This window comes from Peribacillus sp. SIMBA_075 (assembly GCF_046534585.1).
Genome location: NZ_JAWRYN010000013.1, coordinates 1 through 57671, shown reverse-complemented (window position 1 = coordinate 57671; position 57671 = coordinate 1). Strand labels below are relative to the sequence as shown.

At 39.0% G+C, this 57671-nt stretch carries 52 protein-coding genes and 2 pseudogenes (1 of these 54 running past the window's edge); 13 read left to right on the top strand and 41 right to left on the bottom strand.

Going from position 1 to position 57671, the window contains the following annotated elements; translation table 11 throughout:
* Window positions 1-665: the end of a TrkH family potassium uptake protein gene (locus tag SB775_RS12205; RefSeq protein WP_089363442.1), read on the top strand. Its footprint begins 700 nt before the window's first position; 665 of the gene's 1365 nt are visible here — the last part of the coding sequence; its start codon lies beyond the left edge, outside the window; the stop codon is at window positions 663-665.
* A 300-nt stretch (window positions 666-965) separates the two neighbouring features.
* Here SB775_RS12205 and SB775_RS12200 read toward each other — a convergent pair whose 3' ends face one another.
* A complete protein-coding gene (locus tag SB775_RS12200) occupies window positions 966-1562 on the bottom strand; it encodes a TetR/AcrR family transcriptional regulator (protein ID WP_410861748.1) in 597 nt (198 codons plus the stop codon).
* Window positions 1563-1852: 290 nt separating this feature from the next.
* On the opposite strand from SB775_RS12200, the gene SB775_RS12195 reads away from it, so the two are divergent.
* Window positions 1853-3286, top strand: a complete 1434-nt coding sequence (locus SB775_RS12195; protein WP_410861795.1) for a DHA2 family efflux MFS transporter permease subunit — start codon at window positions 1853-1855, stop codon at window positions 3284-3286.
* A 920-nt stretch (window positions 3287-4206) separates the two neighbouring features.
* On the opposite strand, the gene SB775_RS12190 is transcribed toward SB775_RS12195, so the two are convergent.
* From SB775_RS12190 to SB775_RS12170, 5 genes are all read right to left on the bottom strand, one after another.
* Window positions 4207-4914 carry a response regulator gene (locus SB775_RS12190; protein ID WP_089363443.1) on the bottom strand — a complete coding sequence of 236 codons (708 nt, stop codon included), beginning with the start codon at window positions 4912-4914 and terminating at the stop codon, window positions 4207-4209.
* On the bottom strand, window positions 4911-6512 hold the full coding sequence (gene dcuS / locus SB775_RS12185) for a DcuS/MalK family sensor histidine kinase (protein ID WP_410861747.1): 1602 nt from the start codon (window positions 6510-6512) through the stop codon (window positions 4911-4913). The genes SB775_RS12190 and dcuS overlap by 4 nt, the downstream gene beginning before the upstream one ends.
* Complete coding sequence (locus tag SB775_RS12180; RefSeq protein ID WP_410861746.1) at window positions 6509-6640, bottom strand: hypothetical protein; 132 nt, start codon at window positions 6638-6640, stop codon at window positions 6509-6511. The genes dcuS and SB775_RS12180 overlap by 4 nt, the downstream gene beginning before the upstream one ends.
* A gap of 417 nt (window positions 6641-7057) precedes the next feature.
* Window positions 7058-7249 carry a YolD-like family protein gene (locus SB775_RS12175; protein ID WP_089363446.1) on the bottom strand — a complete coding sequence of 64 codons (192 nt, stop codon included), beginning with the start codon at window positions 7247-7249 and terminating at the stop codon, window positions 7058-7060.
* 633 nt (window positions 7250-7882) lie between these two features.
* Window positions 7883-9226, bottom strand: coding sequence for a 2-hydroxycarboxylate transporter family protein (locus SB775_RS12170; protein ID WP_410861745.1), 1344 nt, complete (start codon window positions 9224-9226; stop codon window positions 7883-7885).
* A gap of 934 nt (window positions 9227-10160) precedes the next feature.
* On the opposite strand from SB775_RS12170, the gene SB775_RS12165 reads away from it, so the two are divergent.
* Window positions 10161-10997, top strand: a complete 837-nt coding sequence (locus tag SB775_RS12165; RefSeq protein ID WP_410861744.1) for an RMD1 family protein — start codon at window positions 10161-10163, stop codon at window positions 10995-10997.
* 350 nt (window positions 10998-11347) lie between these two features.
* On the opposite strand, the gene SB775_RS12160 is transcribed toward SB775_RS12165, so the two are convergent.
* On the bottom strand, window positions 11348-12547 hold the full coding sequence (locus tag SB775_RS12160) for a C40 family peptidase (protein ID WP_410861743.1): 1200 nt from the start codon (window positions 12545-12547) through the stop codon (window positions 11348-11350).
* A gap of 856 nt (window positions 12548-13403) precedes the next feature.
* The gene (locus SB775_RS12155; RefSeq protein ID WP_410861742.1) at window positions 13404-13718 is read right to left on the bottom strand and encodes a hypothetical protein; all 315 of its coding nucleotides are present in this window, start codon (window positions 13716-13718) and stop codon (window positions 13404-13406) included.
* 345 nt (window positions 13719-14063) lie between these two features.
* Between SB775_RS12155 and SB775_RS12150 the strand changes: the two genes are divergently transcribed.
* Together SB775_RS12150 and SB775_RS12145 are read left to right on the top strand one after the other, a co-directional pair.
* A complete protein-coding gene (locus SB775_RS12150; RefSeq protein ID WP_061463730.1) occupies window positions 14064-14645 on the top strand; it encodes a TetR/AcrR family transcriptional regulator in 582 nt (193 codons plus the stop codon).
* A gap of 25 nt (window positions 14646-14670) precedes the next feature.
* Window positions 14671-15870 carry an MFS transporter gene (locus tag SB775_RS12145; protein WP_089363451.1) on the top strand — a complete coding sequence of 400 codons (1200 nt, stop codon included), beginning with the start codon at window positions 14671-14673 and terminating at the stop codon, window positions 15868-15870.
* 357 nt (window positions 15871-16227) lie between these two features.
* On the opposite strand, the gene SB775_RS12140 is transcribed toward SB775_RS12145, so the two are convergent.
* Window positions 16228-17193, bottom strand: coding sequence for an MBL fold metallo-hydrolase (locus tag SB775_RS12140; protein ID WP_410861741.1), 966 nt, complete (start codon window positions 17191-17193; stop codon window positions 16228-16230).
* Window positions 17194-17533: 340 nt separating this feature from the next.
* Here SB775_RS12140 and SB775_RS12135 point away from each other — a divergent pair, with 340 nt between their 5' ends.
* Together SB775_RS12135 and SB775_RS12130 are read left to right on the top strand one after the other, a co-directional pair.
* Window positions 17534-17737, top strand: coding sequence for a hypothetical protein (locus tag SB775_RS12135; RefSeq protein WP_089363453.1), 204 nt, complete (start codon window positions 17534-17536; stop codon window positions 17735-17737).
* A 1339-nt stretch (window positions 17738-19076) separates the two neighbouring features.
* Window positions 19077-19592 (top strand): annotated as a pseudogene (locus SB775_RS12130) (hypothetical protein); the annotation flags it as partial.
* Window positions 19593-20583: 991 nt separating this feature from the next.
* On the opposite strand, the gene SB775_RS12125 reads toward SB775_RS12130, so the two are convergent.
* Window positions 20584-20775, bottom strand: coding sequence for a hypothetical protein (locus SB775_RS12125; protein ID WP_410861740.1), 192 nt, complete (start codon window positions 20773-20775; stop codon window positions 20584-20586).
* A gap of 159 nt (window positions 20776-20934) precedes the next feature.
* Here SB775_RS12125 and SB775_RS12120 point away from each other — a divergent pair, with 159 nt between their 5' ends.
* Entirely contained in the window at window positions 20935-21555 is a 621-nt protein-coding gene (locus tag SB775_RS12120; protein ID WP_410861739.1) for an NAD(P)-dependent oxidoreductase, read from the top strand.
* Between the two features lie 126 nt (window positions 21556-21681).
* On the opposite strand, the gene SB775_RS34680 is transcribed toward SB775_RS12120, so the two are convergent.
* The 10 genes from SB775_RS34680 to murQ form a co-directional block, all read right to left on the bottom strand.
* Complete coding sequence (locus SB775_RS34680) at window positions 21682-21792, bottom strand: hypothetical protein (RefSeq protein WP_486360700.1); 111 nt, start codon at window positions 21790-21792, stop codon at window positions 21682-21684.
* Window positions 21793-21812: 20 nt separating this feature from the next.
* Entirely contained in the window at window positions 21813-22679 is an 867-nt protein-coding gene (locus SB775_RS12115; protein WP_410861738.1) for a MurR/RpiR family transcriptional regulator, read from the bottom strand.
* A gap of 25 nt (window positions 22680-22704) precedes the next feature.
* Window positions 22705-23601, bottom strand: a complete 897-nt coding sequence (locus SB775_RS12110; protein ID WP_410861737.1) for an N-acetylglucosamine kinase — start codon at window positions 23599-23601, stop codon at window positions 22705-22707.
* A 52-nt stretch (window positions 23602-23653) separates the two neighbouring features.
* Window positions 23654-24739 (bottom strand): DUF871 domain-containing protein, encoded by a 1086-nt coding sequence (locus SB775_RS12105; protein ID WP_410861736.1) that lies wholly within the window; start codon window positions 24737-24739, stop codon window positions 23654-23656.
* Window positions 24740-24754: 15 nt separating this feature from the next.
* Window positions 24755-25084, bottom strand: a complete 330-nt coding sequence (locus tag SB775_RS12100; RefSeq protein WP_089363461.1) for a PTS lactose/cellobiose transporter subunit IIA — start codon at window positions 25082-25084, stop codon at window positions 24755-24757.
* A 27-nt stretch (window positions 25085-25111) separates the two neighbouring features.
* Entirely contained in the window at window positions 25112-26491 is a 1380-nt protein-coding gene (locus tag SB775_RS12095; protein ID WP_410861735.1) for a 6-phospho-beta-glucosidase, read from the bottom strand.
* A 40-nt stretch (window positions 26492-26531) separates the two neighbouring features.
* Window positions 26532-26816 carry a hypothetical protein gene (locus SB775_RS12090; protein ID WP_410861734.1) on the bottom strand — a complete coding sequence of 95 codons (285 nt, stop codon included), beginning with the start codon at window positions 26814-26816 and terminating at the stop codon, window positions 26532-26534.
* A 71-nt stretch (window positions 26817-26887) separates the two neighbouring features.
* Window positions 26888-28177, bottom strand: a complete 1290-nt coding sequence (locus SB775_RS12085) for a PTS sugar transporter subunit IIC (protein WP_410861733.1) — start codon at window positions 28175-28177, stop codon at window positions 26888-26890.
* Between the two features lie 49 nt (window positions 28178-28226).
* A complete protein-coding gene (locus SB775_RS12080) occupies window positions 28227-28532 on the bottom strand; it encodes a PTS sugar transporter subunit IIB (protein WP_061463755.1) in 306 nt (101 codons plus the stop codon).
* Between the two features lie 224 nt (window positions 28533-28756).
* A complete protein-coding gene (gene murQ / locus SB775_RS12075; protein WP_089363464.1) occupies window positions 28757-29641 on the bottom strand; it encodes an N-acetylmuramic acid 6-phosphate etherase in 885 nt (294 codons plus the stop codon).
* Window positions 29642-29962: 321 nt separating this feature from the next.
* Between murQ and SB775_RS12070 the strand changes: the two genes are divergently transcribed.
* Window positions 29963-31573, top strand: a complete 1611-nt coding sequence (locus SB775_RS12070) for a glycoside hydrolase family 10-like protein (protein WP_410861732.1) — start codon at window positions 29963-29965, stop codon at window positions 31571-31573.
* 158 nt (window positions 31574-31731) lie between these two features.
* Window positions 31732-32904, top strand: coding sequence for an anhydro-N-acetylmuramic acid kinase AnmK (gene anmK, locus SB775_RS12065; protein ID WP_410861731.1), 1173 nt, complete (start codon window positions 31732-31734; stop codon window positions 32902-32904).
* Window positions 32905-33318: 414 nt separating this feature from the next.
* Here anmK and SB775_RS12060 read toward each other — a convergent pair.
* From SB775_RS12060 to SB775_RS12030, 7 genes and pseudogenes are all read right to left on the bottom strand, one after another.
* Window positions 33319-34599 (bottom strand): annotated as a pseudogene (locus SB775_RS12060) (IS1182 family transposase).
* Window positions 34600-34987: 388 nt separating this feature from the next.
* Entirely contained in the window at window positions 34988-36481 is a 1494-nt protein-coding gene (locus tag SB775_RS12055; protein WP_410861730.1) for an aldehyde dehydrogenase family protein, read from the bottom strand.
* Between the two features lie 49 nt (window positions 36482-36530).
* Entirely contained in the window at window positions 36531-37496 is a 966-nt protein-coding gene (locus SB775_RS12050; protein ID WP_410861729.1) for a PDR/VanB family oxidoreductase, read from the bottom strand.
* A 5-nt stretch (window positions 37497-37501) separates the two neighbouring features.
* On the bottom strand, window positions 37502-38020 hold the full coding sequence (locus SB775_RS12045; RefSeq protein ID WP_410861728.1) for a hypothetical protein: 519 nt from the start codon (window positions 38018-38020) through the stop codon (window positions 37502-37504).
* An 11-nt stretch (window positions 38021-38031) separates the two neighbouring features.
* A complete protein-coding gene (locus SB775_RS12040) occupies window positions 38032-39021 on the bottom strand; it encodes a heme-dependent oxidative N-demethylase family protein (RefSeq protein WP_410861727.1) in 990 nt (329 codons plus the stop codon).
* Window positions 39022-39068: 47 nt separating this feature from the next.
* Window positions 39069-40481, bottom strand: a complete 1413-nt coding sequence (locus SB775_RS12035) for a purine-cytosine permease family protein (RefSeq protein ID WP_410861726.1) — start codon at window positions 40479-40481, stop codon at window positions 39069-39071.
* Window positions 40482-40566: 85 nt separating this feature from the next.
* Window positions 40567-40770 (bottom strand): hypothetical protein, encoded by a 204-nt coding sequence (locus SB775_RS12030; RefSeq protein WP_410861725.1) that lies wholly within the window; start codon window positions 40768-40770, stop codon window positions 40567-40569.
* Window positions 40771-40955: 185 nt separating this feature from the next.
* Between SB775_RS12030 and SB775_RS12025 the strand changes: the two genes are divergently transcribed.
* Window positions 40956-42788 carry a sigma 54-interacting transcriptional regulator gene (locus SB775_RS12025; RefSeq protein WP_410861724.1) on the top strand — a complete coding sequence of 611 codons (1833 nt, stop codon included), beginning with the start codon at window positions 40956-40958 and terminating at the stop codon, window positions 42786-42788.
* A gap of 233 nt (window positions 42789-43021) precedes the next feature.
* On the opposite strand, the gene SB775_RS12020 is transcribed toward SB775_RS12025, so the two are convergent.
* The 6 genes from SB775_RS12020 to SB775_RS11995 all read right to left on the bottom strand — a co-directional run bounded on the left by SB775_RS12020 (window position 43022) and on the right by SB775_RS11995 (window position 49266).
* Entirely contained in the window at window positions 43022-43360 is a 339-nt protein-coding gene (locus tag SB775_RS12020; protein ID WP_061463771.1) for a VOC family protein, read from the bottom strand.
* A 161-nt stretch (window positions 43361-43521) separates the two neighbouring features.
* Complete coding sequence (locus SB775_RS12015) at window positions 43522-43995, bottom strand: SRPBCC domain-containing protein (protein WP_410861723.1); 474 nt, start codon at window positions 43993-43995, stop codon at window positions 43522-43524.
* A 232-nt stretch (window positions 43996-44227) separates the two neighbouring features.
* Complete coding sequence (locus SB775_RS12010; RefSeq protein ID WP_089363474.1) at window positions 44228-45643, bottom strand: amino acid permease; 1416 nt, start codon at window positions 45641-45643, stop codon at window positions 44228-44230.
* 51 nt (window positions 45644-45694) lie between these two features.
* Window positions 45695-46456, bottom strand: a complete 762-nt coding sequence (locus SB775_RS12005) for a dimethylarginine dimethylaminohydrolase family protein (RefSeq protein WP_317777060.1) — start codon at window positions 46454-46456, stop codon at window positions 45695-45697.
* A 321-nt stretch (window positions 46457-46777) separates the two neighbouring features.
* The gene (locus tag SB775_RS12000) at window positions 46778-48394 is read right to left on the bottom strand and encodes a M20/M25/M40 family metallo-hydrolase (protein ID WP_410861722.1); all 1617 of its coding nucleotides are present in this window, start codon (window positions 48392-48394) and stop codon (window positions 46778-46780) included.
* The gene (locus tag SB775_RS11995; protein ID WP_410861794.1) at window positions 48391-49266 is read right to left on the bottom strand and encodes a dimethylarginine dimethylaminohydrolase family protein; all 876 of its coding nucleotides are present in this window, start codon (window positions 49264-49266) and stop codon (window positions 48391-48393) included. Before SB775_RS11995 ends, SB775_RS12000 begins: the two co-directional genes overlap by 4 nt.
* Before the next feature lie 177 nt (window positions 49267-49443).
* On the opposite strand from SB775_RS11995, the gene SB775_RS11990 reads away from it, so the two are divergent.
* The gene (locus tag SB775_RS11990) at window positions 49444-50184 is read left to right on the top strand and encodes an IclR family transcriptional regulator (protein ID WP_410861721.1); all 741 of its coding nucleotides are present in this window, start codon (window positions 49444-49446) and stop codon (window positions 50182-50184) included.
* A gap of 75 nt (window positions 50185-50259) precedes the next feature.
* On the opposite strand, the gene SB775_RS11985 is transcribed toward SB775_RS11990, so the two are convergent.
* From SB775_RS11985 to SB775_RS11955, 7 genes are all read right to left on the bottom strand, one after another.
* On the bottom strand, window positions 50260-50508 hold the full coding sequence (locus SB775_RS11985; protein ID WP_089363481.1) for a biotin/lipoyl attachment domain-containing protein: 249 nt from the start codon (window positions 50506-50508) through the stop codon (window positions 50260-50262).
* A 17-nt stretch (window positions 50509-50525) separates the two neighbouring features.
* Window positions 50526-50816 carry an SAV0927 family protein gene (locus SB775_RS11980; protein ID WP_061463788.1) on the bottom strand — a complete coding sequence of 97 codons (291 nt, stop codon included), beginning with the start codon at window positions 50814-50816 and terminating at the stop codon, window positions 50526-50528.
* A 34-nt stretch (window positions 50817-50850) separates the two neighbouring features.
* Window positions 50851-52110 (bottom strand): Glu/Leu/Phe/Val family dehydrogenase, encoded by a 1260-nt coding sequence (locus tag SB775_RS11975; protein ID WP_410861720.1) that lies wholly within the window; start codon window positions 52108-52110, stop codon window positions 50851-50853.
* A gap of 429 nt (window positions 52111-52539) precedes the next feature.
* The gene (locus SB775_RS11970) at window positions 52540-53241 is read right to left on the bottom strand and encodes an N-acetylmannosamine-6-phosphate 2-epimerase (protein WP_089363483.1); all 702 of its coding nucleotides are present in this window, start codon (window positions 53239-53241) and stop codon (window positions 52540-52542) included.
* Between the two features lie 9 nt (window positions 53242-53250).
* The gene (locus SB775_RS11965) at window positions 53251-54837 is read right to left on the bottom strand and encodes a PTS system mannose/fructose/sorbose family transporter subunit IID (RefSeq protein ID WP_410861719.1); all 1587 of its coding nucleotides are present in this window, start codon (window positions 54835-54837) and stop codon (window positions 53251-53253) included.
* A gap of 39 nt (window positions 54838-54876) precedes the next feature.
* On the bottom strand, window positions 54877-55347 hold the full coding sequence (locus SB775_RS11960; RefSeq protein ID WP_410861718.1) for a PTS sugar transporter subunit IIB: 471 nt from the start codon (window positions 55345-55347) through the stop codon (window positions 54877-54879).
* Window positions 55347-55757: a PTS sugar transporter subunit IIA gene (locus tag SB775_RS11955; protein WP_089363485.1), complete on the bottom strand. Its 411-nt coding sequence runs from the start codon at window positions 55755-55757 to the stop codon at window positions 55347-55349. The genes SB775_RS11960 and SB775_RS11955 overlap by 1 nt, the downstream gene beginning before the upstream one ends.
* A 221-nt stretch (window positions 55758-55978) precedes the next feature.
* On the opposite strand from SB775_RS11955, the gene SB775_RS11950 reads away from it, so the two are divergent.
* Complete coding sequence (locus SB775_RS11950) at window positions 55979-56830, top strand: MurR/RpiR family transcriptional regulator (RefSeq protein WP_410861717.1); 852 nt, start codon at window positions 55979-55981, stop codon at window positions 56828-56830.
* Between the two features lie 307 nt (window positions 56831-57137).
* On the opposite strand, the gene SB775_RS11945 is transcribed toward SB775_RS11950, so the two are convergent.
* Window positions 57138-57671 (bottom strand): group II intron maturase-specific domain-containing protein (locus SB775_RS11945; protein ID WP_410861716.1); only part of this gene is annotated, 534 nt, incomplete at its 5' end.

Below are 57671 nucleotides of genomic sequence, written 5' to 3'. Positions count from 1 at the left end.
CCAAAATTACGTTATTATTTACCTTACTGTTAAATGTGGTGAGTACTATTATCATTTTTGGCTTAGAATTCAATAATTCTGCTACATTAGGAACATTGGATATAGTGGATAAATGGTGGGCTGCTTATTTTCAAGGAGTTGTACCCCGTACTGCTGGCTTCAATACAGTCGATATAAGCCAACTTACATTAAGTTCTCAAGTATTTATGATGGGATTAATGTTTATAGGGGCAGCTTCAGGGTCAACAGGTGGCGGAATAAAAGTAACGACTTTTGCTTTGTTACTTTTTGCCCTATGGGCAGTCATAACCAATAAGGAAGATATAAGCATTTTTAAACGAAGAATACCAAAATCTCAGGTGTTTAGAGCTTTATCAATTGCTGTTTCTGGGGTAATATTTATTTTTATTATTTTGTTTTTACTAACTATAACAGAAAAAGGGGCTGACATGTCCAAGATAGTATTTGAAACGGTCTCTGCTTTTGGAACAGTTGGATTAAGTGCTGGATTTACTGGGGACCTAAGCCCTATCGGACGTATTTTGATTACAATTATGATGTTGGTGGGCAGGATTGGACCTCTGACTATGGCGTTTGCAATTGCCATTCATTCAAATGATAAATCAAAAATTCGTTATGCAGAAGAAAAAATCTTAATTGGATAAATGTTAAGTAAAAAGAGGATATACATATGCTCTTTTCAGACTGTAGACAAACTCGATAAATAATTGAGTTTGTCTACAGTTTTTTTGAGGTTTTGTAAAATTTGAACGTTGATTTCCATTACAGGCACTCGCTTTCGGGCGGGCCATCCGCCCTCGGTGCCCTTTACGCCTACGGGGTCTCGCTTGTACACGGTTTCCCCGCAGGAGTCTAATTTCAATCAACTTTGGTTTAACACGAAGATAGCACCCCTTTTGCCAACAGTCTTTACCACAGATACCAGGAATTCTAATTATAACGAATTAAGAATTTTTATCTTGAAAATGGTAGAGCAAGAAGTGCTGTTTTGCGAGAAAATGCGGTGTATACGGCATGTCGTTTCGCAGCCAAGAAACGATAGTGCCTATCAATGCTGAAGATCCGTGCCAAATTGCTATATCCTTTTGAATTCCTGCTTTATAAAAGTAAGAATCATTTCCCAAAACATCTAACCTTGCAGTTATTATTTCAGTTAGCATATTTAACAAGCGTTCAGTGAAGATAGGTACCCTCTTCGAACCTAATATCACTTTATAAAATTTAGCATGTTTAGCAATATGATCAAGCATCCGCACCAGCATTACAAAATCCGTATCGTCGGCAGTACCCTCGTTCACAGGCTGACTGTTCACAGCGGGCTGAATATCTTCAATCATATCATCAGCCATTTTTTCTAACATATCGGGTATATCCCGATAATGGAGGTAAAACGTAACACGGCTAATTGTAGCGCGCTCCGCTATGCGGCTAACAGACATTCTCTCAATATCCATTTCCTGCAGCAAATCAATAAAAGCCTCTTTTATTAAAAGCCGCGTACGAAGAATTCGGGGATCTGTATGACCCTTGTAATTATCCATCATTTTACTTTCCTTTCTCCTTGGTATTAAAATATACAATTTCTTTAGGTAATGTACTATATTCCTCAAATAAACAACACAATTAGGTTTAGTGTAAACTAATTTACATTTTGCATTTTATTGTAAATTGTAAGAACGGGAATTCCTAACTATAATCTGTTTTATGCAGTGTTAATTATCTTACACATTGTAAAATAAATCTAGTGAGAAATAGAAAGGAAGTTTGTAGGTTGAGTAAAGGTATCAATACAACTAGTAGGTCGATTAAAAAAGGACCTATCTTGTTCATTATGATTTTGGGGGCTTTTCTAGCCACGCTAAATCAGACAATCATGAGCGTTGCAACCCCAGAACTAATGGTTGATTTTAATATTTCGGCGGCAACTGCACAATGGCTGACAACTGGCTATTTGCTAGTGAATGGTATTCTAATTCCTATCACAGCGTATTTCATGCGAAGGTTCACCACCCGCCAGCTTTTTCTAGCTTCGATGCTAATCTTTCTTGCAGGTACGATCGTATCTGCTGTAGCAACAACCTTTCCGGTTCTTTTGACTGGGCGCATGATTCAGGCAGCGGGAGCTGGCATCATTATGCCACTACTTACGAATGTCATTTTCACAATCTATCCTCCCAATAAAAGAGGTGCAGCCATGGGAATGGTAGGCTTTGCGATCATTTTTGCGCCTGCCATCGGTCCTACTCTAGCAGGATATATCCTGGAAAACTATGAATGGGAATTAATGTTCTACGGCATGATTCCGTTTACCCTTTTGGTGATTATCTTCGGCTTTATTTACCTGAAGAACGTCTCGGAACAAGTTATCACCAAGATGGACATTATAAGTGTAATCCTTTCTACTATAGGGTTTGGTACTCTGTTATATGGCTTCAGCCGAGCCGGCAGTGTAGGCTGGTCCAGCAGTGAAGTGCTTGTATCTATTGCCGTAGGAGTCTCAGCACTTGGACTTTTTACCCGGAGGCAGTTAACTTCTCAGAATCCCTTGTTGGATCTGCGGGCCTTCAAGTACAATATGTTCTCCCTTACAACCATTATCAACATTGCGGTTACCATGGTTATGTATGCAGATATGATGTTGCTTCCACTGTACTTGCAAAGTGCACGCGGCTACACAGCTTTAGAATCCGGATTGTTACTTCTCCCCGGTGCGCTTGTGATGGGATTCTTAATGCCTATTACAGGTAGGCTGTTTGATCGATATGGTGCAAAATGGCTGTCCATAATTGGGTTAATAATTACGATTATTACAACTATCGGATTTATTGATTTGACAGATTCAACTAGCTATACCTATTTAGTTCTCATGTCTACGGGCCGTCGAATTGGAATGGCGCTGATGCTTATGCCTATTCAAACAGCAGGTTTAAATCAATTGCCTTCAAGCTTGACTGCTCATGGTACAGCAATATCCAATACCATTAGGCAAGTAGCAGGCGCAGTTGGTACTTCCCTTCTTGTAACAGTAATGACGAACCGCACCGAAACACATTTTAAGGAAATGATGTCCACTGGCGGAAATATGGCAAGTCAAAAACAAATGATAACAGAAGCCACCATTCAGGGCATTAATGATGCTTATGTTGTAATTATCGGAATTGGACTAATTGGATTAATTCTTTCGTTTTTTATAAAACGTGTGGGGCAAGTCTCTGAGGAAGATTCTGGTGCTAAAATACAAAAAGTTATGATCAAAGAGACTTAAGAAAGCGTAATGTAAATCACTGAATGAAAAATAAAGAATTCCGAACAATTTATTAGTGATCATGCTTGTAGTGAATCTGTTCTAAATATTCATTGGTAGTATGGGATTAGCTATGTGATTTAATCATCTATAACTGAGCAGACATCATGTCTATAGTTGTTTCCCTGTATATTGAATAGAAAAGTTTATTTGCTATAAGCATGATTATTTATGAATATGTATCAATTTTGAAGGAGGAATAGTATGAAATAAAAAAGTGTTTTATATCAATAAAGAAGCCCTTGAATATAGATCGCCAAAAACTTTCCATATTAAAAGAAACACTTGATCTTAAGTGGGATGAAACGGAAGTTTAGCTTCCACATACATATTTGTTACGATTTCCTGTTGTCTTGTCAAATTCCGAAGGTCTAAAAACTGATTTCCTCTAATCTTATGAGGTTCTAAATCCACGTCCAGACCAACTACCTGAATTCATTATTTTTTCTCCGCTACTAATTAACCAGCAGCCCTAGTACTCCATGTAGTGTCATAGCTTCGCTTGTTATGGCCGATCTTATCATGCGAACGTACCTGTTAGAGGAACATAGACGCATATATCATAAACTAATATTTAACAAGGCTCCCACCGAATACATCTATCTCACAAAAGAATAAAGTCAATATTAACAGGTTCAAAACCATCTGCTCGAAGTCATGAGTTAATCTGTCCTCGATGATACTGACCTTGCAATGCTACGACAGAGCCCTAATTTGATATTTGCACCTTCAAGCACCTTTTGGATTCGGTTATTCTGTCTTTCACGGTCCACCGATTCTTAACCCCTGATTCCCGTATATTAAATGAGTCCATTTGGTACCCTATTATATCAAAATATCCCAATGTTAACTAAAAAAAGTAAGCGGCCAATATTGACCGCTTACAGGAATTTTTTAATTATATTTTCTTTTGCTTCATTATACTTATATTGGTAAATCGGTCTCCCTATGGTTCCATAATGAACTTGAACATAAAGAGCATCCATGTCACTCAAAAATTTTAAATACTTTCTTACCGATACCCTTGAGATGCCGACACGGCCTGCGATCTCTTCAGTTGAAAACGGAGACCCACCCATGCTTTGTGCTGTTTCCCATATTATTTGTAACGTACCTTGTGTCAATCCTTTCGGCAGTTCTTCTGCCATTACTCTTGGATTCTTGTGAAGGATTTGCCGATCTAACTCCTTTTGACTTAATACATGCTGATTTTTCATAAACATGAATTTCTCTCGATAGGCTGATAAAGCTTCATTAAATCGGTCAAATTCAAAGGGCTTAATTAAGTAATCAACTGCTCCGTACCGCAGTGCTGTTTGAATCCTATTCATATCCGAAGCAGCTGTAATAAAAATTACATCTGCTTTCATCCCTGTTTCCCTTATAAGCAACAACAAATCCAATCCATTCATCCCAGGTATAAAAATATCTAGTAAAATTAAATCGATTGTCTGTTTCTCCAATAGGTTTAAAGCTTCATTTACAGAAGAAACAACAGACACTAGCTGAAATCCTTCTACTTGCTCCAGGTAGCGTTTGTTAAACTCCGCTACCATCGGATCGTCCTCTACGATGAGCACACGTATCATTCTGTATCACCCTTGCAATCATATGGTATATAAACAACAAATCTCGTTCCTTGAGATGGCTTAGAGGAGATTTCTAAATCTCCACCAAGCCTTTCCAGGCTTTGACTGACTAAAAAAAGTCCTAATCCCCTTTCTTTTCCCTTAGTAGAAAATCCTTTATCGAACATATAATCTTGCGTTCCCTTTTCCATCCCGACTCCGGTGTCCTTTACTTCGATTGTTAAGATATCCTCTCCGTAATCAAAATGCACTTCTATTTGCTTACGCGGACAGCTTGTTAGTGATTCTAGAGCATTGTCGATTAAATTCCCCAATATTGTAATTAGCTCGTGGGACATATAAGAATTAAGCGGCTCAGGCACTTGACGTTCGCTCGTTATATTTAACTCCGCATCGGCTTCACGAGCATGACTTAATTTTCCTATCAGAAATCCTGCCAGGACAGGATCTTTTATATTTCTGGTTATAGCATCAATTTCATTGTTTCGATGATTTACCAATTCCTTTATATAATTTGTCATTTGATCATGATAACCCATATGTGACATTCCTAAAATAACATGCAGCTTATTCATAAACTCATGAGATTGAGCACGGAGCGCCTCTGCATACGAACGTACCCCAGTCAATTGTTCAGCCAGTTGTTGAATTTCTGTTTTATCACGGAATGTCGAAACAGCTCCCACTATCTTGTCATTTAAAAAAGTCGGCACACGGTTTACCACCAAAGTGATACCGTTTAAAACCATCTCTTCGTCTAACTCTGTTTTCCCGGTCTCCAATATCCGGCACAGTCTTGAGTTCGACAAGTATTCTTCCAGTTTCATTCCCAACGGGTCTTGAGTTAACCCTGCCTTATTGAATAAACGTAAAGCCGTTTTGTTTACCAGTGTAATCCGGGACTCCTGGTCAACGGCTATAATTCCCTCCCTTACTGATTGCAAGATAGCATCTCGCTCTTGAAATAACTTAGCTATAGCAAAGGGCTCCAGACCAAAAAGAATTCTCCTGACATACCTTGCCAATAGTATAGCACCTAAAATACCCGCTGCTATTCCAAATAAGGTTCCCGTATAGGTATTTTTTCGACCTTGACTTACTGCTTTTTGAACGTCATTTAAGGAAATACCTACCGCTACAACACCTAGCTGCTTACCCTTACGGTCGAAAATTGGTGTAAAGGAACGAAGGGATGTCCCTAAAGTGCCCTTTGATACAGAAATATGTTCTTTTCCATGTAAGGCAATCGTCTCATCCCCGCCGACGAATTGCTTTCCTATCTTGGCAGGATCGGGATGCGACTTACGAATTTTATTCATATCCATCACCACAACAAATTGTACATTAGTAAGACGGCGGGTTTCCTCTGCAAACTCTTGAATAGAACTTTCCTTTTCTTGCTTACCCAAAGTTTCCGTTACAAGTTGTGAATGTGCTACCATACGCGCCACATTGGTTGCTTTTTCTTCCTGATCCTTTTCTATGCTCGCCGCTATTGTTCTACTGATTAGTAAATCAGTCACGAGCAATGAAAGAGCTACTACACTACAAACCAATATCGTTATTGTCGCTTGTAGGCTCCATTTTCTTCCTTTCATAATTTCTCTCCCCACTCTCTTGGAACCCATGGCACTGTATCCCTTTGCAAGCTGTCATTTACCAGCATTTTCATAATCCTGAATATTTTTTTGTTAGCCATACCTAATTGGCCTATAGCTTCAATCATATTAGTATACCCACCAGCAAAATAATACAAAAGTGGTAAAACCTAAAGATTTATAAGTCTTATAACTAGACTGTTTTCACATACTTTGTTGCTATTTACCAGGTAGTGAGTTGTGGTTGATTTCCCCTCCAGATGCTCGCTTTCCGCGGGGCGGCGGTGCTCCCGCAGTAGTCTCGAACTTCCGCTCCAATCAACTTTAAATAGTTTCGTTTTAATAACAACAGTCTTTACGAAAAGAGCCTATAAATAAAAAGAGGCGAATCATCTACATACGGCAGATGATTTGCCTCCTTTTACTTTAAATCGACTTTTTCAATCCCCTTTTTACCATTTGAGGATTATTGAGTTGGTTGCTTAGTTAATGATTCTAAAAGAATCAAACAATATCATTTCCAAGCTTTAAAATTCGAACCAGAATTAAAGCGATTCATGAATTTCCTTAATACCGGATAAACGAATGGTCAAAACCTTTTGCTGTTCCACTTTTAAAGACAGGGTTTGTTGATGTAAATCAAGATTACAAATACGGCCCTTGCATTTTTGTAACGATTCATTTTGATAATAGGTAATGGTCATTAAGCAATTTTTTGATAATTCTTTTAAGAACATTTACTCTCTCCTTTCTTACTAGTGGTTTGTATGAAAAAATATTCTATAATGATTGACTAGCTAGAAAAGGTGGAGGGACGGGCATCCGCTTTATAAGTCTTTTTACTTTTTATATCAGAAATTAGGGAACGCTTACATCGATTTTTGAACAACTTCCATTTAAACAAATTTGGCTTGGATATACTAAGTCCACTCCTGTTTAATGGCATTCAATGTCCAATTGAAATGTTTTGTGAAACACCGGTTTCCATTGGACGTTTGCAACAGCTGCTGTAACATATGCTCCTACTCGGCGATTAAAAAGATCTGGAATCACATATTCCTCGTAAAGGTCCTGAAATTCAATCCAGCAATTGCATAAACTACAAGCTTCATATCCTCATTGATTGTTTTCCCATGAACGTCAAAGGTACCACCAAAATGCAAGGGAATGCGCGGACATTATTGATTTGATTTGGGAAACCCGAGTGTCCGGTTCCTGCTACAAGTGCTCCCGCTTTTGTTGCCTCTAAAGGCATTATTCCGGAACCGGATTGGCTATGGCAAAAATGAGTTATTTTAACAATATAGTATCGGCGCATTTGACTTAAAAAACTTAGTTTATCATCCGTTCACACTATTTTATTATAGTTTTTAACTTAATAATTTCATTAAGAGTGTTGCTAATATAACAGTGGCAGCACCACCAAGTCTTGTTGAAACTTGTGCAAACGGCATTAATGACATACGGTTGGAAGCGGATAAAATGGCTACATCGCCTGTTCCTCCTAAACCGCTGTGACAGCCTGTTACAATCGCTGAATCAACTGGATACATATTCATAAATTTCCCAACAACATACCCAGTCCCTACCATCGTTATAACAACTACAGAACAAACTAAAACATAAGCTGGAGTTATAATTTTGACTACATCTTCTAATGGGATATAGAGCATACCTAACCCAACCATTAGAGGCCATGTTAAACTTGTGGAAATAAATTTGTATAAATGATAGGCGCCCTGTTCCATTTTTGCAGGCATCACTTTCAAACATTTGACAAGTGTTGCAGCTACAATCATGAGTACAGGACCTGGAATGCCAAGAAATTTATGCGCTAGGCTTCCGAAGATGAAGAAACCGCAGGCAATCAATAATCCGGCACCCATTAGTGAAAAATCAACTGGTTTATTAATATTTGTTTCTTGGGTGATCCCGTCGCCACCTTTCGTTTTCACTAATACACCATTACCAGTAAGTTCCGGTTTTTTCTCCCCTAAACGTTTCAGTAAACCGGCACAAATAATCGCTATGATATTTCCAATGACAGCGGCCGGAATCATTTGGGATACAAATGTTTCAGCAGATGCACCTAAAATTTGAGAATATGCCAGGGAAAGCGGTAAGATTCCTTCTCCAATTCCTCCGCCAATAATTGGTACAACAATAAAGAAGAATGTATGTTTTAGATCATATCCTAACATTGAACCTACTAAAACTCCCGTTGCAACAGCAACAAGCGTACCTACCACGAGTGGAACAAACATACGCGTAAATCCTTGTAATAATACTTGACGGTTCATACCAAGAATACTGCCTGCAACTAAACAAGATATATAAAGGTAAAGGAAGTTAGATGTTTTCATCAAGGTTGTTACCGCTTCCATTGCAGCCGGATTAACCAAATTATAAAATACCATAATAGACGGGATTAAGAGCGCTAAAATCGCCGGACCACCAATATCTTTCACTATAGGAATTTTCAACCCTATATCCCCAAGTAAAATTCCCATAACCATGATAACGGCAAAACCACCAATCATATCAGGCGGGAGCTGATTATATACTGATGCACCATAAATAATAAGCGCCAAGGCTATATAAAGAGGTAGCGGAATAACGCCTACTTTCACCTCTTTAAGTTTGGATAAAAAGCTTTGGTTATCTCCTTTTTCTTCAATATAAGGAAGCGGTTTCATTTTCATTGCTGATTTCATTTTTTAACCTCCTGTTATTTGACTCCTATTATTTGCTATCCTTAATTTAAGTGATTTTCAAAAAACTTTATAGCTTATGTAACTTTTGTAAGCGTTTTTTAATTAAAAAAAGTAAGCAAATCCACTTACAATAGATGATTACGAATTCAGTATTGTTGAGGAAACGGAAAAGAATAAAAAAAATCATTATGTTCCATTTAGCTTAACTTGAAAACGGGCAATTTATTGTAATTGCCCATATTGTAAATCAATCAATTTTAAGATGATGTATTAAGTTAAATGAGAATTCTTCTAAAGTATTACGTTTTCATCATCGTTAAGGGAACAAGTAAAGAAGACGCGGGAGAAGTAACTCGACAAACTAACAGCATTTCTTCAAAATTCATTTAACCATAAGGATGACCGGTTAATTGAATTTTAAGGAGGAGATAGCGAAGAATCCAGTCATTGGTCTGGATTTGGTAAAAGGTGAAAGTCAGGTTCAAGCATTCTTGGATAAAAAATAATGGCTCTTTTCGTAAAGATTGTTGTTTTTAAAACGAAACTATTTAAGGCTGATTGGAGCGGAAGTGCGAGACTCCTGCGGGAGCAGCGGGACAGGTGAGACCCCACAGGCGTTTACGCCGAGGAGGCTCACCGCCCGCACCAAGGAAAGCGAGCATCTGGAGGGGAAATCAACCACAACTCACTACCTGGTAAATAGCAACAAAGTATGTGAAAACAGCCAAAATAATAGAACGAAACTTTCCAAACATAGTTCAGTGGAAGGCATGCACTAATTTAGCATAGCATGAAATTTTTTAAGTTTTTCATCGAAAAACTATTAGCTGGTTTAGCTGTAAGAAAAACAACCTTCAAGAATTCTTCAAGCATGTTTTTGTAAGGAATGGAATAAATTCAGATGAAGACCAATTTGCCGAAGAGAGTGATATAAATGAAACCAATTACCTTTAAAGCATTTGCAATCACTAATGAAATTGATTTGAACAAAATCGCCATTCATTGCGGCATTCCTAAAAAATTCACCTGGGAAGAGCCTTTAATCCTCAAAGGTGATATTCTAAATTCCATCCTTAATAAAAAGATGAATGAATCGCAACAGGTGCTGGTTTTTTCCTTTGGCAGCATTGTCTTCATTAATTCCTCACACGCTGATGAGATAAAAGAGTTTTCAACCTATATCCAATCGTTCGAGCCTGATATTGATCTCGTCCATGTAGATCGATATACGGACGATTACAGCCTTCACATTAGAGAAACTGATAACATCAAGCTGACCGACGAATATGTAGCGGTGCCTAAATATGAATTTTTCTACCCTGAATTAATTTCCACTGTTCTCGCAAAATCGGTGGCACTCGAAAAAACTGAGGAACAGCTCGGAAAAATCCATGACAAGCTCGAAACCATGATAGACCGACTGGAAAAAGGCAAGCTAAGAATCGGCAACAAGGAACTAGCGAGGACGACGGCAAAAATCGTACGTCACGAGTATAATACCCTTGCGTATATCATGATTCTGGATAAACCTGATATTACATGGACAAGCAGCGTTGCGGGCGAATTTTATGACAGGATGCTGAATTTTTTTGAATTGAATGATCGGTATAAAATCTTGAAAAGTAAAACAGAAATTTTATATAACATTATGGATGGGTTTTCTAACATCAGCCATTCGATAAGGGGGCTATTCGTTGAATGGATCATTGTCATTCTCATTGTCTTTGAGATTATCTTGACGATTTTAGAAATTGTAGGATGGATTCCATGAATCCTGATTTAAGTGGCATAGAAACTTTGAAGAAGTAGGGAAACCAAATTTCCATAATAGATTTGGGTATCCGAAAACAGGTATTATTTGTGACAAATAAGAACGAAATGAAAAACTACTTCAATAAGAGGGTTGCTCCGTCAACCTGTTTCCTGCGGAACTAAAAAGCAGTAGACATTTTGCATCCTCAATGTATTCATTTCCGATTCATCTTGACAGCTCATTTTTTCATTTGTATATTCCTCAACCTTTAGCCCTTTTTAAGCCAAAAATCCCCTTAAGATACCATTGTATCTTAAAGGGAAACTATTAATAGAAAATCCAAGCAGTCTTAATTCTCTCGTTTTATCTTAGTCCATATTGTTTTGGACTTGCCCAAAACTTTCGAACTTCTGTTCAAAATAACTTGAAGTAAGATCAGAAATATGAACGCCAGTATTTTTTGTTGTATGTATAAAGAGACCATCCCCTAGATAAATACCTACGTGGGTTATCTCTTTACTTAAATCTGACTCTTTAAAAAATACTAAGTCCCCTGCCTCTGGATTTTTGAGTTTCCGCAGCAAGGAATAGTAGTCCGCTGCCGAACTTCGTTTAACGGAAATTCCCTGCTCCTTCATGACCCAATAGATAAATCCGCTGCAATCCATTCCAATAATCGGGTCGTATTCACCAAAAACATAAGGAAATCCACGTAGAGTATATGCATACTTTATGACATCAAGAGCTTTATCATAGGAAGCCTTTTGATTTGCATAAAATGGATACAAGGGACTGCTGTATATTTGAAGATACTGCCCCTGCATCAAACTATCAGTTGGTAAAGCGTTACGCTTTTTGATTGTTTCCACAGATACACCGTAATTTTCCGAAATGCTTTTAAGGGTTTCATTATTTTTAACGACATGCTCTCCCTTAGGTGTAAACGTTTTAAACTCGGCTTGGAATTGTGCAAAATATTCTTCTGTGATAGATCTCACCTGAACTGTCTCTGCTCCATATCCAGAATTAACAAACTGATTCCCCCCCAGATAGATCCCAGCCGTCACGATTTTTGAGCTTTCCTTTTCCAGAAAAAATATAACATCTCCAGCCTTAGGAGTATCTGTAACCATTCCTTGCTTATAATAGCCTTCAACTGACAAACGGTCGATGGGCACCTGTTGTCGGGAGAGTACCCAATAAATCAACCCGCTAGAATCGAACCCATTTATCGGTGTCTCTTCTTCAGCCGCTTTTTTAAATCCTATAAAAGTTTTTGCATAATTCCCAATTTGTTTCCCTCTCTCTGTCCATTGATAGATGGAAGGAGTATAAACCGTCTGAATGATTAACTTCTGGCCCACATATAACGTACCATCCGGTAAACCATTCGTCTTCATTAATTGCTCTGCCGATATATCATAATTCGCTGCAATCGATTCAACCGTTTCCTGGGAGGATACGGTGTGCACTTGCTCTGCCGCTTCAACTTTTAAGCCAGGTAAAAAAGTAAAACCAACCATCCCCAGCAATAAAAGCAACATACTACCTAATAATTTTTTCCCCATTTTAATCCCTTCCTTATAACCAAAAATATCTTTTAAAAATAGAGTCATACAATCATGCAGATTTTCTTCCTTCTTAATGAAATTATAAAATTCTGCAATAATAAATATTCCATGTACTACTTTAACACAAAAATACTATTAATTGGGTTACCTTCCACTTTTTCTTATCGAGCAAATCCGTATTGATTTCCCCTCTAATTTGAATGCATGATTATTGCAAGCATTATACATTTCAAAAGGCCGCCAAATACGGTATCAAATAAATAATCTTTGAATCTAGGGCGGTGAAAGGGCAATTTCTCAAAGAAGTATTTCAGGGCCCCGAATCCAAATACCTGCTATGATTAGAGAGAAAACTATTCTTATGTCATTGGAAAATAAACAATCAAATCTGAAAAAATGATTGTTCGACCTAACAAAAAATTATAGTATATACATAATTTATCTATCCGACCATATATTCTGACTTAACATACAAAAGGCCGCCATTTGGCGGCCTTCATATGGGTGCTAACGACCCATTACTTTAAGTGCAATCCTTTACAAACTTTTTAAATTAGACTGCTTTTATTGTTTTGTCATCACTTATGAAACCTATTAAATTGGTAATTAGAATATACCAGGCATGCCTTCATATGTAGCAAGGAATAGATGTGCGATTACATAAACAAAAAGCTAAAATATGGAACCTATAGGATAACTGTCAAAAGGTTAGCGTTTCGACCATTTAACCACTTTTTTGTCAGGAGAAAGAGTAGGATTGTACCCAAAATGAATTAAATTCAACAACAATAGCTACTTTACAGTACCAATATTCCATCCCGTCAGTCTACTAATCCTATATTCAGAACAAAATTTATTTATTAGGCACTAAAAATACTGTTTTTTTAAAGTAAATAAACAAATTAAATATACTTAACCCTAAAATTATAAGAAACATATATAAGGAAATAACGTCTCCTGCTAAATTTAATTCATCAGCTATGTATCCCATAATAATAAGATTAATACTTGAAACAATTATTGACATTATTGAAATGATACTAACAGTGAATCCATTAACAAGGTTACGACGTTTCTTAGCAAATAAAATAATGGAAATTATAAATAAACTAATTATTAAAGTAATAAAAACTAATCTTAAAAAATCGTAAATTTCCAACCCTTCCATAGTTACCCTCCCTATTATTCTATCCCTGTATATATTACCACAAAAAACCATTTTCCCAAAAATGGAAACGGCTTAATTGTTGTTATTCATATTATATCAGCATACAACTAAACTGCCCAAGAGCGGCCGCAGCACCCTCTGTTATATGAAATAAGTATTCAATTATAAAAAAAAAACAGTTTGATTACTTTTGTGCTCCTTTCATTCAATAAAAGCGCTTGATTATGGAGGTTTTTCCACACCACAGTGTTGCTTAATACCCTCCTATAAACTAAACCGCTTGCTTATATTTATTTAATTTGCTAATATAACTGACGAACGTTCGTTAAATTAGAGGTGATATTATTGAAAAGCGATGAAATTAAGGTAGCAGCTTTAAAATATTTTACGATCCATGGTTATGAAGGAGCATCCCTATCTCTAATAGCTGAAGAAGTCGGCATGAAAAAGCAATCCATTTACGCCCATTTTAAAGGCAAGGATGATCTTTTTCTGAAAGTTTTACGTGATGCGAAAGAGGCGGAGCTATCTTCAAAACTCCAATATTTCAGTAAAGTTGATTCAAAAAATCCAGAAAAAGATTTATACGGATTTCTACAATTGATCATCGATCTCTTTCAAAAAAATGAGCATTTAAAGTTTTGGCTGCGTATGTCCTTTTTTCCGCCAGCCCATCTTGAAAAAGCAATCGGACAGGAAGTCATGGATATCGAGGAAAAGGTGCAGGCGATATTGGAAAGAAAATTTCAGGATTGGATCAATGCTAAATTAATCGTCGAAGAAGCAGCAATTACGCCGACCTTTGCTTTCTTAGGAGTAGTTGATTCCATTATGCTGGAGCTTGTATACGGCAATGATGAGAAACGGCTGAACGATAAATTAGCATCCTCTTGGAAAGTATTTTGGAGAGGTATTTCACAAAAATGATTCACATAGAAAGAGGTGTTAATACATGAATAAACCAATTAATGAACAAAAGGCGATATTAATTATTCTTCTAAGCAATATATTCATTGCCTTTCTAGGAATTGGACTCATCATCCCCGTAATGCCATCGTTTATGAATATCATGCATTTATCAGGAAGTACGATGGGCTATCTTGTTGCCGTATTTGCAGTATCACAACTTGTTATGTCACCATTCGCAGGTCGTTGGGTCGACCGTTACGGCAGAAAGAAAATCATCATTATCGGCTTATTCCTTTTTGGTGTTTCAGAACTTATCTTTGGTATAGGCACGAACGTATCCGTGTTATATATATCAAGGATCCTAGGGGGAATTAGTGCCGCCTTTATTATGCCAGGTGTTACTGCATATGTTGCAGATATTACATCAGTTCAGGAACGGCCAAAAGCAATGGGGTATATTTCGGCCGCCATTAGCTTGGGCTTTATTATAGGACCTGGTATCGGTGGTTTTATTGCGGAATATGGTATACGTTTGCCATTCTTTCTTGCGGCAGCCATTGCTTTTTTAGCATGCCTTGCATCAATATTTATTTTAAAAGAACCGCTAACAAAGGAACAGCTTGCAGAAGTTTCTGCTAATACAAAAGAAACAAACTTTATAGACGATTTAAAAAGATCACTTAACCCGCTTTACTTTATTGCGTTTATCATCGTATTTGTACTTGCTTTTGGTTTATCAGCATATGAAACTGTTTTCAGCCTATTTTCTGATCATAAATTTGGCTTCACGCCGAAGGATATTGCAACTATCATTACAATTAGCTCAATCTTCGGAGTTGTTGTCCAAGTATTTATGTTTGGAAAACTGGTAGATATCCTCGGTGAAAAGAAACTGATTCAATTATGTTTAGTCATCGGGGCAATATTCGCGGTGGCTTCCACATTGATATCTAGCTTTTTGGCAGTACTGGTGGTAACTAGCTTCATCTTTCTTGCATTTGACTTACTTCGTCCGGCATTGACGACATTTTTATCAAAAGCCGCCGGGAAAGAGCAAGGGTTTGTTGCTGGAATGAACTCAACCTATACGAGCTTAGGGAATATCTTCGGACCAGCAATGGGAGGAATACTATTTGACGTAAACATCCACTATCCTTATCTTTTTGCTGCTGTCATTATGGTCATTGGCCTAGGTATTACAGTCATTTGGAAAGAAAACCGATTAGCAGATAGTTTAGCTTAATAACGAGGCGCCATTTGAATAATAAAGGCCAAGATTGCCCTAATATGATTTTTCAAAGTACATTTCGAGCTGGAAACTCTTAAACTTGTATTATACTTTGCCTTTAAACAAAGATCCCCTGTCCATTTTGGGCAAGGGGTCTTTATGCGTCAAGGGGTTAAGAAGCTTTTACTCGATGCGGACTTTTAGGCCCTTATATCATGATATTCATGAGCCGGTGCGCTAGGGATATCGGTTTTTTTATTGAAAGTGTCTTAGCCTGGGTTATATGTCAAAATGTTTACGGTAGCACAGTTCCAAACGCTTATCGCATTGGCTGAAGCTCGTTTATTATTTTTTCGCTGAGTGATCATCGTTTCACGGGTGCAGCACTTGTACCTTATCGCCTATTTCTATGGACATCAAATCCTCACCTACTACAACTGTTCCTTCATATGTTTCTTTTGTTCTTCCGGGCAAATTAGCTTTTTCTTCTGTTAATCCACCTAATAATACAATATGTGAATACACAGCAAGCTTTGGTTGTATTTGGCTAAAGACTTTACCTGCTTCCTCGGGTGTAGTGTGAAGGTCAAGAATATTGGATATCGATTCTGATTCATTATCAGGTCTTGCGGCTGCAACCTCATGAATGACTACGTCAGCACCTTTAGCAAATTGAATTGGATTTTCATTATAACGGGTGTCACCTGAGATAACTACTGAATGTCCTTTGTAATTAACCCGATAACCGAAAGCAGGTTCAATTGATTTATGGTCAACCTTGAAAGCTATTACCTCTATTCCCTTTTGTTGATACACAACGCCTTCCTTGATATCATGTGCTATAATACTCGCTCCTTCAACGTTTCCATTTCCAGAGTCTTCCCTTGCATCCAAATCGGCTTTATAAGCTTTATTCATATGCAACATCATTTTCTTTGTTCCCTTAGGTCCCCAAATGTTAAAGGCTAGCTCTCTTTTCCCACCTGTTGGCAAAGAACCTGTAAGCCATATGTCTGGGATGCCAATCGTATGATCCGAATGCAAGTGTGAAAGGAATAACTTGTCAATACTGCCTGGTAACATATTCGCTTTATATAATTGCAAAGCAGTTCCACGTCCTGCATCAAAGAGGAGTTTTTCATTACCAACTTCCACAAGGGTAGCGGGACCGGACCGGGATGTACTTAAAATAGGAGAACCTGTTCCTAATAGAGTTACTTTAAAATCCGATTGCATTCCAGCAGATTGGCCAAAAGAAGGAAGTAATAATGATAATGATAGTATGATTGAAACTACCAACAAAAAACTAATAGAGGTATTCCTTATTCTTTTCTTCATAGCAAAATCCTCCTTAAATTATTTGACTTTACTCTGGGGATTCTGTCCCAGCCTCCTTCCGATGTTTGTTTTGAATAGAAAACGATGTTTCGGTATTATTTTCCACAAATAAATACTACAGTATTTTCAATATTCAATCAACTATACCTAAAGCAATTTAGGATTTACAATTCGAATGCTGTTTCAACATTTCATCAAGAACAACAAGATAGCGGAAGATTATTAATTACAGGTCCCAGTTCGTGATTGAAATTGAAAATAATCCATAAAAAATATTGGATTTTATTTTGGTTCAAATGTTCATACTAAATAAAAAATACATGTTAAAGAAGGAGTTTATATGCCAAATCAAAAAAATAATGACCATAATCCAGGCCAACATAAAAGCCGGGACAGTCGATTAAATACAGAAGATGATCCTTTCGGCATACTTAAACAAGAAATGGAAGTGGATACAGATGTCAATGAAGATCCAAATCGGGAAAAATTATTAGATGAATCAGTTGTTTCTTTTCTAAAATCGAAAGAAGGACAGGAATATTAGAGAAGGAATTGTGCTCGCTAATGGGGTGTTTTTATAGCCAACTAATCCACCATTTTCACCTATCCTCCGATTAAATGATTCAGAAAAAGCTAGAAGACAAAGACAGAGTCATTTCTTACCAAAGGAAGTCAGATCAAGGTGCCACTCATGAAGCTTTTGGGTGGCCCTTTTTGTATTGTTTTCTAAAATGTTGGTTAGATTAACTACTTTAATTTTTAATGTTTTCTTATTCGTAAGATTTCAAATATGTACAGAGTACAAGGTTTCTTGAACAAAAGGGCACTGTGACCCATCAGGTTAGCATAACTGGCCTCCACCCCTTGGATAGGCATGACGAAGGATTGAGAGGGCAATTGACCCACGGGGGAAAGCCTCCAGGGACGGTGTGGGGATGTACATTGCATGGTAAAATATGGAGTGGTGCTGACTCCTTTATTTATGAAGCCAAAATGATCTGACCTCATTTCAATTACCCGGAAATCCAATTACAAGGGTTATGAAATCCTGCGAATAAGTGAGCTTCGAGAGATATTCGTATCAAACTGATGGAGTTCAATAAGATAAATGGTATTTCCCATTCTTTCACTGCCCATTGATATTAATAAAAAGTCCTCCCCTTCACCTCCGTTAAACTTTTTGTAACCGACAATCGATGTATCTTCTAATAATTCTGGAACTGGATTAGGGCTGGCTATTGCAAGACAAAATTTTTATAGCTCATGGCGGAGATCTTCACATAGATAGTAAACCTCAACCAGGAACCCAGTGTCGTATTATATTTCACTCGAACTAGAAAAAAGAAATTAGCGAATTATTGTATAAGTGATTTAACGAATAAAAGCTGATACTTCCTTAGTGTAGGGAAAATCGGCTTTCTTTATTTCGAAATTTGCTTAGCGTATGTTTTTCGTTTTTTTTTGGTATATAGCTTCTTGGTTATGGTGAAATACTTTAAAAAACACTTTTGAAAATAAGAGAATTTACCTCCTGATAAATTAACGATATAGTAAAATATATCCTTGTATGGAAATAATATACACTGTAGACTAGAGGAGAATCATCCTTTGACACATTTCGTATAAACGGCTGGGGAGCGAAGCCGGAAGGAGGGAATATTAATAAAAGTGGAATTCAGCCATTCGTGTACAAGCCGGTATCGGATATTCCGTCAAGATTTTACGCAGTGGCTGTCAACTTCCACTTTTTCCGGCCAAAGTATCTAAATTTCAATAATATGGGAGTGGAGAAATTGCGAATAAAACTTTGTCTTTCCGTAATATTATGTTGTCTTTTCGTTGCCATGGGATTTACACCAGTATCGAAGGCCGAGACGAATGCAGAAAAGGATTATACGATTAAATCGTTCCATTATTTAAATGTAGATGGAAAAGATGTGGATTCCCAGGCCAAAGTGAGTAACATATCTAACAAAGAAATAAAAGTAACAATGGTTCTTCCTAAACAGAATAACGAGGGCGATTGGTTGGCATATGGATTTACGAGCAGGGAAACTTTGCTGGCATTTATCGAAAAAGATAAACAGAGACTTCAAAACAAAGTCACTACCATGGGCAGCGGTTCTTGTTGTACCGATTTCTATGAGTATAAAAATAAAGGTGGGAATTATATTTATTGGAGAGACGGTTTTACAAACTTGTCTTCCAGCTGGAATGACAGAATTTCCTCCTTAAGTACGGCGTCACCTTCTTCAAGCTATTCGACGACGCTGTGGGAGCATACTTCATCTCAAGGGTATGGCAGAGGAGTCTCCTTTAGACACTCCGATTGGTATGGTAAAACTGCTAATATGGCTTCGGATTGGGACAATAAGGCTTCGGCGATCGAAATCAAATAATGGGAGATCGCCAATGACCAGGTGAAGGATTTTTAAAATCACTATTCTCTCATTTATTTCGAAGAAATGGGAAAATAGTGATATTTTTTAAAAGTTTCGTCGCAACTGCCGACCGAGCACAAGCAGTAGTAAAGAAAAATTTTAAGGGATTATTTTTGACTGTAATTTTGTTTATTGTAGTAAACGTATGATTATGTAAAGAATCGCACGTTCAAATGTTCAAAAGGCCGCCAATTGGCGGTCTTTTTATGACGCTAGCCGAGTAGAAGGGAACCTCACGGAACCGTGCTTGCGCTATTCACGCACACGGCTCCTCCTAGTTACCATTCACAAAATGTAGCTAATCTCTCAGATTCAGATTTTGCTAATTCTGCTATCCTTAGTCGTTTTTCCATTTACCTCTGCCTCTGAGTGTAGTAAATGTTTCCCTAGTAAGGGCAATAACTGGTAGCTAGCCTTTCCTCCAACGGCATTACCCAACTCCCTTCACGGATCGGTAGGGTCTCCCGAGTTGCCGTATCATATCGATGTGTATAACGTGCCAAGGTCCTCTGACCCCAGAGAGGTTTTATCCATCTTGCCCTTAACGAAGGATAAAATATAGCTTTCTGCTGCGCGTAAGGCATCAGCCCTCTCGATTTACTAACATTATGGAGCTCAATCCCTTCAACCATTTGGCTTTCGGCCCGCCACCTAACTGTCTACGCTTAAAGACTAACGTTACCATTAGCCCTCCAAGACTCGCTACGAACGAATGGCTAGTTCTTACTCGACGGGAATCCACCCGCTATATGATACGACCTAGGCTCGGCCGCACAGGCACCCGTTAGTAAAAGAAGAACTATTTATTTACCAATTAGGTACTGCTCGGAATAAGACTTAGAAGCAAAAAGGTCTATACCTAAAAAATCTTCACAGTTAGTATCCGAAAAATGAAACACTATTGATTCAACATTAGGATGAGGAATTGAATTTCTTATTATTTCATCATTCAGTCTAAAAGAATAATAAGTCTTTCCATCAGTAGTAACTTCCTAATGTGTACTTTATTAGCAATCAGTTCAATTTTCCTTGCAGTTTCTCCTTCTAACTCTATTCCAAAAATCGGGACTTCTTCTCCAAAGTCTAACATTATATCATCGTTAATAATTTCTGTTTTTGGAACCTGGGCCATTTTTTTCATCTTTATTTCTCCTCCTATTCATAGGTTCTTCCTTTTCTTTATAAAAAAGTTTGATTATCTTATGATGACTTATTGCACTAAGGCTATCATTAGTTAAAAAAGACGATATAATAACTTTTAAAGTGTAGTGTAATATTTGTAAAAAGGAGGTTCATTCTCATGAATATTTTAATATTAGGTGCATCTGGACGAGTTGGAGGTCAAATAGTTACTTATGCCCTTCATGATAGACACCATGTTACTGTATTAGTTCGAAATCCAGAGAAGCTTCAAATAAATTGTGAAAATTTAACTATTATCCAAGGTAATGTTTTAAATAAAGGTGATATCTCACATGCAATGCATGGGATTGATGTAGTTATTAGTGCGCTGAATACTGATGGGACAACCACTCTATCAGAAAGTATGCCACTAATTATCGAAGCAATGGAAGAAGAAGGAATACAACGAATTATCACTATAGGAACTGCAGGTATCCTGCAAAGCAGAACCACCCCAAATTCATTGCGTTATCAGTCAAGTGAATCAAAGCGTAAGTCTACCCGTGCAGCGGTAGAACATCATAAAGTTTACGATATGCTCAAACAGTCACCACTCGAATGGACTATTGTCTGTCCTACGTATTTGCCGAATGGGGAAAGTGTAGGTAAATATCGTGTAGAAGGTAATTTTTTGCCGGAGGACGGCTTAGAAATATCCGTGCCGGATACAGCAGAGTTTACATTTAGTCTAATAAAAAGTAGCGATTATATAAAATCACGTGTAGGTATCGCCTACTAATAATCTTCTTATGCTAAACACCATGAGTAATCAAAAAAGCCGATTAATGGAAAAAACATGTTTTTAATTTTTGGCCAGCCAAAAAGCCCTTCAAAACCTTTTTGGAGGGCTTTTTCTCTGTTTTAATTAGGCCAAATACTGGAACGTTTCTTTACTCCTTGAAAAAGCGTACATCCTATGTTTGATTCTTCCGCATATATCTGCGCATTCACAATCCAAGCGAATGCCCTCCTCCATCATTTTTAAATCCTCTTCCTTCAAGTATCCAAATTTCTTTTGGTGAATTTCAATACAGATTCCCTTGAACGTTCAATTTCATTTTTATTTTCATTATAAAATTTTGAAACATACGCATAGAAAATAATGCTGACCGTTAGAAATTGTGCAAAAAGCGAACTTGTTGCAGCACTTCGGAACTTAGCCTCCGGTGCACGTACATGATTTAGGGACATATCAACTTTTTTAGTTAGTCCATTGTTCCCCAACCGCGATAAACCAATTGTTTTAATTCCATATGCTTTAGCAATATCAACGAGTTCCAGAATTTCTTCAGTTTCGCCACTATTGGATATACAGAAAAAAACGGTGTTCTTTGATGATGCAGCAAGCGCAGTGGCCGTAATATGCGGGTCTTGATTGGCACTTACAATTTTTCCTAACCGTAGCCATTTCTGTGTAATATCTTCAGCAACGAGCCATGAAGCTCCTAAACCATAGACATAAATTACATCTGCACTCCTCATGGTTTCAATGATATTGTCAAGAACGGCCTCATCCAAATAATGTGCCGTTTCTTGTATAGCTTGTACAGAGTTGGAGACTATTTTATTTTTAATGGACGCTATTGTTTCATTAGGCTCAATGTCATGGAAACCTTTTTTCTCCGGTTGGGAAATTAGGGATGATAGGGATACCTTCAGTTCCGAAAAACTGTTAACTTTTATTGAATGACAAAATCTCGTTACGGCCGAACTGCTGGCATTGGCATGGTCAGCTAATTCATGTATCGTCATTCTTATAATTTCTTGTGGATTTTCTAAGATATATTGTGCAATTTTCCTTTCTGATTTGGGCAACTGGTTCAATAAACTTTCAATTCTCAATATAATATTTTGGACGGGCATATGATTTACTCTCCTTGATCTTTACTTACTTTAAATGCTTCATTGCTATGTAGTAACAACCCAAGGTAGCTGATACGTCTTCTACAACAAATTTCACATTTGGGTTTTCAAGTTTAATATGATTGATGAAAGAGCTTTGCACCAATGGTATATTTGTCAATATGCTACCTTTTATTGCAATTGTAACATTCTCACTTAACTTTAACTTCTTGATAACCTTAAGCGTTTGTTTTGAAAGGTGGTACCCGGCCTGATTCAGAATATTTTGCGAGGAGCCATCGCCCTCCTCCGCATGTTGGACAATTAGGGGAACAAACGCGGCAATCTCGGATTTCGTGGCGGAATAAATGAATTTCTTCAGTTCCATAACACTATGAAGCCCAAGTTTTTTAAGTATTGTCTCGGTTAAAAGGCTATAGTCATCTCCCTCATCCTCTTCTTTCGTCATTTTTATAAAAGCCTGCATGGCGATCCAATAGCCACTTCCTTCATCCCCAAGAATGTGTCCCCAGCCACCAGCCGATTTCTCGATACCTTTATGGATGCCGATACTTACAGATCCAGTTCCGGATATGGTCAAAATGCCATCATTTCCTTTTAGTAAAGCAGCATGAGCGATAATTCCATCATTTACAATCGTGAACGGGGCATTAAATGCCTTTCTTAATGCACTTTTTATGCCCTGCGGATTTTCAACTCCTCCATACCCGGCTAATCCTAAGCAAATGTAATGGCAGCTACCATTATCAATAGGAGCTATGCTTTGTTCAATTGCCTGTATAATGTTAGCGATGGCTTGTTTTTCATTTATAAGCAGGTTTCCAAACCCAGCTTTGCCTTCACTTATTTTATTACCATCTAAATCATAAGCCGCTGCTTCAGTTTTAGTGCCCCCGCCGTCAACACCGATAATATAATTCATATCATTCTCCTATTCAGTAAAAAAGGAAGGAATATCACCGTTCCTTCCCTGATCATTTAATATTGAATTGGAATTTCCCCCATGGTTCCAAATGATCGAGGAGAAAAATTTCCTCTTCTGCTATTCGGCCCACTACATTTGTTTTTCCCGAATTCTTCATTTCCTTCAATGCAATCTGCAATTCCCCTTTATATTGTCCATAGAGCTCATTTTCAATTAAAATATCACCGCGTCTAATATCAGGCGTATATGTTGGTTTAAATTCGTCGCTCTTATATTTCACGCGTGATTGAGTCGAGCGAATAAGATAATCGGAAACATCTCCACGGTAAAAATGGAATTCTTCCAATACTATTTTTTTCTCTAAAGTTGTTATGGTTTCGTGAAGGTTAACATTAAATGTTAATAGACCTCTGTTTAACTGGCTAAGCTGCTTCAATTCTTCTTCAGATGCGTAGGCATTCGCAATAATTACATCATCAATCAACCCTGTCGCATACAAGTGTTTCGCTTGAGTTGTAATGGGTAATTCCCGGTGCATTTCTAATGTACATAATCCTTCCATTATAGGCCAAGGTCCGTACGTTGCTGCATGGGAGCTTATGAAAGCTGCCGTGCGGATATTATGCTTTTTGAATGACTCACAGCATTTTATAAAATGAGGATAGCCCAATCCTGCATAGCGATGAGGATAGAAGTTATGCGATCCAACTAAATTCTCTTTATTTGGTTTGTAATCGATAATATTTTCTAAATATTTTGTTGCATTGCTCATGTTTATTTCAATTTTTAGATCATATGGATTATGTGTCATAATCGACTCTTCGTTACCTGTGAAACCTATGTCCAGCCTGATTCCATACGCACCTAATTCTGCAAAAAACGATAAGTCATCATAAGAAATGCCTAGTGAACCGAATACTCGGGGAGCAATATCGACCATCACTTCCATATTCAATTGATTGGCAAAACGAATCGTTTCTTTAAATTCTTTTAAAATCTTTTCTTTGTCACCTTCGACAGAAAGCAGGCAAGTAAAGATCTTTTTGAATCCATATTTGTGTGCAAGTGCAATGTATTCGATATCTTTTTCAACGGTTGAATGCTCTGGATAGATAGATATACCGAGTTTACCCATTATTTAATCACCTCTTTACTGTTGTGGGGCTAGCTTTTTTACAATGCGAATCATATGTTCAATTAGTTTTTGTTCACTCATTGCCGTCATCAAGTGATCCTGTGCATGAATCATTAATAAAGTTTTCTCACTTGGAACTCCATTCAATTCTGCTTGAATGAGCTTGGTTTGTGTCTTATGGGCCAAGTTCAATTCTTCCTGGCCCTGTTTAATTAGATCCTCTGCCTTTTCAAAATTAAATTCTTCCGCTTCTTTTAGTGCTTCGAATGCTAATCCTCTTGCATTTCCACTATGTGATATTATTTCAAAAATTTCCATTTCATTATTGTTCAATTCAGTTGACATATCACTACACTCCAATTTTATGTTAGATTATGAAGTTTCATTGGATTGCTGTAATCCAACGAAACTTGATGTCGATACTGCACTTTCACTGAAGAATCGCGGTAAGTATTCTCGATGCACTTTTAACAGTTTTTGTAAAACAATTTCCGCCAGGTCATCACTTGGAATAAGCGGGTTAATCGTTAAAGCTAATAACGCTTTATCATAAGAACCTGTAACGGCTGCCTCTGCACCAATTCTTTCAAATGATTTGATTTGTTGAATCAAGCCATGCACTTGTACGGGTAATTTACCCATAGCCAAAGGAATTGGTCCATTTTTGGTGACAATGCAGCTTACTTCGACAGCTGAATCATAATCAATATCAGTAAGCGATCCTTTGTTTTGTACATTTAGCACTTGAATATCTTTTTTATCATTATAAATAGAAGAAATGACATTACACGCTGCATCACTATAGTAAGCTCCACCGCGCTGCTCTAGTTGTGGAGGCTTGATGTCAAGGGTTTCATCCTTATATAGGTCAAACAAACCTACTTCTAATTCTTTCACAACTTCTGCTCGAGTTTCCCCAGATTTGAATGCTTCCAACTCTTCTTCTAAAATCGTTTTAGTTTTGTAATAATAACGATGGTACGGGCAAGGCACAACACCTAAAGATTTCAAAAACCTTCTGTTCCAAGCTAATGGGGCAATATTCTTCATCGTCAGCTGAATTTCAGGATTGCCCAGCATTTCAAGCACTTTATCTGTTACTTCTTGATCATCAACGAACACATGCATCCCGAATACCATATGGTTTAACCCTGCGAAATCTATGTGCACTCTTTTCATATCAACACCAAGCATGTTGGAAATAGACATATGCATATTAAATGGAACATTGCATACACCAATGACTTTTTTATGCTTGCTGTAGCGGAGAAGGGCTTCCGTTACCATCCCAGCCGGGTTTGTGAAGTTAATTAACCATGCATCAGGGCAGAGCTCCTGCATTTCTTCTGCAATTTCCAGAAGAATGGGGATAGTTCGTAATGCCTTGGACAATCCTCCTGCACCATTTGTTTCCTGACCAATTAAGCCTAATTCCAACGGGATCCGCTCGTCCTTGATTCGTGCATCAAGTAAACCCACCCTCATTTGCGTTGTGACAAAATCAGCATTTTGCAAGGCCTGACGACGGTTTAACGTTAGATGTATTTCCATTGGAAGTCCTGCTTTTTCAACCATCCGTTTTGCCAATGTTCCTACAATCTCCAGTTTTTCTTTTCCTGCCTCAATATCCACTAACCACAGTTCCCTAATAGGCAGCTCATCATATCGTTTAATAAAACCTTCTATTAATTCTGGTGTATAACTGGAGCCTCCGCCGATTGTGGCAATCTTCAGCCCTTTTTTCATTTCCATTCCCCTAACACCTCATCGTAAGCTAATCTGAATTTTTCATTCATTTATAGATGATTGCATAACAAACCAGTGCGCTTACCGCTAATAAAGACAAGAATAATAGTGATGCTTGTTTCTTGTTTTTAAACTTACCTTCAACAAAACAAACAACCATCGTTAATCCTGCGCTTATGGCAAAGGTATTTCCCAAGTATAGTGAGAATTGTTTATTTATTTCAAAGGCATCCATTAATCTGTTAAAAATAAAATTAAAAACAAGAATGAAGCTAAAAAATAGAAAGGCACTTTTGTAACTAAAAAAGTGGATTCTGGAAGTTGAAGTCATGTCCTTTCCCCCCTCTCAATTCATAAAAGGAGTTTGGAGCATTTAGTCCCAAACTCCCTTTTAGGCATTCCTTATAAAGCAATATTTTTACTATCTGTTGTTTCTACCATGTTTTCCTGCGCTAAAAGCTTTTTATCGTACATCTTAAAGAATGGCAGATAAACAATAACGGAAATGGTTAAATTCACCATCACGAGAACGATGGCTCTCCAATCACCGCCAGTTGAAAGGTAGGCGCCTATTGGAGCGGGCAATGTCCAGGGAACCATTACATATGTCGGGTTCACAAGTCCGATGGATGTTGCAATATATGCAAGTGTCGCACCAATTAGCGGTGTAATGATAAATGGAATGATCAGTACCGGGTTTAGTACAATTGGCATCCCAAAGATAACAGGTTCATTGATGTTAAAAATGCTTGGAACAATTGTTGCTTTCCCCATTGCTTTACTATAGGTGGACTTTGCCGTTAAGAGCATGGCTATTACTAAACCCAAAGTTGCACCAGACCCGCCAATCCAAATAAACCATTGGAAGAAAGTTTCAGGAGCGATGTGGGGAATTGCCTTTCCAGCTGCAACTGCCGCCGAGTTATTCCCCAAGTACACTTCCCATACCGGACGAGCTACGGCACCTACCACTGAAACGCCATGAATACCAAATGACCAGAAGAATGTAATCAAAAATACTGGAATTAATACACCTGGCAATGTGTCGCCTGCACTGATGAGTGGTGCAACCGCTTTATCAACGAGTGAATGTAAATCAACAGCAAAAACGACTGTAATTAAAGTCATGACAAGCAGGACAATTGAAACTGGAATTAATGCTTCAAATGAACGAGCTACTGAAGTTGGAACAGAATCCGGCATTTTAATCGTGATATTTTTTGTTTTACAAAAACGTAGAATTTCGACAGCAAAAATGGATACAAGCATTCCTACAAAAAGGCCATGGCCTCCGAGATTTGTCATTGGCAAAACAAACCCCACATCATCCATCATCTCTACACCAATTGTGAACAAGAAGGCTGCCAATGATAGTAAACCTCCAGATAGCGGATCAAGTTTATAGCTTTGAGATAAGCTGTAGCCTATACCAAAAGTAATATATAGCGTCATGATAAACATCGTTAATCGATATGGTATTAAAATTTCTGCTATATGTTTTGCAGACCATTCACCTAATGCAGTATCTGCTGCAACGGGCGGAAATGCAATGATCAAGAATAAACTGCCAAAAATGATGAATGGTAACGCAGAAACCACACCATCCCGAATTGCACGTAAATGTTTTTGCTCAGACAATTTAGCCATAGGTGTTGAAAGATTATTTTCTAAAAAAGCTACAAACTTGTCCATTCGTGTTTTCCCCTTTTACGTTTAGTGAAAAGAAATAGTAATTAGTTTATTATTTTGCTAGTTCCGTTACCAGTTTTAGTAGCTTAGGTCCGCCAAGAGGGCTGTAAGCTTGAGCTGGTATGGCTTCACATGGGACGCCCGCTTCATCTGCAGATGCCTTAAAGCCATCGAAACGATGTTTGACTTGCGGAGCTACCATTGCAACATCCCAGCCATTTCGTACTTCTGCATCAAATTCTTGAGTGCCGACTGCCAATACTTCTATAGTTACACCCTGTTTTTCCCCCTCCTTTTTTAAAGCGCTTACAACGATTGCACTAGACATTCCACCTGAACATACGAATAAAACCTTCATTCTTTGTTCCTCCAATTTTTTTTATTTTTTTTATTGGCTGTTTTCACATACTTTGTTGCTATTTACCAGGTAGTGAGTTGTGGTTGATTCCCCCTCCAGATGCTCGCTTTCCGCGGGGCGGGCGGTGAGCCCGCAGGAGTCTCGCACTTCCGCTCCAATCACCCTTAAATAGTTTCGTTTTAAAAACAATAATCTTTACGAAAAGAGCCTTTTTATTAAAAGCGTTAAATCGTTTTTCTTATGAATCCTTGTGCCTTCACTAAACGATTTGAGGCTTCTTCATACGATACATTCGTTAAAATCATGACAATTGCAATTTTGGGCTGGGCATGTGCCTTTTCTAAAAATTCATCTGCAATTTCATAGCTACAGTCAGTAGCATCCATGATAATGCGTTTTGCGCGTTCAACTAGCTTTTCATTAGTTAACTGTAAATCTACCATTAAGTTACCATAAACTTTACCCACTCCAACCATTGAGGCGGTGGAAAGCATATTGCATACTAACTTTTGTGATGTTCCAGCTTTTAAACGTGTAGAACCCGTCAGGACTTCAGGCCCGTTTACTACTTCAATCGCAACTTTTGCAATCTTACCTATTTCTGAACCTTTGTTACAGCTTATCGACACAGTTCCTGCACCAACTTGATTAGCATATTCCAAGCCAGCAATAACATATGGAGTGCGTCCACTAGCCGCAATGCCCACTACGACGTCCCTGTTTGTTAATTCGATTTTCTTCAAATCTTCAGGACCTAATTCAAAACTGTCTTCAGCACCTTCAACTGCCTTAATGAAAGCCTTTTCCCCACCAGCTATAAGACCCACTACTTCACTCGGATCGGTATTGAATGTCGGTGGACATTCTACTGCATCCAATAAACCGATGCGCCCGCTTGTTCCTGCACCCATGTAAATTAATCTGCCGTTTTTATTCATGGCTTCGACGATCATCTCCACGGCTTTAGAAATTTGCGGAAGTTCTTTTTTCACACAATGGGCAACTTTAATGTCTTCTTCGTTCATTACCTCTAAAAATTCAAGTGTTCCCATTTCATCCAAACTCATGGTCTTTTCATTACGGCGCTCTGTCGTTAAATGCTCTAGCATACATATCATCCTTTTTTATTTCAGTGGTGAAAGTGGTGAAACTTTTTTAGCTATAGAGAATATATCATTATTAAAAATTAATTTCAATATTGTGTATACATTTTTAAAAATTAATTTTAGAATAAACGTAAGATACATAAAATTATTTTAACTTTCTACTAAAAATGTAAACCGCTATTTTCATGAACCAAACCCATGATCCTTTTATTGATTAGACATTAATTCTATTCGGATAGGTGACAAATTCATATATTCATTATTTGTTAACGCTTACAAATAATTAAATATAAATATTAGTAATGAAATGAGGTTGTACTATTGATGAATGAAAGAATTACAAAAAGAAAATTAGGATCATTAGCGCTAGCCGCTTTAGTGGGAGGTTCACTTCTCCTTCCATCCGATTTGATTGCAAATGCAGAATCCGGGACTATTCCCCAACAAACTACTTATGTAAAACAGGAACTGCGCGCAACTTGGATTGCAAGTGTGTTAAATATTGACTGGCCGTCCAAACCCGGTTTATCCATATCAGCACAGAAAGAAGAATTCATAAAATACTTGGATGAACAAAAAGCAATGGGGATGAATGCTGTCGTTATGCAAATTAAACCAACTGCAGATGCTTTTTACCCTTCTGAATACGGTCTTTGGTCAAAATATTTAACAGGAGTCCAAGGAAAAGACCCTGGGTATGACCCTCTTGCATTCATGGTAGAGGCAGCACATGATCGTAATATGGAATTTCATGCCTGGTTTAATCCATATCGCATTACCATGCCTTTAGGTAAGACAGCTGAATTATCGGATATTGATAATCTTCCAGAATCACATCCTGCTAGAAAGCACCCGAATTGGGTCATGCCATATGGACAACAATTGTACTTTGACCCAGGCATTCCTGGCGTACAACGGTTTGTGATCGATGGAATAATGGAAGTTGTTAAGAATTATGATATTGATGCAGTCCATATGGACGATTATTTCTATCCCTACAAGATTGCAGGAGTACCTTTCCCAGATGAAATTTCCTATCAAAAATATGGAGCAGATAGATTTACAAATGTGGAGGATTGGCGCAGGGATAATGTAAATAACCTTGTTAAGGAGATAAATGAAGAAATCAAGGCAGAAAAATCATATGTGAAGTTTGGTATAAGTCCTTTTGGAGTTTGGCGCAACAAAACAGTTGATCCCACAGGATCTGACACTGCCGCTGGACAAACGAATTATGATGATTTATATGCGGATACCAGAACGTGGATCAATAATGAATACATTGATTACATTGCCCCTCAATTATATTGGAATATAGGATTGCCAGTAGCTGACTATGCCAAACTTCTTGATTGGTGGACAAAAGAAGTCGAGGGTAAAAATGTTCAACTCTATATTGGACAAGGAGACTATAAAATTAATACAGAGTCCAATGGTGTCCAAAACTGGTTCAATCCTGAAGAAATGCCAAACCAGTTAAAACTGAATCGAACATATAAGGAATTTGATGGAAGCATGCATTTCAGTGCCAAAGATTTACGGAAAAACCCCCTTGGGATAAAGAATCGCTTAAGCGAGGATATTTATAAGCATCCCGCATTGGTTCCTGCCATGCCTTGGATTGATGATCATGCCCCAAAGGCACCAAAGGTGAGCAAGGCAACACAAGCTGGAGATGGAATACAATTTGAAATTCACGATCACAAGCAATCAGATGCATCCTATTATGCCATTTATCGTTTTGATGGGAAGAAAAAAGGAAATATAGATGACTCAACGAACTTACTTGCCACAGTGCATAAAGAAAATAAACGACAATTGTTTAATGACCCCAGTGTAGAAAAAGGAAAGACTTACACATATGTTGTGACTGCCTTAGACCGAACCCACAATGAAAGTAAACAAACTAAACAGATTAATATAAACGTAAAATAATCTTCAATAAATAGCTTTACGGTTCAAGTGGCGCATGTCAGTGAACAATGGACGTAAGATATATATTAAACAATATGTTAGAAATGGTCTTATCTTAGTATCATATACTGTTCATGCTAAATCAGGATTATAAAAGAATCGAAGTAGGTGGAATGATGATGTACATAGTTGGATTAATGTCCGGAACATCATTGGATGGAATTGATGCCGCACTTGTTCGGGTGGATAATAGTGGACTCGAGACTGAACTGGAAGTGATTGAGTTCATGACATGCCCTTTTCCAAAAGATATTGAAAAAGAAATTATGCAGTCTTTATCTGCGGACACATCCAATGTGCAGTTAATATGCAGTTTGAATTTTAAATTAGGAAAATTATTTGCCAATGCGGTGAAGGAAGTTTGTCATAAAGCTAGATTTCCAATTGATAAACTGGATCTTATAGGATCCCATGGCCAAACGATTTACCACCAGCCTTTAAAAGAACAAAATTATATACCCTCCACTTTGCAAATTGGGGAAGCCGCAGTAATTGCTCACGATACAAACACACTTGTAATCTCTAATTTTCGTACGATGGACATGGCAGCTGGTGGACAAGGAGCTCCTCTTGTTCCTTTTACCGAATACATTCTATATAGAAGTGAAGGGAAGGGAAGATTACTTCAAAACATAGGGGGCATTGGAAATGTAACCGTCTTACCGAAGCAAGCTTCGCTTAATGACATGTATGCTTTTGATACAGGGCCTGGGAATATGATCATTGATGAAGTATGCCGCCAATTGTTCAATATAAACTATGATGAAGCTGGTAACATAGCTAAACAAGGAAAAATTAATGACGAACTTTTATCTTATTGTATCAGTCATCCTTATATTATGACCCCTCCGCCAAAATCAACTGGCAGGGAATTGTTTGGCAAGCAATATGTAGTAAAACTATTAAAGATGTTTGAATCACTTCCTAGTCAAGATATTTTAGCAACTGTAACGATGTTTACAGCAAAGTCCATTGTGGAGAACTATCGAAATTTCATCTTTCCAAAGACCAATATTGAAGAAGTGATTATTGGCGGCGGTGGCAGCTACAACAAAACGTTATTAAATATGATTCAATCACTTCTTGGAAATTATATACAAGTATTGACTCAAGAAGAGTTGGGATACTCTTCTGAAGCGAAAGAAGCGGTGGCCTTCGCTTTACTTGCAAATGAGACTTTCCATGGTAATACAAGTAACGTTCCCAAGGCTACCGGAGCTGACTTCGATGTCATCCTTGGCAACATGACCTTCCCTCCTTCACATCGAATTGGTAAGGAAACAAGTATATAATAAGTTAGATAAAAGCCTCCCTTCCCCTCAAGAAATGTCTTAGGGGGGTTTTTCATTTAATTCGTCATAACTTTACTCGGTATCTAGCTATGGCCCCCGTCTAATGTTCTTAGGCATCACCTAATTCACTCAGACCGTAAGCCGATAATTGGTGGGTAGTTCAACATTCCAATGGTGTTTTATATGCTCAAATCCATTTTCTCGGTAATTATTAGCTTAAGAAACAACATCTTTACATTCCTTTTTAGGGCTATAAAAGTTTCTCGGCAGTATGAAAAAACCTAATCCGTATTTGGATTAGGTCAGTTTGTAGACAAAAGGGGTTCGGAATTAAAAAATTCCGAACCCCTTTTTGAGATTCCCTTTGAATTTTTGCCTGAAGTTAAGAGATTGGGGCTCTACGAGCCCACTATGTTAGGCCATTTTTGGACCTCGCCATGTCCAATTGGCCATCTTCTTTAAATTAATGGCAGCGAAAGTAAGCATCGCCTGCATCGACAATTTTTTAAGTCCCCTTAAAGTAGTCCAACGCATACCATGCTTTTCTTTTGCATCTGCGAATACACGCTCAATCGTTTCTTTACGTTTTGCATATATAGGTTTTACATCTTGATGATGACGCAGATGATCTGCCTCTTCCACATGTGTTTGCCAAATATGCCGTGTCACCACTTTTTGACAGTCTTTGCTTTCTGTACACTGAGATAAAAATGAGCATGTTGTACAAATTTGTTTTGGCGATTTGTACTCGCGATAGCCCTCTTTATTTGTTGTTGAATACTTTAAAGTTTCGCCCGAAGGACAAAGGTAACAAAATGTTCATCGTATACATAGTCCTGTTTGCAGAAAAATCCTTCTTTGGTGCGAGGACGTGTATAAGGAAAAGCTGGTATGATTTCTTTGTTTAATAGGTAGCTTGTAATCGCTGGTGTTTTATAAGCTGCATCTGCGGCAACGGCTTCCGGTTTTCCAACTTTCTCAATCACTTGTTCAACTAGTGGCTCTAAGATCTGACTGTCATGTATATTTCCAGGTGTTACAATCGTTCCCAATACAAAACCGTTGCGGTCTGCGGCCGCGTGGAATGAATAGGCAAACTGTTTTGTTCGTTCATCTTTCACATAGTAGCCACTCTCAGAATCCGTTGTACTTTCTTTAATCTCTTTGGTCTCTTCTTTATCAAATTTATCTGATGGAAAAGGCTTCTTTCCATGGTTTTCACGATCTTGATTGATTTCTTCTTGAAGACGCCCTTGATACGCTCGTGTTTCTTTACGAACGATTTTCTTTTCAAATTTCCGTTTATTCGCACTGGCTTTCACATGTGTGGAATCCACGAAAACGTGTTCAGCACTTATTAACTTTTTATTAGCAGCTATCATTAAAATGCGATAGAAAATCTGTTCAAACAGGTCTGTATCTTTAAAGCGTCGCTCATAATTTTTCCCGAACGTGGAGTAGGAGGTACTTTATCATGGAAACCATAGCCTAAGAACCAACGGTAAGCCATATTCGTTTCAACTTCTTCAATCGTTTTACGCATGGAACGAATACCGAAGGTATATTGAATGAAAGTCAGTTAACTAAAATAACTGGATAGATACTTGGGCGTCCTACCTCTGAATACATATCTTTCACCAAGTCATAAATGAAAGTGAAGTCAATGGTAGCCTCCAGTTGATCTAACGTAATCATTTAAAGTTGATCTCGCTGAATAGAATCATGTTTAGAAAGCATCCTCATCACCTCAAGTTTTAATACTTCCATTTTAAAACAAAAGCGACTCAGGGCAAAAGTGTTTACCTAAAAGATAAGACAAAGTTGATTGGAACGGAAGGTACGAGACTCCTGCGGGAAAAGCGCGTCTAGGGGAGACCCCGCAGGCGAAAGCCGAGGAGGCTCCCCGACCGCCCGCGGAAAGCGAGTGCCTGGAGTAGAAATCAACGGCCAAATTGTACAACTCATAAAAAATAGACAAACTCGATTTTCATCGAGTTTGTCTACAGTCTGACCTAATCCGTATTTGGATTAGGTTTTTTTGTTTAATTAAAGAAAGTAGGGTTGCTTCCTCTCTGATATATGATTAATTTGGGAACCAGCCGACCGGTTTTACATCGAGATTAATGTTGATTTGTTTAATTTCCTGGTATTCATCCAAGCCGTATTTTCCTAAACTGCGTCCGATCCCGCTCTGTTTGTAACCGCCCCATGGCGCCTCGACATATGTTGGATGATAATCATTTACCCAAGTGATGCCTGCCCGTACTTTCTTGATCACGCGCAATCCTTTTGCGCCATTGTTAGTGAAGACGCCGCCTGCAAGGCCGAAGTCAGTATCATTTGCAAGTTTAATAGCTTCTTCTTCATCTTTAAACTTTTGGATGACAACGACTGGTCCGAAGATTTCCTCTTGTACGATGCGCATGTCAGGTGTTACATCGGTGAAGACAGTCGGTGAAATGAAGTATCCTTTGTCAAGGCCTTCATCAACAAGACGGTAACCGCCTGCTGCTAGTGTCGCACCTTCCTGTTTGCCAATTTCAATATAGTTCAAAATGCTATTCATCTGCGCTTCACTGACAATTGCCCCCATGTTGCTGTCCTCTGCAAGGCCAGGTCCTACTTTGATTTTATTTGCGCGTTCCACATACTGTTTTACATATTCATCATAAATACTTTCTTCAACTAGAATGCGGCTACCTGATGAACATACTTGGCCGGCACCGAAGAAGATGCCAAATAATCCGTAATCGACGGCTGTTTCTAAATCTGCATCTGCAAAAACGATGTTAGGTGATTTACCGCCAAGCTCAAGGGAAATTTTCTTTAAGTTGCCCGCGGCCGCTTTCATGATAGAGCGGCCAACATCCGTACTTCCCGTAAATGAAACAATGTCAACGTCCTTGCTTTCTGCAATTGTTTGACCGACAACAGTGCCGCGGCCCATCACCATATTTGCCACACCTTTAGGGATGCCTACTTCCTCTAGGATTTCAAATAATTTCATTGCTGTTACAGGTGTCAATTCAGCCGGTTTATAAACAATGGTGTTACCTGCCGCAAGTGCCGGTGCGATTTTCCAGACACTCATTAAAAGAGGGAAATTCCAAGGTACAATTAAACCGGCTACACCTACTGGCTCACGAACAACCATCGCCTGCACGGGAGCGGGAACTTGGTAAGTTTCACCTTCTGGATGAAGGATTAAGCCAGCGTAGTAACGGAAACACGTCGCGGCATCAGCAATATCGAAACCCGCCTCTGCTTTAAGTTTCCCGTTGTCCATTGTTTCAAGAATCGTTAACTCTTCCGCACGTTCATCAATTTTATCCGCAATTTTATATAGGTAGGAAGCACGCTCCTGTGCTGTTAGGCCTGACCAGATTCCACTTTCGAAAGCTGCTTTCGCAACTGTGATTGCATTTTCTGTATCTTCCTTTGTGGCACGCGGAGCCCTTGCAATGACTTCCTGTGTTGCAGGATTAATTACCTTGATTACTTCATTTGAAGATGCAGACTGCCATTTACCGTTGATGTAATTTTTCAGTTCTAAAACTGCCGTTTCTAAAATTGTCATGTTTTATGCCTCCGGTTTTCATTTTTTTTATTTAACCTATACGGTATCTTTAAAGTTTTAAGACAAGTCTGCCGTCCTTCGCACGTGAGCAGCATGTCAAGATTGACTTGCGTGTTTGACGGTTTTCTTCGCTAAGGAAGTTATCCCGGTGAACCACTTCACCTTCCGCAACATCTACCTCACAACTTCCGCACCCGCCTACTTTACAAGAATAAGGTGCATCAATTCCTTCCCTTAAAAGCGCATCAAGCAGAGTTTCACCTTCATGAACGTGAATGGTCCGATCGCTATCTGTAAGGTCGACAATGAAAGGATCTTGAGGCCCATCATTTTTTGTCCCAAATAATTCGAAGTGAATCGCATGTTCCGGATAACCATATGAACTGGCAGCTTTTCGATACTCTTGTACCATCTCGAGAGGTCCGCAAAAGTAAACATGTGTGCCAATGCGATGATCCATCATCGTCTCAGGCATCATTCTGTGTTTGTCTTCTGCCTGCGAAAAATAAAAGGTACATTGATCAGGATACTTGGCTTTTAACAAATCATAAAAAGCACATAACTCCGGTGTGCGTGCTGCATAATGGAGTTCGAAGGTTTGCCCTTCGGCAGCCATGTCTTCCATCATTGCCAGAAATGGGGTGATGCCGATTCCAGCTGCATAAAAGGCATGATGCTTTGCTCGAAAGCTGAGAGGGAAGTTGTTTTTAGGGAAACTGACTTCCAGCCTGGAATCTAACTGTACATGATCATGCCAGAAAGCGGAGCCTCCACGTGACGCCCCATCTCGCCGAATGGAAATGGCATATTTTATACGGTCCCTTGGGTTGCTGATAAGGGAGTATTCTCTCTCGAATATCGTATCCCCGGCCGGCATGAATGTGGTCAAATGCGAACCGCCTGTAAAAGCAGGCAATGGTTTTCCATCAACTGGTGTCAACTCGAATTGTTTTACGAATGGAGTTTCTTGAATGATCTTGTTTACTTTCATTTGAATATTTCCTACTACCCGCATGACGATCAGCTCCCTACGTCTTCTTTTCCGATTAGGATGAATGGGTAACCAATATAACCTTCCCGTACTATAGAATAAAAAGGTCCTATTTCAAGACTTGCACTGCAATGGTCACATTCTGCAATCTTTGCTTCTTCTTCGACTTCCGACACTTCAAAACATTTCATGCAATATACGTACCGCCGTTTAGGCCCGATAATCACCGTCTGGATCTCAGCTTCAGATAGGCCAGCTTTCACCCCGAGCGAGAAGATCATTACGGCATTGTTCCATGCAGCCGCAATATAAAATTGGGTGCCCATCTTTTGTGCCAAGATGAATCTCTTAATCTCCTCTTTATCTTCCATTCCATTAATGGAAAGACATTCAACAGGCACTGTTCCTGCGATTTCAGAAGTGAAACGTTTCGCCTTTTCATATCCAGCTTGATCAGAAATGATGACAAACTTTCTTCGTTCATTCCGAGGAGTAAATTGATTTACGATCGTAATGGATTTATCAAACAATACTGGACTATTGTACATGCCCTATCCTCCTACTTTTTGTTTAGATTCGCTTTTTGTTTTTCATCAATACGCTTCAAATATTCGACCGATTGCGGAAGAAAAGGGGCAATTCCTTTATATTCAGCCATAGGTTCCGGAATATCCTGCAGTACGCTATATGTCAGATCAAACCACTCCTGGCGCAATGTCAAATCCTCCAGTGGCAGGAACTGTGTATTCAATACGAAAAGAATGGCGTTGCTTCGCGGCATGTTATAAAATTTTTGTTCTTCAACACGCAAACGTACTAGTTTACCTGCATTTTCCGGTGTTATCTCAGAACGTTGCGGTCCCCAGACATCCATCGTTTCATAGTTGACATCCCAACGGTCCGCCATCAGGTTCCAGTTGATGCGCGTCCATGGCTTTCCAGGCTCAATGGATAATAAAAACTTACGAACGCGATCTGCCAGTTCATCGCCTTTCCGCGATACAAATGGAACGGGTGCATGGATCTCATCAAAGGACATGCCTTTATTCCAGTTAGCTGAGAAGAGTGCGGCGTATGAAACTTGCCCCACTTCCAAATAGAAATTACTATCGCGATGAACCATTAAGACAAAATCATTGTGGAAATGGCGGCCTATATAATCCAGCGGCTCATTTGGAAGCGTGGTCGCATCGCCATAAACGAAAGAATCGGATTCCCCGAAAATGTGGTTCTTGAAAGTCCAGTTGTCTCCATCTTTAATGACCTCGAAATGCTCCGGATAGCGATCAGCTGCCATGTCGATGAGCATTTCCAACACTTCCCATTGCATTTCCATTGTGTGTGAAAAAGATTGAAACCTTATATGCGGCTGTTCTTGAAGGAGACGGCGCTTCGTTTCCACTTGGAGTCTGTATTCTGGTGTAACTTCAATACAGTTAATGTTTGAGAGTCTTTTCAAATCGTTTGAATAACGATAGTTACCTGAAGTGAATGGAAATGGGAATGTATCTAAATCAGTTGTTTTGAAATCTAAACTTTGTGTAAACATTGAACAATCTCCTCTCGTTCCCTAGTTTTTTTAAAGTGAGTTTTTATCTATTTAGCTTCCTTTAATTCAACGGATGGACGCTCCATGTCAACTTCAAAACGGAAAATGTATTTAGATGAAACATAGTAGGTGACTAAAGCGACGAAGTATGTTGGAATTCCGGCAGCTGTATGAAGGAAAAAGTCACTTGCTTCAAAAGTCAATGGATTATAGAGTGCCCAGTAAACGATCGTTCCAATGACCACCGTGAGAACGGCCGACGGGTTGATGCCTTTCCAATAAGTATAAGAGCCTTGTGTGTCATACAAATCCCTTATAGAAATGCGTTGGCGCTTTACAAAAAAGTAATCTGCAACGGCAATGCCGCCAAGAATAGCCATAATAAAGGAAATGACAGCAATGAATGAACCAAATGCATCGTAGAACGTCGAGCTTAGAAGTAAGAATATAGCCGGTACGGTTGTTCCCATCGCAACCATCCATGACTTTTTCGGGAATACAGTTTTAAAGCTGACAGCTTGTGAGTACATAAGGAAAATGGCTGCACCAACATTCCCAACCGAAAGTAAAATCAAGCCAATGAATCCGCCCCAACTTCCTGCGATGGAAAACATCCAGTCAGAAGGATTAAGTGAACCAGCGACTAATGCAGCAAGGGCCCCAACTAAAGCAGCGATACATACGATGATTCCATAGCTGTAGAATCCTGCTTTAAATGCTCCTCCTTCTGTTTTAGATAAACGGCTGTATTGCCCAAGGTATGGAAGCCATGAGAAGCCGAGACCGATATTTAATTCCAGGGCTGTCGCGAATGAACGAGAATTCGATTCAAATGGCTCGGAAGGAAGTATATGAGCAACGTTAGTGAAACCCTTGCCAAACAATACTATTGCAAGAAGGCCAAACATGAGAACCATAAATACCGGAACGGCTACTGCGGTATATTTTTGAATCGCTATCGGTCCCCTCACCGTTACAAGGAATGCACAGATGAAGAGTAAAATCGAGAAAAACGGCGCTCCAGTTGCTTGGCTTGAGAAAATGGCGGGCATCCCCATCCAATTAGCAGCCTCTGCTAACGCCTGGCCGGACATGAAAAGCGCAATGGAAATGTAGCCGAGAGTCAGAATAAGAAAAACAAAGAAAAAGATATTGGATCCTAGATACCCCAGTGAACTTCGAAACCCTACAAAAGTATCTATGCCATACCGCGCAAAATAAAGGGTAATGGGAACAATCAACAGCATAGGGAAGGCGTTACCGAATAAAATCGCTGCAAGTGACTGCTTCGCATCAAGCATTGTACCTGTGTATCCACCAGTTAACAGCCCAAAAGATGAGAGGCCAATAACAACCTGTACTAAAATTAAATCCCGAAGGTTAAAAATCCGATCACTTTTACTTGCCGGTAAAAAGCCAAAGGCCACATCCTTTGAAATGGAGGAATTCTCTTTACTCACTCGCTTCTCTCCCAACTATAAAATAATGATTGTATCGCTTGGAAACTAGACTGTATTTGTTTTGGGTGAGCTAAACAAAACTACTTTAGAAAAATGTATAGACCAAGTAAGAGATGATTAAAATCATGAGAAAAATAGAACCTGTCGCATCCTTCCATTTCATTTTGTCGATTTTCACGGCATCTTCCTGTTCATACGCATTGATCCGCTCATTCAAATCTGAATATAGATTTTTAATAAAGGGATCTTCAGAATTGATATTCTGCTGGAACTGATTCTCTTTATTCAAAATAGCTTCTCCCTCCTTTGCATTAGTCCCTTCTCTTTACTTTATTGCAATAACCATGCCAACCAGAAACACTTTGCTAACAGGGGTTCCCAATAGGAAGAATATTCATTCTTGAAACTATTGAACAATTGTGAAATTTCTGTAATATAAAAACTAGGAAGTTAAATGAAAGGCAGGTAGACATAATGGATCACTTCACCTCTGCACTCTTGTCTATTTACGATCAGCTTATTGTGACAGATAAAAATGGCACAATACTGAAATCAACCGGAACAGGGAATTCCTTATTTCATACAGTCAAATCCGCTAATGTCGGCGGTTCCATCAAGGATGTTGAACAAGATTTATTTTCTACAAGCTTGGCAGAAGAGGTAATGGGCAAAAATGAAAAAAGATCTTTCATGCAGTCCTCATGGCAGGGTCCGGAGATGCTGATGACGGCATACCCGATTGAATCTGGCGAATGGGTCTGGGCCTACAAAGAAATTAAAGACTCTTATCCAGATGCATCAAGGACTCAATCGGGACCCTTCTTGGAATCGAAGAAGCCATCTTTTCCATTTGTGATCCGCAGTAAACCCATGCTTGATGTTCTGCATAAAATGCAAATGGTTTGTGATGTCAGCGCAACTGTACTTTTATTGGGGGAATCCGGTGTAGGAAAGGAAATAGCTGCCAGGGCTATACATAATATGGGTAACAGAAGGGACTTTCCATTTATACCTGTCAATTGCGGGGCCATCCCGGAAAACTTGATTGAAAGCGAACTGTTTGGCTACGTAGAGGGGGCTTTTACCAGCGCCAGGAAAGACGGAGCCAAAGGAAAATTCACACTGGCCCATAAGGGTATCTTATTCTTGGATGAAGTGGGCGAGTTACCTCTTAACGTACAGGTAAAACTGCTTCGCGTCCTTCAGGAACGCGTTGTTACACCAATTGGAAGTACGACCTCACACCCTGTTGATATTCAAGTGATTGCCGCAACAAATAAATCGCTCGAAAAAATGGTGAAAAAAGGTGAATTTCGAGAAGACTTATATTATCGTCTTCATGTCGTACCTATCCACCTTCCGCCGCTTAGGAATCGTGTAGATGAAATACCTCATCTAGTTCAATTTTTTTTACAAAAGTACAATACACTGTACAAACGAAAGGTAGCTTTCGCCCCGGATGCAATCGACTTACTATGTATCTATCAATGGCCCGGTAACGTGCGCGAACTTGAAAATACAGTTGAGAGGCTTGTGGTTACAAGCGGAATGCCGGAAGTGGATGTTGCTTTGGTTAAAGAGGTCCTTCCTTTTAAAGGGCCCAAGCCCACTTCAATACCTGTTATCGATTTTCTGATGCCCTTGCAAGAAGCAGTCGACCTTGTGGAGGAACAATTGATCAACATGGCAATGGAACAATACAAATCATTAAAACTAGCGGCAAAGGTGTTGGAAGTCAGTCAGCCGACGATGAGCAGGAAATATAAAAAATTACGTAATAAAATTGAAGAAGCAAGCTTTTCACCAGTGAATAAACGGGCCATTTTAGAAGAACAAATAAATCAACGGCTTCGTTCCGTTGCCGCTGTAACCGCAGCTATCATTCCAGCTGAAGAGGTTATCAGTCTACAAAAAAATATGAACCGGCAAACTTCCTATTCCCAGAAATTAAAACAAAAACTTACCATGATTCAAGAAAAGGAAGGCGTAATTGAATGGGTCTTTATATTTATCATGACGGAGGATGGACGTCTGATTCACCTCGTTGCAGACAAAGGCTTTGTCATTGAACCGGGGGAAGAATATATTGGTCCCCCGGAGATGGTTAATGTCGCTTACCAGGCTTTTAATGGTAAAGCGGGTGTTACTCCCATATACGAAGACAGATACGGTGAGTGGAAAACAAGCTTTGCGCCAATTATTGATGATGACGGCAATATCGTTGCTATTGTTGGATGTGATTACAGTAAAGCCTATTTCAATTCGGAAATGCAACGTCTCCGTAAGCAGCTTAATATACATGTTTGATTTCAGGATGCAGCCATACATTATCAAACCGGTTGGAGACTAGGGTAAAAAAAAGAAAAGCTGATGTCATGAGCCGTCTTGAACGGGCTTTTGCAGTCAGCTTTTTCATACATGAATGTCATAAAGGATTTAAAATGGCATTAACGCCAGCCAATTTCTAGACCCAACTGATTTTTCGATATTGACCACGCTTATGTAGGGAATATTAAATCCTGTTCTTTCCAGGTAAGTCGTTAACACAGTACTTCAACGTTAAATCCTCCAGGCGCTTCTACATAGAAAGTATATCCGTGTAAGTGTTTTGGAGGTTTTACCATGAATCCATCATCTTTCAATCGCTGATTGATCCTGTTAACTTGTTCTTCATTTTCTTGTATGAATCCAACATGAAAGGTCTTGGGGTATTGTACATCGCTTCCTTTCATTAGTGTCAATATGGATCCATCATCATCTCTCATTGCAGCAAACCCATCTCCACGACTTCCTGCACATGTCAATCCAAAGTACCTTTCTAAAAACTCCCTTGATGCTGCAACATCATTAACTGTTAAATTTATGTGATTGATCTTCATTCTTTCCCCCCTATTTTATTATATTCTTTTCCGTCACGCAGTAAAAAAAGTTAATTTTCCACATGCTTCACTGCCCTTAGCAGCTTAAGAAAAAGCGATCCTGCTTAAGTAAGAATCGCATTTCTTATATGACTGAAGCTGTTAAATAGCACCTTTACTTGTTACCCTATCTGCTGAAGCCTTTCAAGAAGGTCATCGAGGCGATAAAATTGTGAGGCGCATCCTTGGACTACACCCAATCCCATCAATTGCTGAAGTCCCTCGACTGAAGCGAATCGAGAACTTATGATAAGTTTTGTATAACCCCCGTTTTCAACAAACGTCATCGTTACCAGTGCAACAGGCATACCACCGGCTGAGTTGCCTTCTTCACCTGCAAATATGTCCGTGTAGACAATCTTCTCCGGTACGATTATTTCTTGATAAACAGCTTTCCCCCAAGATTCTTGGCCATAAAATTCACCTTGTTTTTCATCTGTGCATCGCATGCAATAATGCCATACGCCGTCAGGCTTAAAATTAAACTCCCGATTTTCCGTTTGCCACCCACTCGGTCCCCACCAGCTAGCCAATCGTTCAGAATTCGAAAACGCTTTAAAAACACGGTCCCGCGGCCCGTCAAATATACGTTCCATGACGAGATCCCGCCCTCTAAGCTCGTTGTGATGTTGTTAGTCACTTTGTTATCTGGCATTCCTCCTTCTGCTTTTTTATTAAGATATTCCTTCTACTTCGTCACAATGTATGTATTTTCCTTCCGATTCAGTAATAATCATCCAAGTGACCGTAACTAAAAGATAAAAAGGTCAACCAGTAAAATAAACTGGCTAACCTTTTAATACGAACGGGCAATCTTATAGAACTTTATTACAATATTTTTTCATTTTCAAAGTTAGTGTTTGACTCTACTTTCTTAGCCAATTTAAATTTATAGAATAATATACAGGCTACCAAAAATCCTATTCCATAAATCAGTCCAACTCGTTGAGTAGGATCAAAGGCAAGGAATACTAGAATCAGCAAGCAAAAGCCTAGACAAAATAATGGGACAAATGGATAAAAGGGCACTTTGTATTGTAATTCTTCCATTTTCCCACCTGCTTTTATAAATTTCCTTCGAAACATGTATTGCGATAAAGCAATTCCCATCCATGAGATCGTGACGGATATCCCCGCGATTGACATGAGTATCACGAACACAGTATCAGCAGCAATGAAGCTGGTTAATAACGATAGAAGTGAAAAAGATATGGTAAATAGAAGGGCATTCAATGGCACTTTCCTATTGGACAAAATACCAAATATCTTAGGTGCCATTCCATCATGGGCCATCGACCAAAGCAAGCGTGTAGATGCATAAAGACATGAATTCCCCACAGAAAGAATAGCCGTTAAAATAATGAAATTCATGATGCCTGCTGCATAAGGAACCCCCGCTATCTTCATCAAAGTTACAAAAGGACTTTCCATTAAGCCTAATTCAGAAGAAGGGAATATAGCAGAAAGGATAATAATGGACGCAATGTAAAAAACAATGATTCTAAAAAGTACATTTCGAATGGCTTTAGGAATGTTCTCTTCAGGTTTTTCACTTTCCCCTGCTGCTATTCCTATCAGTTCAGAGCCTTGATAAGAAAAAATTACATTCATCATTGTCACAAAGATAATTGTAATGCCCCCTGCTGGAAAAAGACCAGAAGGAGCTAGATTCTCAAAGAATGGGGTTGGACGATCAGATAAAGAGACAAAACCAAAGATGCCAGCGATGCCAATCACGATAAACAAAATCACTGCAACGATTTTTATTCCGGCAAACCAATATTCCGCCTCTGCAAAACCTCTTGTCGTTAATGCATTCAATGTAAATAAAAGCACAATGAACACAGCACACCAAATCCAGGTGGGACTATGGGGGAACCATTGTTTCATCAATATTCCTGCTGCCGTAAACTCAACTCCCGCAGTTGCGGCTGAACCGACGAAATACATCCATCCTAGCGAAAAACCAGCGGAAGGCCCAATATATTCGGCAGCATATTTTTGGAATGAACCTGTTACCGGCATATGAACGGCTAGCTCGCCAAGGCAGACCATCACCATATACAAAATAAGACCGCCGGCAAGATAACCAAGCAGGGCCCCTCCGGCCCCCGCTTGGTTAATTGTATATCCAGCATTTAAAAAAAGCCCTGTACCAATAACGCCGCCAAGTGAGAGCATAAATAAATGGCGTCTTTTCATTGAGCGTTGCAGCTGATCATTATTTTCCAGTCCATACCCCATAAAATCACGTCCTTATCTTATCTATTAGCCTAGTTCTTCTTCCAAACCATCTTAGAACCTCAATGAGAGACAACTAAGGCCGCCATCTTGTTTTTGAAATTCTGACATTTCCACTTCAATCACTGTGTATCCCAACTCTTCAATTTTTTTCTTTGTTCCTTCAAATCCTTTCGGGACAATAACGCAGTCGTTCATTCGGACGCAGTTACCCGAATATCCTTCTTCCTGTTTTACGGTTATTTGATTGAAGCCAGAAAAAGCCTCGTGATTAATGAATTCCCCAGCCACTAATAAATTATTGTCTCCAAGGTAATTGACACCCGTTTTTAAATGAAAGAATTCCTTAAGGGGAATGATGGACGTATCATAACCATACTTACCCATAATATCTTTGAATTGCAGAGCACCTGCTTCATTTGTTCTAGTTGATAGGCCAACATAGAAGTGATCTTCAACTTGCATGACATCTCCGCCATCTAACATACCTGGAGATTGAATATATTCGATTGTGTCATAAAAGTCCTTTAAAACTTCTTTCATTTCATCAATCTCACCATTCCGGCTTTCTGCACCAGGATTGGTTACAAGGGCACATTTTGGCGTCAACACGGCAGTATCTTCTACAAACGTAGAATCAGGGTATCTTTCATCCGTTTCGAGAACGGTCACTTTCACACCGCAGCGTTTTAATGCTTCTACATAAGCCTCGTGCTGTACAAGCGCTTTTTCATAATCCGGGTTTCCTAAATCCGATGTTGTTAAGCCATTTACAAAGCTCTTTCCAATCTTCCTTACAATCGCGTGTTTAAACATATATATTCCTCCTAAATAAGTAGCTTATCTTTTTAAAATGTGGGAAATTAATAGTTTCAACTCCCCTGCTTTAAATGAAATTTCTGTAAGTTGTAGGTTAAAACTGTCACTATTACAATTACGATGAACATTAAGACAAAAGGATTTATCCCTTTTTCCGGTAACTCCGTCAGTTGGTTAAGTGGCTTTTTTTTTGATTAAGCGGCTCGGAAGTGATTTGACCTTCAGGCTGGTTATTCATAGTAGGCCCCCAGTTAAAGTTTAATACTTTATGAGCTGATATCTTCTGGTTTTTCCTGCAGATGTGCAGAATCCCCTCTCTCACTTTTCAACCAAACACTTAAACATACTCTTTATTAACCTCTCCAGCATAACTGGCGTATGGACGAAGGCGCTATCGATGTGAAGGCGCTCAGTACGCTGGTGTGCATCCTTGCCGAACGGACCCACATTAAGTACGGGTGCCTGAAGTTTTTGCATATCAGCAAAAGGAATGCTGTAAGTATCGCCCCAGACTGGTGTATTTTTTTCAAAAGCCGTCCAGCCATCAGACTCATCACTATATTGAACATAGCTTAAATCGCAAAGGCCATTAAAATAATGAATTTGGCTGACTTCTTCATCAAGCATGCTGGCAGTTTCCTTCATTAATTTCACAGATTCCATAATAAGCGGATCAGCGGACGTATTTACGGCTGGATAATATGGCGGTGCGAACAGCAATACAATGGCGGGTGAAAGCTCCTGACATTGTATCATCAATTTTTCGGCGATCCGCACTGATTTTTCCCGCTCATCCAAATCCATGTTTTCTTTAACATCACTCTTTATTTGCTCAACAAAATTCACGCCAAATTTGCCCTTGGCATATGAAAGTAACTTTTCGTAGCGCAATACTTTCACTTCGCCCACACCTTCGATTTGTTCACGCAGACAAAGCTCTTTATAAGATTCATTGCATTTCATCGCTGCTTCGTTTGCAACTTGCTCGAATAGATCCATTACTTCTGCAGCTGTTCTTTTCATAATGAACACATTATAAAGCGCGGCTGCCCGATAAGGTGTCTGTGTTGAATATTGCAGTTTTAGATCTTTTTGCTGAAGCGATACGGGTAAAGGTGTTTCCTCGCCAAGATCACTTTCCAGAAAAAGAGTGTTCCACTCCATGAGCTGCGTGAGGAACGAGGCTATAAAGTTAGCCGTCATGCCTTTTAATGGCTCACCCACATGAGTTTCCTTCCCATAAAAAAGGGCAGCCGGCATGATTTTCCCCAAAGTTCCGGAATAAATATAATGTCTATTATCACCCGGTTTCTGTGAAAAGGACGGTTCACTATTAAAAAACATTTTATAGGATAGGTCATATTTATCGCGTAAAGTCACAAGTTCTTTAACCGCAGCCCTCATACCCGCAGAATTCACTTCCTCATCAGGGACCGTTAACAGCAGGAGATTGATCGGCCATTGTTCACTGCTTGCCTTTTCGATGATGGCCATATGAAGGGCAAGCCCCATTTTCATATCCATCGTTCCTCTACCAAACAGGTACTTTCCCGATTCAAGATCAATGCGCGCTTCTTCCGGTAGTTCATCTTTCCTGTCATGAAGTTTTTTCGTGAGCTCCTCCGGTTGAAAAGCGAGAGTCTCAAGATCACCATATTCTTCAGTATGAACCGTATCAAAGTGGCTAATTAATACAACGGTCTCCTTTGCTGCAGGATGTTTATAGAAGGCAGTGACAAAATTTCTCCCTAAATCAGCTTCATGAAGTGATAAGTGCTCCGGATTCCTTTTAAAATAATCAAGCTCCCTCAATTTATCTTGCAGCTTATACGGAAACATCCGTTCCCCTAATGTAAGAGTACGGCTCTCCCAGCTAACAAGTTCACATAACAAGGTACGGAGCGTTTCTGGAGTACCCCATAGTAATTGACTCATTCCAATCCCCCTTCAATATTTGTACGAACCACCGGACAGGTTAAACAGGTTGGACCGCCAGTGCCTTTGTAACTGATTTCTGTCCCTTTATATTCATAAACTGTCGCTCCTTCATCAAGAAGCTTTTGCTTTGTGTAAGCGTTACCAGAAGAAATCACACAAACCCGCGGAGCAATGGCAAGCACATTGCAGCCTAAGTTCACATACTCATCATCCGGCACTTCGATAAGCTGAATGCCTCGTTCAATAAGCAGTTTTCTGAAAAAGACTGGCATAAGCCGAGAATGAACTACCGCTAAATCATGGTCGACCATGCTGATGAAAGACATAAGGTGGAGACACTCCGCCTCACCTTGATCATGCGGTAGCTGAACTACGATGAATTCATCCACTAGATGAGTGGTCATTTCTTTTAATTGCCGAATGGCTTCAGCGTTTGTACGATAACCATGTCCGACAACAAGCGTCTTATCATCAAGCCAAATGATATCACCGCCATCCGCGACCGCTTCACCCGTTAAATACCCAATAATCGGGATTTTCTTTTCTAGACAATATTCCTTATATACATCAGCTTCAGGCTGCCTCAATTCTTTTCCGGACTTTAAAATAATCGCTCCTTGGCTTGTGAATTTGACCGGATCATGGGCATATAAGGAGTCAATGCCGACTAGCGAAGATGCTGGCAAATAATCGATGTTTGGAACATATTTCTCCAAAATGGAAATAAATTCACCATACTCTGTTAGGGCTTCGTTGAAATCTGGCTCTTCCGCAAAGTTGAAGTTCTGCCATGCTTGGCTTAAATGCTCTTGACTAATAAAAGCTTCTTTCGGATGTTTTACAATGACACGTTCCAATGGTTTGAACATAGACGAACAAAATGTCACTGCCTCCCCCTCCTTTTTCCGCACAACGGAAAACGTTTCCGCTAATAGGAATTTTTTCTTTTATTATAAAATTAAATTTGGTATAATGTCAATATGTTTTAAATATTCAAATAAATCAAAGTTTTATTCAACTTGTAATGAAAGATAGGTGGTTTGTTTATGCAATCGATTGACCGTGCCATGAACGTTATAAAAGTGCTAGTTTCCAATTCATCGGAAAACTGGCTATCAATTACGGAACTTTCTCAAGAATGTGAGCTTCCTGTCAGTTCCATGCATCGATTATTAAAAGCAATGTCCAAGCATGGATTAATTCAACAGGATGGACAATCTAAACAATATGGTTTAGGGAATATTTGGCTCGAAAATGGTTTGCGTATGTATGACAAAATGGATTACATCAGTCAAATTAGGCCTGAACTAGAAAGGCTGATGAACAAAGTGGAGGAAAGCGTGTATCTTAGCCAGCCAATCGGTATGGAGTCACTCGTTATCGAACGAATCGACAGTGAAAAAAGCCAAATCCGGGTTTTTGACCAGCTTGGCTCACGAGTACCTATGCATATTGGAGCTGCTAATAAAGTGATGCTCGCCTATATGCCATATAATCAAGCTAAAAAAATCGTAGATGCTCTTTTGCCTATTCAAGAAAGAGCAGCTTTTTGGGATATATTGCAAGAGACTAAAAAGAAGGGATATGGAATCAGTCACAGCGAACGGACAGAAGGAACATGCTCTGTAGCCGTTCCGATACTGAACCATTTTGGGGAAGTGCACGGGGCAGTGAGCATTGGTTTTGTGAGCTTTAACCTGACAGAAGATAGACTTGAGTTCCTCATTGAGAATGTGGTGGAAACTGGCAATCGGGTTTCGTCAAAATTGGGATATAGGGGTCAATGAATAAAGGTGCTGCGGAGGATAAACGGATAAGCGGAAAAAGAAGATGAATCATTTCATCTTCTTTTTCGTTTTAAATTAATCGCTGCCTGTCACGAATGAATCTTCTTTAAAATAGGCGAGGACCTCTCCAGCCACAACTGGTTCCCCCTCCATTACCTCCAATGACTCCACCTCTCCGCTGACACCAATATCAATGATTTCCACACCTCCATCTGCCTTCTTTATCTGAAATAACGGTTCCCATTCGTAGAATCTGGAATTTTTGGATATTGAAATTTTTTCAACCGAGCCATCACAAGGGCTAAGAATCACATCAACGTACATTTACATCATTCCTTCCTTCAGTATTCTTCAAAATGAAATGGAGATTGTAGAACTAACTTGAGAAAGTCTTGGAAGTCCGGTATATCTTCTTGTTCAATTCCAAGGGTCGGTGCCCAGTACTGATCTAAATTAATATCATTGGCACACAACAGGATCATTCTTCCGCTTTGAATGGAAGTCACCATTGCTTTACCTAAAAATTGGGCCGAATATACAATGGTCACATCATATCTATAATCTTGTGACAATAAGCAATAATGATGAATGGCCTGGTTTTCTTTATTTTCGGATAGAATATCAAAATTCAAAGGATAGCCTCCTTTCTTGTAAGCCCCAATTCCATTAGAACCTGACCCACCCCCGAAGCCGGGATGCTTCTGCTATTTTACGAATCCCTTCGATATATGCAGCTACTTTCATGTTCACGGAATATTTTTGGGAAGTATGATAGACATTCAAAAAGCTGGCTGTTATCTTTTCCTTCAATCGTTCATCCACAAGCTCTTCCGTCCAGTAATAACCTTGGTTGTTCTGGCACCATTCAAAATACGAGACTATCACCCCTCCTGAATTCGCCAAAATATCCGGGACTAGCACTATGCCTTTTTCATCTAGAATCTTGATTGCTTCTTTTGTTGTCGGCCCATTTGCTGCTTCGATCACAATTTCACATTTTAATCGTTTTGCATTATCTTTATTTATCACCCCGCTAATAGCTGCGGGAATCAGCACATCACACTCTTTTTCCAATAATTCTTGATTGGATAATGTATCTTTGTATAAATTCGAAATGACCCCAAAAGAGTCCCTGTTCTCCAAAAGGTAAGCAACGTCTAAGCCATTCGGGTCATATAAACCTCCAAGCTCATCTGCTATACCGACAACCTTAGCCCCCATTTCATATAAATACATAGCTAAATGACTGCCGACATTCCCGAAACCCTGAATGATTACCCGCATGCCTTCAATCGGAATCCCCTTTAAATCAATTATCATTTGAAGTGTATATAATACTCCCTTGGAAGTAGCCTTTTCCCTGCCCTTCGATCCACCTAATGTGAGTGGTTTTCCTGTAATAAAGCCGGGTGAATCGAATTCCCTGATGTGATCGTATTCATCTAGCATCCAGGCCATGATTTGAGAATTCGTATACATATCCGGTGCCGGAATATCCTTTGTAGGTCCCACTATTTGACTGACCGCCCTGACATACCCTCGGCTTAATCGTTCTAGCTCTGATGAACTCATCTGTCTGGGATCACACACAATGCCACCCTTTGCCCCTCCATATGGGAGATCCGTTATTCCGCATTTCAAACTCATCCAACCTGCCAATGCCTTAACTTCTTCAGGAGTGACATCCGGGTGAAAACGAATCCCCCCTTTCGTTGGACCGGCAGCATCATTATGTTGGGCCCGATATCCTTGAAACATCCTTGTCTCCCCAGTATCCATTTGAATAGAAATACATACTTCAAGAAAACGCATTGGTGCTTTTAAAAAATCAAAAACCAGATCTGGATAGTCCAAAACTTGAATGGCTTCTTTTAAAATATCCTGGAATTCTTGCAGTGGATTATCCAATTGACGTTTTTCAATCATCTTAATTTCTCCTGTCATTTTGCACCTCACTTTTATTCTTATAACTTTATTAAGCAATTTTCATGCCAGCTTTGAGGATATAGTGTGTATAGCAATAGACCGCCATTTGCAATCATCAACACCACACATTCAATCATTAAGCATATGTATTAATTCATAAGCAATTCAGGTTTGCATATGTTAAAAATGATGATTAAATACCTCATTCCTGATAATGAAAAACCCATACACGTCGATTTCTCCTTATTCCAACAAAACCCAAAAGAGCACCCGATAAATGTAAAAACATTCATTGGGTGCTCTTTTTTGATAAAGAGTCGTTGATTTTTATGTAGCAGATGCCAGGCGATGGTACCGACTAATCAAAAGGCAGTCAGTCAGGAACCGACTGTTAAACTTAAATACTCAAAATATATTATATTGAAACTTCTATTTTTCAGCCAACAGGTTTAACTCATCTACAAACCTTTTTGTGATAATTTCAGGGCGAGTAATGGCCGTTCCTACCACGACAGCAAAAGCACCACTTTCAATAGCTTTTCTAGCATGATCTTTAGTATGAATATGCCCTTCAGCGATGATGGGGATTTTTAAGGCAGAAGAGAGTTGTCGAATAAGGTCATAATCAACCTCCTTCACGTATTTTGTTTCCTCTGTATACCCACACAATGTGGTCGCTACTATATCAGCACCGAATTTTTCTGCGATTAGTCCCTCTTCAAAAGTCGCACAATCTGCCATCACTAAAATATTTGGATGCTCACTATGGATTTTTCCTATGATACTTTCTAGCGTTTCTCCATGAGGGCGCTTTCGTTGAGTCCCATCTAAAGCTACTATAGACGCTCCAGCCTCAATGATGCTTGTTGCACTTTCATAGGTAGGAGTAATATAAACTTCACATTCTTCTATCCATTGTTTGTGAATACCTAATACAGGCAATTTTGTTACCTTTTTAATTGCTTTAATATTTTCAGGCCCGGTAGCCCTAATACCAACGGCGCCTCCTTTTTCTGCAGCCTTGCTTAATGCGCCCATGATATCCGCCCCATACATCGGCCATCCTATTCTAGCCTGGCACGACACTATCAATCCATTCTTAATGGCTTCCAATACGTTTTTTTCATCCATAATTACCACCTAAAGAATTCCTAAGAATTTACCAACTAATCCTATAATAAAGGAAAGTAAGATTAACCAGTAGATAGCCTTTTGATATTTAAACAATGCCCATAAGAAACCAAGTGTTAAGAGGAGGGGCAAAAGCCCAGGTAAGATTGAATCAAGAAGTTCTTGCAAATTTATTTCTTTGCCTCCAAAGTTCCATTTAGCAGCCACGCTTACTTTAACAAAATTAACTACCATAGATCCTGTTACCATTAATCCTACGATGGTAGCTCCCTGAACAAACTTATTTAGAATATCAGAGTCTTTCATTTTTAGAATTAGGCTTATCCCAAACTGGTACCCATAGACAATGCCGTAGTAACGAGAGAAAATATTTAGCAAGACGTTTGGTACGATAAATATAATGGGTCCAAGTAAATTTCCATCCAACGCCAAACCAGCGCCGATTGCTGCAAAAATAGTCATAAAAGTTGCTTTAAAAACAGAATCACCAATTCCAGAGAGTGGTCCCATCAATGCGGCTTTCGTAGAAGAAATTGTTTCTGAGGTGATAGGGTTTCCTAGCGCACGTTGTTCTTCAAGTGCAAGAGCAACACCTATGATGGCATTAGAAGTATATGGATGGCAGTTAAAAAACTCATTATGACGAACAACTGATTCTTTTAAATCCTGATTATTTGGATAGAGTTTTTTGAGTGCCGGCAATATCGCATAGCAGAATCCTAAACTACCATAACGCTCATAATTTATAGACGTCATACTGAAGAAAGAACGTAAGAATGTTTTTATTAAATCTTTCCTTGTCAGGATCGTCGTTTTAGCTTCTCGCTGCCGGGAGGAATGACGGGAAATTTCACTATCATTTCCTTTCGTTCCCACTGCTGAAATGCTAATCGCGATACCAAGACCCAACAAGGCTATTGAAAGTACATTCTGTTCCAAGTAGACTGCCAGAACAAATCCAATTAGGAAAAATGACCAAAACTTCTTGAGGTTCATCATTTTTAGGAGCATGGCCATCCCTATTGCAGGTAGAATTCCTGCAGTAAGCTTTAATCCTTCCATAAACCAAGAAGGCAATAAGTCTACAAGATTATTTACAAATCCACTACCAAAATAAATGGCTAAAAAAGTGGGAATGAACATAACTGTAAAAAAAACGATTATTCCAGAAAGGTGTAGCCGTTCTGCCCTTTTTAGATTAAGTTCCTGTAAAGCATTGTCTGCCCGATGCACTAGATAAATATTAAAATTCCAAGCTAGCATGATTAAAAGTTGCGCTAAAATACCGATTGGTAATGCCAGTGCAATTCCAACTTCAGGCTTACCCCCAGCGCTAATCGCAAAAATAGTCCCTATTAGACCAGCAATTTGTGCATTAGGAGGAACGCTGCCTCCAATCGGTAACACACCCATAAACATCAATTCCACACTGGCCCCTACAATTAATCCGGTTTGTAGGTCTCCCATTATTAGTCCCAATAATGGCCCAGCAAAAATGGGACGGCTAATCATCCAATATCCATACCCATAATTTTCGGTCATGAGAACTGCAACAAAACCACTTAACAAAATCGCTGATATTAATTCAATTTCCACTTTTCCTCCTCCTTTTAACTTTGACTACCTTTCCGACTTCTAAATCTTGGTAAATAAATTAATAGATTTATCATTAGGCGAGGTCCTGATTTCACAAGGGATTCCGTGATCTCTAATCTTGAGAAAAACAGCTTTATCTTCTTCATCCATAAAGACGGTTTTACTAATTTCCTGTTTTCCTTCTTTATAATACATGCCACCTACATTTATTGAAGGTAGATTGATCCCTTTTTCAATGAGAGATAAAAGGACTCGAGGGCTTTTTACTACGATAAATGTTTTTTCCAGATCTGACTGCTCATCTAAATATTTCACTGCATCTTCGACAGATAGGATAGCATGTCTTTTTCCTGAAGGGACTGCCATGCTAAGTAACAAAAGTTGCGTCGGGTCGTTTGCGACGCCATCATCAATTACAATAAATTCTGTGACTTGATAAGCAACACTCCATGAATAAGCAACTTGCCCATGTATAAGGCGTTCATCGATACGGGTTACAACGATGCTCATTACAATTCCTCCTTAATATTTATGGGGTTAACTGTAGAGTTTATATGGCAAATACTCCGGGAAGTATTATCCAAAAGCTCTTTGGGACTTACAGGTGAAAGGCAAGATTCAATAACTAAACCTAAATGGAAACCAGCGATTACTTGTACCCGGCTATTTTTCAACACTTGAAGTGTAGCTGCATTGCATGGGGTTCCCCCCTTAATATCTGCCAGAATGATTATTTCTTTGTACCGATCCAACAATTGATTGACTGCTGCTTCTAGTTCTCTTGAAAATGAATCTAACGTTACTTGGTCATCCATACTCAATGCAAAGAGTTGCTGCTGTATCCCTGCTATAAGCTCTACACTTTCTTTCATAGTCGAAGCTAAATTCCCATGACTTACAAGTAAAATGGCCCGATTCAAACTATCCCCTCCAGATAACAGAATTTTTTGAATATTTTCATAGACTTATCTTATTAAAAAAGAATTAATAAATCAAGGTTTAATTAAAAAAATAAGAAATAAAATTTCATAATTGGTATTTTTTTTTGCTAAATGTGCAAAAAACATTTCATTTATGATATAAATGAAACAATAAGAAGTTTTCATGCAGTTATTAAAATCTTTAATAAAGGGGACATACTATGAGCTCAACTTTATTACAAAAAATCAAAGAAAAAGCCGATTCCTTATCACGTGCTGAACGGCAAGTAGCCAAATATATATTGGACCATGCAGATTTGGTGCAAACTTACACGATTCAAGAAATATCAATCAACGCTAATGTTTCCCAAGCCAGTGTTGTCCGTTTTTGCAAAAGAATGGGTATAGAAAGTTTTAAAACCTTTCAACATACATTGGTGAAAGAAATGAGTTCAAATAATGCCAACATTAATGATCTTTCTTTATTACGGGAAAATGATACTCCCTATCAGCTTTTCCAAAAAGTAACAATGAGCAATAAATTTGCTTTAGACTCTTTAGGACAAACTCTGAACAAAAAAGAGTTTGAAAAAGCAGTAGAATGCTTAAGCCTGGCAAAGAAAATTGCTTTTTTTGGTGTCGGGGGCTCCTCTACAGCTGCATTAGATGCCAGTAATAAATTTGCTAAACTTGGCGTTACTACAGGAATGAACACTGACTTTCATACAGTGATTTCCTATGTTTCCAATTTCACATCAGAAGATGCATTAGTCCTTTTTTCCACATCCGGAAAAACTAAAGATGTATTGGAGATGGCTTCATATGCAAAAAAGATAAACGTACCAGTATTGGCAATAACCGCTTATACAAAGTCTCCTTTATTGAAAATAGCTAGTATACAACTTTGTTTTCCTGACATCGAACATGATCACCGAATCGGCAGTATAGCATCTAGAATCTTGCAACTTAACATGGTTGATGCTCTATTCTTAAGTGTTTTTCATCGAATCGATAAACAAACCATAGATAATTATCAAAAAGCACGTGAAGAGATTCTTCGTCTTAGAAGATAGCCAGGACAAACTCACCCTTGTATTGCTAATTTTAGAACGTCATGTAAACAAGAATATTCAGTCGTCCGACATTCTCCCTATCTATCACCCTACTAATATTTGGTGACCGCTTTGAACACTATTGCTGGTTGTTACTAGCCGCTGCAATCATGGTTAAAGATACACTCTTCCAGACATATGAATTCATTGATAAGCATCCATTTGCATATGGAAAAAATAAATACAAATAGTAATCGAGTAGGAGGAGGCGCCTAGCCTCCGACCTCTCACACCACCGTACGTACCGTTCGGTATACGGCGGTTCAGTTTAAGTCTGACGTAGTTTTGTATATCGTTCATATAGATTTACTAACCCATGATGGAGCCAATAAACATTATTAAGGGTTTTGTCTAGAATAGGACTATGCGCTATGCGCCAATAACCCTTTCTGCTATTTCCCCATTCATATGCTTTTCCAAATGGGACGCCTAATCCTTTGAGTTTCCTCACCCTCGTTCTTGGTAATTTCCATTGCTTCCATAGGCACATTCTGAGTCTTCTTCGAATCCATGAATCTAAATTCTTCAATACGTTCGGAGTATCAATGAGGGCGAAATACCCCATCCAACCTCTAAGGTATTGCTTTAACTTATTTATTCGGAGTTCCATGGGTATCGGTAATTTTCTCGAGGTCATTTCCCTGATTCGTTTCTTTACCCTCTTCACCGTTTGTTTAGCCAGTAGAACCTTCGGGTTCTTCTTTGACTTCGTGAAACTAAAACCGAGAAACGTTCTGTTCCAAGGGCGATCATACTTCGACTTCTCGTAGTTGACCTTTAGCTTCAGTTTATTTTCAATGAA

What these genes read in the sequence shown, in the direction of transcription:
- SB775_RS12160 (WP_410861743.1), bottom strand. Translation starts at nt 12,547, where the DNA reads ATGGGGAAAAAATTATTAGGTAGTATGTTGCTTTTATTGCTGGGGATG.
- SB775_RS11950 (WP_410861717.1), top strand. Translation starts at nt 55,979, where the DNA reads ATGAGCTCAACTTTATTACAAAAAATCAAAGAAAAAGCCGATTCCTTA.
- SB775_RS12165 (WP_410861744.1), top strand. Translation starts at nt 10,161, where the DNA reads ATGAAACCAATTACCTTTAAAGCATTTGCAATCACTAATGAAATTGAT.
- SB775_RS12140 (WP_410861741.1), bottom strand. Translation starts at nt 17,193, where the DNA reads ATGAAGAAAAGAATAAGGAATACCTCTATTAGTTTTTTGTTGGTAGTT.
- SB775_RS12100 (WP_089363461.1), bottom strand. Translation starts at nt 25,084, where the DNA reads ATGTCAACTGAATTGAACAATAATGAAATGGAAATTTTTGAAATAATA.
- SB775_RS12175 (WP_089363446.1), bottom strand. Translation starts at nt 7,249, where the DNA reads ATGTTCTTAAAAGAATTATCAAAAAATTGCTTAATGACCATTACCTAT.
- SB775_RS12055 (WP_410861730.1), bottom strand. Translation starts at nt 36,481, where the DNA reads ATGACAATTTTAGAAACGGCAGTTTTAGAACTGAAAAATTACATCAAC.
- SB775_RS12120 (WP_410861739.1), top strand. Translation starts at nt 20,935, where the DNA reads ATGAATATTTTAATATTAGGTGCATCTGGACGAGTTGGAGGTCAAATA.
- SB775_RS12125 (WP_410861740.1), bottom strand. Translation starts at nt 20,775, where the DNA reads ATGAAAAAAATGGCCCAGGTTCCAAAAACAGAAATTATTAACGATGAT.
- SB775_RS12010 (WP_089363474.1), bottom strand. Translation starts at nt 45,643, where the DNA reads ATGGGGTATGGACTGGAAAATAATGATCAGCTGCAACGCTCAATGAAA.
- SB775_RS12070 (WP_410861732.1), top strand. Translation starts at nt 29,963, where the DNA reads ATGAATGAAAGAATTACAAAAAGAAAATTAGGATCATTAGCGCTAGCC.
- SB775_RS12090 (WP_410861734.1), bottom strand. Translation starts at nt 26,816, where the DNA reads ATGACTTCAACTTCCAGAATCCACTTTTTTAGTTACAAAAGTGCCTTT.
- SB775_RS12200 (WP_410861748.1), bottom strand. Translation starts at nt 1,562, where the DNA reads ATGGATAATTACAAGGGTCATACAGATCCCCGAATTCTTCGTACGCGG.
- SB775_RS12115 (WP_410861738.1), bottom strand. Translation starts at nt 22,679, where the DNA reads ATGCCCGTCCAAAATATTATATTGAGAATTGAAAGTTTATTGAACCAG.
- SB775_RS12105 (WP_410861736.1), bottom strand. Translation starts at nt 24,739, where the DNA reads ATGGGTAAACTCGGTATATCTATCTATCCAGAGCATTCAACCGTTGAA.
- SB775_RS12080 (WP_061463755.1), bottom strand. Translation starts at nt 28,532, where the DNA reads ATGAAGGTTTTATTCGTATGTTCAGGTGGAATGTCTAGTGCAATCGTT.
- SB775_RS12020 (WP_061463771.1), bottom strand. Translation starts at nt 43,360, where the DNA reads ATGAAGATCAATCACATAAATTTAACAGTTAATGATGTTGCAGCATCA.
- murQ (WP_089363464.1), bottom strand. Translation starts at nt 29,641, where the DNA reads ATGCTAGAGCATTTAACGACAGAGCGCCGTAATGAAAAGACCATGAGT.
- SB775_RS12135 (WP_089363453.1), top strand. Translation starts at nt 17,534, where the DNA reads ATGCCAAATCAAAAAAATAATGACCATAATCCAGGCCAACATAAAAGC.
- SB775_RS11990 (WP_410861721.1), top strand. Translation starts at nt 49,444, where the DNA reads ATGCAATCGATTGACCGTGCCATGAACGTTATAAAAGTGCTAGTTTCC.
- SB775_RS11960 (WP_410861718.1), bottom strand. Translation starts at nt 55,347, where the DNA reads ATGAGCATCGTTGTAACCCGTATCGATGAACGCCTTATACATGGGCAA.
- SB775_RS12190 (WP_089363443.1), bottom strand. Translation starts at nt 4,914, where the DNA reads ATGATACGTGTGCTCATCGTAGAGGACGATCCGATGGTAGCGGAGTTT.
- SB775_RS12005 (WP_317777060.1), bottom strand. Translation starts at nt 46,456, where the DNA reads ATGTTTAAACACGCGATTGTAAGGAAGATTGGAAAGAGCTTTGTAAAT.
- SB775_RS12170 (WP_410861745.1), bottom strand. Translation starts at nt 9,226, where the DNA reads ATGAAATCAGCAATGAAAATGAAACCGCTTCCTTATATTGAAGAAAAA.
- SB775_RS12195 (WP_410861795.1), top strand. Translation starts at nt 1,853, where the DNA reads ATGATTTTGGGGGCTTTTCTAGCCACGCTAAATCAGACAATCATGAGC.
- SB775_RS12040 (WP_410861727.1), bottom strand. Translation starts at nt 39,021, where the DNA reads ATGTTTACACAAAGTTTAGATTTCAAAACAACTGATTTAGATACATTC.
- dcuS (WP_410861747.1), bottom strand. Translation starts at nt 6,512, where the DNA reads ATGAAAGGAAGAAAATGGAGCCTACAAGCGACAATAACGATATTGGTT.
- SB775_RS11985 (WP_089363481.1), bottom strand. Translation starts at nt 50,508, where the DNA reads ATGTACGTTGATGTGATTCTTAGCCCTTGTGATGGCTCGGTTGAAAAA.
- SB775_RS12180 (WP_410861746.1), bottom strand. Translation starts at nt 6,640, where the DNA reads ATGATTGAAGCTATAGGCCAATTAGGTATGGCTAACAAAAAAATATTC.
- SB775_RS11995 (WP_410861794.1), bottom strand. Translation starts at nt 49,266, where the DNA reads ATGTTCAAACCATTGGAACGTGTCATTGTAAAACATCCGAAAGAAGCT.
- anmK (WP_410861731.1), top strand. Translation starts at nt 31,732, where the DNA reads ATGTACATAGTTGGATTAATGTCCGGAACATCATTGGATGGAATTGAT.
- SB775_RS12085 (WP_410861733.1), bottom strand. Translation starts at nt 28,177, where the DNA reads ATGGACAAGTTTGTAGCTTTTTTAGAAAATAATCTTTCAACACCTATG.
- SB775_RS12000 (WP_410861722.1), bottom strand. Translation starts at nt 48,394, where the DNA reads ATGAGTCAATTACTATGGGGTACTCCAGAAACGCTCCGTACCTTGTTA.
- SB775_RS12155 (WP_410861742.1), bottom strand. Translation starts at nt 13,718, where the DNA reads ATGGAAGGGTTGGAAATTTACGATTTTTTAAGATTAGTTTTTATTACT.
- SB775_RS11970 (WP_089363483.1), bottom strand. Translation starts at nt 53,241, where the DNA reads ATGGATGAAAAAAACGTATTGGAAGCCATTAAGAATGGATTGATAGTG.
- SB775_RS12110 (WP_410861737.1), bottom strand. Translation starts at nt 23,601, where the DNA reads ATGAATTATATTATCGGTGTTGACGGCGGGGGCACTAAAACTGAAGCA.
- SB775_RS34680 (WP_486360700.1), bottom strand. Translation starts at nt 21,792, where the DNA reads ATGGAGGAGGGCATTCGCTTGGATTGTGAATGCGCAGATATATGCGGA.
- SB775_RS11975 (WP_410861720.1), bottom strand. Translation starts at nt 52,110, where the DNA reads ATGATTGAAAAACGTCAATTGGATAATCCACTGCAAGAATTCCAGGAT.
- SB775_RS12045 (WP_410861728.1), bottom strand. Translation starts at nt 38,020, where the DNA reads ATGTACAATAGTCCAGTATTGTTTGATAAATCCATTACGATCGTAAAT.
- SB775_RS12050 (WP_410861729.1), bottom strand. Translation starts at nt 37,496, where the DNA reads ATGCGGGTAGTAGGAAATATTCAAATGAAAGTAAACAAGATCATTCAA.
- SB775_RS12015 (WP_410861723.1), bottom strand. Translation starts at nt 43,995, where the DNA reads ATGGAACGTATATTTGACGGGCCGCGGGACCGTGTTTTTAAAGCGTTT.
- SB775_RS12145 (WP_089363451.1), top strand. Translation starts at nt 14,671, where the DNA reads ATGAATAAACCAATTAATGAACAAAAGGCGATATTAATTATTCTTCTA.
- SB775_RS12025 (WP_410861724.1), top strand. Translation starts at nt 40,956, where the DNA reads ATGGATCACTTCACCTCTGCACTCTTGTCTATTTACGATCAGCTTATT.
- SB775_RS12095 (WP_410861735.1), bottom strand. Translation starts at nt 26,491, where the DNA reads ATGGAAATGAAAAAAGGGCTGAAGATTGCCACAATCGGCGGAGGCTCC.